This window comes from Isoptericola aurantiacus, from assembly GCF_044769875.1.
GTDB lineage: Bacteria > Actinomycetota > Actinomycetes > Actinomycetales > Cellulomonadaceae > Isoptericola > Isoptericola aurantiacus.
Genome location: NZ_JBJBAE010000002.1, coordinates 169,259 through 225,778, shown reverse-complemented (window position 1 = coordinate 225,778; position 56,520 = coordinate 169,259). Strand labels below are relative to the sequence as shown.

Here is a 56,520-nt window from a genome sequence, read left to right as displayed (position 1 = left end):
TCCGCCACGCTGCGCGACGGGCTCGAGGCGCTGCGCCACCGGCACGACGACGGCTCGGGCGGCGCCGTCGTGGACGACGCCGGCGCGGTGGTGGGCTGGCTCACGCACCACGCCGTGCTCACCGCGCTCACGGCGGGGGCGACGTCGGGCGCGGTCGCGGACCGCGGCTAGCGCACCGGGTCCTCGGACCCGGCCGTCTCGTCGTCGTGCTCGACGCCGAGCACCCGGACCGTGCCGTCCCAGCCGGCGGCGAGCTCCTCGACGACGTCCGGCAGGACGGTCGGGAACACCTCGAGCCCCTGGGAGCGCAGCTCGGCCGGGCTCATCCAGCGCATCTCGTCGAGCACGTCTCGCTCCTGCGCCGTCCAGCCGGCGTCCGAGGGCTCGTGCCCGTCGACGCGGGCCAGGAAGAAGACCTCGTCCTGGTGGCACGTCTCGGCGAAGAAGTGGAAGATCCCCGCGCGCGTCATGACCGGGCCCACCAGCTCCTCGGCGCTGAGGTGCAGTCCCGCCTCCTCGCGCGTCTCGCGCAGGGCCGCCGCGACGTCGGACTCCCCCGGGTCGATGCCGCCGCCCACGGTGAACCACCACGATCGGCCCGGGTCGTCGGCGTCGTGCCCGCGCACCAGCAGCACGCGGCCCGCGTCGTCCAGCAGGATGACGCGGGCCGCGCTGCGGTGGCGCAGGCCATCCTCGCCGAGCACCCAGTCGGGACCCAGCGAGGACGAACCGGCCGAGGACGTGCCGGAGGTCACCAACCGCGCTCCGCGAGGCGGACGGGCTCCGGCTCCTCGTCCACGTTGATGCCGACCATGGCCTCGCCGAGCCCGCGCGAGACCTTCGCGACGACGTCCGGGTCGTCGTGGAACGTGGTGGCCTGCACGATCGCCTTGGCACGCGCCGCCGGGTCCCCGGACTTGAAGATGCCGGAGCCGACGAACACGCCCTCCGCGCCGAGCTGCATCATCATCGCGGCGTCGGCCGGCGTGGCGATCCCGCCGGCGGTGAACAGCACGACCGGCAGCTTGCCGGTGCGCGCCACCTCGGCCACCAGCTCGTACGGGGCCTGCAGCTCCTTGGCCGCGACGAACAGCTCGTCGGTGGGCAGCGACGCCAACCGGCGGATCTGCTGGCGGATCTGACGCATGTGGGTGGTGGCGTTCGAGACGTCGCCCGTTCCGGCCTCGCCCTTGGAACGGATCATCGCCGCACCCTCGGTGATGCGGCGCAGCGCCTCACCCAGGTTCGTGGCGCCGCAGACGAACGGCACGGTGAAGGCCCACTTGTCGATGTGGTTGGTGTAGTCGGCCGGGGTCAGGACCTCGGACTCGTCCACGTAGTCCACACCGAGGGACTGCAGCACCTGCGCCTCGACGAAGTGGCCGATGCGCGCCTTGGCCATGACGGGGATGGAGACGGCGTCCACGATGCCGGTGATCATGTCGGGGTCGCTCATGCGGGCGACGCCCCCCTGGGCGCGGATGTCGGCCGGCACGCGCTCGAGCGCCATCACGGCGACCGCGCCCGCGTCCTCGGCGATCTTGGCCTGCTCCGGCGTGACGACGTCCATGATGACTCCGCCCTGGAGCATCTCGGCCATGCCGCGCTTCACGCGGGCGGTGCCCACCTCGCCGACGCCCGTCGTGGTGGCAGGTGTCCCGGTGGTCTCGCTCAACGCAACCTCACAGAAGTTCTGGGTGCACGGCCGGCGTCGATCGCCGCCGTGTCGGCGTGGTCCCACGCCGTACCCATCATCCTACGGTGGCTCAGGGCCGGTCGAGGGCGCCCGGCATCTGGTCGTCGAGCTCCACGGTGCGCGGCAGCGGGGCCCGGCCCGCCAGCCGCAGCCATCGCACCGGCCGGTGCCGACGAGCCCGCTGGGCCTGGGCGACGGCCTCGTTGTGGAATCGTCGCGCGAGCTGCGCCCGGTACCAGACCGAGGCCAGGTCCCCCAGGAGCTCGTCACCCGGTGGTGACGTCCGCAGCGCGGCCACCGACTCGGCGTCGTCGAGCACCGAGCGCAGCGTCACCGACAGCGCCGACTCGGCACGCTCGCGCTCCGGGGCCAGGCCGGTCAGCGCGAACGCCTCCGACGTCGACGGCCCGGCCTCGCCCAGGGGCCGCTCCGCCGCCGCGGACGTGGCGAACGCCGCGTCCGCCAGCAGCACCGCGCTGGCCGGGTCCAGCAGCCCCGAGGCCGCGAGGTCGACCGCCGTGCGCGCACGACGCTCGAGCTGGGCCTGGAGCGCGATGCGGGAGGCGACGACCTTGTGGTGCAACCGGTCCAGCCGCGAGGCCGCGACCCACACCACCCAGAGCGCGGCGCCCAGGATCAGGACCGCGAGGAGCGCGGACTCGGACCAGCTCATCGTTCACCCACGTCGGCCCGGGAGCGCTTGCCGATCAGCCACGCCGGGCGTTCGGCGCGCAGGTCCTGGCGGACCCGGCCGTCGCCGAGCGCCTCCCCGGCGGCGACGGACATCTCGTAGACGGCGAGCACCTGGTCGGTGACCGTCGACCAGTCGAAGTGCCGCACGAACCGGCTCGCGCGCTCGCGCCGTGCCTGGGTGTCCGCGGGATCGGCCAGCGCCGCCAGGACGGCCGCGGCCAGGTCGTCGGGCTCGCCGGTGCGGAACAGGCGCCCCGCGGCGCCGTCGTCGAGCACCCGACGGAAGGCTCCCAGGTCGCTGGCGACCACGCCGGTCCCGGCGCTCATGGCCTCCACGAGCACGATGCCGAAGCTCTCGCCGCCGGTCTGCGGGGCGACGTAGAGGTCTGCCGACCGCAGCAGGGCGGCCTTGTCGGCATCGCTGACCCCGCCGAGCCACTCCACCGAGCGTGCGTGCTCGCCCAGCGCGGCCTCGGCGGCAGCGCGTCCGGCGTCCCCGCGACCTGCGACGAGGAAGCGGGCGCCGGGCACGGACCGCAGGATGCGCGGTGCGGCCTCCGCGAGGACCTGCAGCCCCTTGCGCGGCTCGTCCAGCCGCCCGAGGAACGCGATGGTCGGGGCCTCGGACGTGCCCTGCCAGCGCGGGTCGGGGGCGACGTCGAACCCGTCGACGTACACCCCGTTCGGCACGACGACGGCGTCGCCCCCGAGGTGGTCGACCAGCGTGCGCCGGGCGTCCTCCGAGACGGCGATCCGCGCCGAGATCTTCTCCAGGGACTGACGCAGCAGCGGGAAGGCGACCTGCAGCGCGCGGGACCGCACCTGGGAGGTGTGGAACGTCGCCACCACGGGCCCGTGGGCGACCCACAGCGCCAGCATCGACACCGACGGTGTCATGGGCTCGTGCAGGTGCAGCACGTCGAAGTCGCCGGCGTCGATCCAACGGCGCACGCGGGACGCGGCCCGCGGCCCGAACGCCAGCCGGGCCACGGACCCGTTGTAGCGCACCGGCACGGCCCGGCCGGCCGAGGTGACGACGTCGGGCACCTCGGTGTCGTCACCGGCGGGAGCCAGCACGGAGACCTCGTGCCCGCGGGTGCGCAACGCCTCGGCGAGGTCGCGCACGTGGAACTGCACACCGCCCGGGGCGTCGAACGAGTACGGGCACACGATGCCCACGCGCAGGGGGCGCGTCACGCCTCCCCCGCCCTCGCCCGCGTGCGGGCGTACCGGTCGGGGTCGAGGTCGGCCACGAAGACCTTCTGGAGCATGTGCCAGTCCTCGGTGCGCTCGGCCAGGAACCCGCCGAAGGCGTCCACCCATCGCTGGGTGAGCCGGTCGACCTGCTCGCGGCGCGAGCCGCCGTCGCTCGGCTCCACCGGCGGGTGGAAGCGGATGACGATCCCCCACGCACTGCCGGCACGACGACGGCGCTCGCCGCGCAGCCGCTCGTGGAAGATGCCCACGGGCACCAGCGGGGCGCCGGTGGCCACGGCCAGCGCCGCCGGCCCGGCGGCCACGCGCGCGCGGTGCCCGCACAGGTCCACCTCCACGCCCCCGGAGGTCAGGTCCCGGTCCGACAGGAGCGGCACGATCCGTGACCCGCCCTGGACGCCGCGCACGAGGTCGCGGAACACGCCCTCGTCGCCGAGGGCGAGCACGTCGATGCCGATGGACCGGCGGAAGCCGACGAACTCGGTGAACAGCGCCTCCGGCTCCAGCCGCTCCGCCACCGTCAGGACGGGCGCCAGGTGCGGGGTGGCCCAGGCGCCGGCCAGGTCCCAGTTGCCGGTGTGCCCCAGCGCGAGCACGACGGCGCCACCGGTCCGCGTCGTGGCCAGGACGTGCTCGGCACCCTCGGTGCGCACGCGCGCCGCGACCTGCTCGGCGTCGAACCCCTGCAGGGTGAAGGCCTCGCGGAAGTAGCGGAAGTAGCGGCGCATGCCCTCACGGCTCAGGCGGCGCACCGCGCGTGCGTCGAGCTCCGGGCGCACCCGGGCGTAGTTGGCCTCCAGCCGGCGCACCCCTGCGCCGTGGCGCAGCCACGTCACGTCGGCCGCCACCGTCGAGGCGGCGCGCAGCAGCGGCTCGGGCACCTTCGGCGCGTGCCGCCACGCGAACGTGTACAGACCGGCGACGTCCATCACACCTCCCCCGGTGCAGGGTCGGCGGGCACGAAGAGCTGGCGGCGCACCGTCGCCATGCGCTGGACGACGGTCACGGCGCTCGCCAGAGCCAGCAGGGCCAGCACCACGACGAGCACCGGGACCGGCAGACCCACCTGGACGAATCCCGTCGGCACCAGGGCGATCACGAGCCGGTCGGTCCGCTCGGCGATGCCGACCGACGCCGTCGCCCCGACCGACTCGGCCCGCGCCCGAGCGTACGGGACCACGGAACCCAGCACCAGGCAGGCCAGCGCCGCACCGGTCCCCCAGGCGGCCCACGGCTCGTCGAGGTGCAGCACGAACCACAGCGTGATGCCGGCGAAGACCGCGCCGTCGGAGACCCGGTCGAGCGTGGAGTCGAGGAACGCCCCCCAGGGCCCGGTGCGGCCGCTGGCCCGCGCCATGATCCCGTCCAGGGAGTCCGTCAGCGCGAACAGCCCGATGAGGATCCCGCCGAGCAGCAGGTGCCCGGTGGGCAGCAGGGTGAGCGCGACGACGCTGACCACGAGCGTGCCCGTCACCGTCACCGCGTCCGGCGAGACGCCCCACCGGTTCAGCAGCGTGGCCAGCGGGGTGAACAGTCGCTGCATCGTGGCGCGCAGACGGCCGAACATGGGTGTGCTCCTCGGATCGATCGCTCGTGCCGGTCGGACCGGCCGGGGCCAGGCTAGCGCCCGCGGGACCTCACACGCCGGGCCACGCCGTGGCGAGGCGCTCGCGGGTGTCGGCCAGCAGCTCGGGGACGGCCTTGGTGCGGCCGATCACCGGCAGGAAGTTCGCGTCCCCCATCCAGCGCGGGACGACGTGCTGGTGCAGGTGGGCGGCGATTCCCGCACCGGCGACCTCCCCCTGGTTCATGCCCAGGTTGAACCCGGCCGGCGCGTACACGCGGCGCAGCACGGTCATGGCGGTCTGCGTCATCGCCGCCAGCTCGTGCGTCTCGGCCGCCGTCAGGTCCGTGTAGTCGGACACGTGCCGGTACGGGAGCACCATGAGGTGCCCGCCGTTGTACGGGTACAGGTTGAGGATCGCGAAGCAGTCCTCCCCGCGGGCGACGACCAGGCCGTCGGCGTCGGCGCCCGCGGGGATACGGCAGAACGGGCACTGGTCCGCCGAGTCGTCGGACGGCTTGCCCTCACCGCCGATGTAGACCATCCGGTGCGGCGTCCACAGCCGCGCGACGTCGTCCCCGGGCGGCCCGAACCGGTCCGCCGGGATCTCCTCGGGGGTCGGTGCGTCGCTCGGCACGCTCAGACCTGCTTCCGGGAACGCACCGTGGCGACGATGCGCTCGACGGCGTCCGCCACCGGCACCCCGTTCTCCTGCGTGCCGTCGCGGAACCGGAACGAGACCGCGCCGGCCTCGGCGTCCTCGCCGCCCGCGATGAGGACGAACGGCACCTTCTCCTTGGCCGCGTTGCGGATCTTCTTGCCGAAGCGGTCGTCGGAGGTGTCGAGCTCGGCACGGATGCCCTCGGCGCGCAGCCGGGCCACGACGTCACCCAGGTAGTCGTCGAACGCGTCGGCCACGGGCACTGCGAGCACCTGGACCGGCGCGAGCCAGGCCGGGAACGCGCCGGCGTAGTGCTCGAGCAGCACGGCGAAGAACCGCTCGATGGAGCCGAACAGCGCGCGGTGGATCATCACCGGGCGCTGCCGGGTGCCGTCGGCGGCCGTGTACTCCAGGTCGAACTTCTCGGGCAGGTTGAAGTCGAGCTGGATGGTCGACATCTGCCAGGTCCGGCCGATGGCGTCCTTGGCCTGGACGGAGATCTTCGGTCCGTAGAACGCCGCGCCGCCCGGGTCCGGCACCAGCTCCAGGCCGGAGGCCGTGGCGACCTCCTCCAGGGTGCGGGTCGCCTCGTCCCAGGCGTCGTCGGTGCCGACCGACTTCTCCGGGTCGCGGGTGGACAGCTCGAGGTAGAAGTCGTCGAGCCCGTAGTCCTTGAGCAGGTCGAGCACGAAGTTCAGCGTGGTCGTGAGCTCGTCGCGCATCTGCTCGCGGGTGCAGTAGATGTGCGCGTCATCCTGGGTGAAGCCACGGGCGCGGGTCAGCCCGTGCACGACACCCGACTTCTCGTACCGGTACACCGTGCCGAACTCGAACAGGCGCAGCGGCAGCTCCCGGTAGGAGCGACCGCGCGAGTCGAAGATCAGGTTGTGCATCGGGCAGTTCATGGGCTTGAGGTAGTAGTCCTGCCCCGGCTTGCGCACCGTGCCGTCGTCGTCCAGCTCGGCGTCGAGGTGCATCGGCGGGTACATCCCGTCGGCGTACCAGTCCAGGTGACCCGAGGTCTCGAAGAGCTGGCCCTTGGTGATGTGCGGGCTCGCCACGAACGAGTAACCGCCCTCGATGTGCTTGCGCCGCGAGTAGTCCTCCATCTCGGTGCGCACGATGCCGCCCTTGGGGTGGAACACCGCCAGGCCGGAACCGATCTGGTCCGGGAAGCTGAACAGGTCCAGCTCGCTGCCCAGGCGGCGGTGGTCGCGGCGCTCGGCCTCGGCCAGCCGTTCGAGGTGAGCCTTGAGATCGTCCTTGCTCGGCCAGGCGGTGCCGTAGAGCCGCTGCAGCTGCGGGTTCTTCTCGCTGCCCCGCCAGTACGCCGCCGCGCTGCGCATGAGCTGCACGCCGTTGCCGATGAGCTTCGTGGACGGCAGGTGCGGACCGCGGCACAGGTCGGACCAGACGACGGTCTCGGACTCGCGCCCGGCCCCGCGCACGTTGTCGTAGATGGTCAGCTCGCCGGCGCCGACCTCGACGGAGACACCCGCGTCGTCGTCCCCGGACTGCCCCGCGGCGCCCTTGAGACCGATGAGCTCCAGCTTGTACGGCTCGTCGGCCAGCTCGGCGCGCGCCTCGTCCTCGGTGACCACACGGCGGCGGAAGGTCTGCCCCTCCTTGATGATGCGTGCCATCACCTTGTCGAGCTTCTTGAGGTCGTCCGGCGTGAACGGCTCGGCGACGTCGAAGTCGTAGTAGAACCCGTCCTTGACGGGCGGGCCGATCCCCAGCTTCGCGTCCGGGTTCACCTGCTGCACCGCCTGCGCCAGCACGTGGGCGGCGCTGTGGCGCAGCACGGCGAGTCCGTCCGGCTCCGAGACCAGCACCGGTTCGACGACGGTGCCCGCCGCCAGCTCCCGGGAGAGGTCGAGCAGCTCGCCCTCGACTCGCATGACCACGACGTCGCGACGGTCCGCGAAGAGCTCGGTGCCCGTCGTCGTCGACTCCACCGTCACCGCGGTCGTGGGGTCGGCGGGCAGCGGCACGGCGGCGTCGGACACGGTGGTGCTCCTTGTGCTGGTCGGCAGGTCGGTCGACGACGCGAGCGCCGTCGTGGCGCCGTCTGACGGCGGCGCCCCCTGATCGTACCGACCTGGGGGCCGGTCCTCGCACCCGTGGTGCGGCCGGGACCGCGAGCGGCGTACCACGCGACGGCGCGACGGGGCCCCGGCAGGGTTCGCGACCTGGCGCGGGCCCGGCCACGATGGCCCCATGGTCGCCGACGACGTCACGCACCCCGACGGTGCGGCAGCCCTGCCCACGCTGAGCGCGCTCGACGCCCACGTCGTGACGTGCCGGGCGTGCCCCCGCCTGGTCGCCTGGCGCGAGCAGGTGGCCGCCGAGCGGCGCGCGGCGTTCCGCGACGAGACCTACTGGGCGCGCCCGGTGCTCGGGTTCGGCGACCCGCGGGCCGCCGTCGCCGTCGTCGGCCTGGCTCCGGCGGCGCACGGAGCCAACCGGACGGGCCGGATGTTCACCGGGGACCGCAGCGGGGACTTCCTGTTCGCGGCGCTGCACCGCACCGGCTTCGCGAACCAGGCTGCCTCGACAGGTCGGGGTGACGGGATGCGGCTGCGCGGTGTCCGGCTGGTGGCACCGGTGCGGTGCGCCCCACCGCAGAACCGTCCCACGCCGGCCGAACGGCACCGCTGCGCGCCATACCTGGCGCGCGAGCTCGAGCTGCTGGCGCCGACCCTGCGCGTCGTGGTCGCGCTGGGCGCCGTCGGGTGGAACGCCCTGCTGGGCTTCCTCGCCGGTGCCGGACGGCCCGTGCCGCGGCCCCGCCCCCGGTTCGGGCACGGGGCCGAGCTGACGCTGGCGGCCGCTGCCCGGGCCGGCGACGGCGACGGCGGGAAGGGCGCGGCGGCGTCGGACGCACCCGGGACGCTGACGGTGCTCGGCTGCTTCCACGTCTCACCGCACAACACCTTCACGGGACGGTTGACCGAGCCGATGCTCGACGAGGTCCTGGAGCGCGCCGCGCTGCTCGCGGGACTGCGCGACTAGGCTCCGCGACATGCCCTGGCCCGACGCCCTCGAGCGCACCGAACCTCCGCTGCGCGCCGACGAGTCCACGACGCTGCGCGCGTTCCTCGACTACCACCGCGACACGCTGCGCCGGAAGGCGGCCGGCCTCACCGCCGAGCAGCTGCGCACCCCGCTGCCGCCCACCACGATGACCCTCGGCGGATTGCTCAAGCACCTGGCCTACGTGGAGTCGAACTGGTTCCTCGTCGTCCTGGACGGTGGTGACCCCCTGCCGCCGTTCGACACCGTGGACTGGTCCGCGGACCCCGACTGGGAGTGGCACTCCGCCGCCACCGACTCCCCCGCGGACCTGCAGGAGCTGCTCGACCAAGCCGTCGCCGCCTCGGACCGTGTCCTGGACGCCGCGCTGGTCCAGGGCGGGCTCGACCAGCTCGCGGCCCGGGAGAGCCGCCACGGGGACGGCGCGTTCAGCCTGCGGTGGATCCTGGTGCACCTGATCGAGGAGTACGCCCGGCACAACGGCCATGCGGACCTGCTGCGCGAGGCCCTGGACGGCGCCACCGGCGAGTGACCGCCCAGACCGGACCCGTCAGACGGTCCGGCCCGCGCGCTGAGCACGCTGCGGCGCGATGATCTGCTCCGAGACGAACGCGACGACGACGGCGACGAGCACCACGGGCGCCATCGCGGTGGCGTTCGGGCCCAGCAGCAGGACGACCAGCACCGCGGACGCCACCGGGAACGGCAGCACCGAGGCCGTCGCGGCGGCCATGCCCGCCGCCATCGCCGGGAGCGCCCCGAATCCGGGCAGACCGGAGACCAGCACGCCGGCGGCGGCACCGAGCAGGACGGCGGGGAAGATCGCACCGCCGCGCAGCGCGCCCAGGGACACGCCGTAGCCGATCGACTTGAGGACGATCAGCGCGATCAGCACGGGGACGGACCAGGCGGCAGGGTCGGACGCGAGCGGTTCGAGGAGGCCCTGGCCGCTGAGCGCGACGTCCTCGGGCGAGCGTCCCGTGAGCAGGGCGTAGGCGGCCGCACACAGCCCCACGACGAGGGCCGCCGCCACGGCGTACTCCAGGGGACGGGCGACGGCGCGCGCCTTGGTCCAGCGCCCCAGGTGCTGCACCTGCCGGACGGCGAACGCGATCACCACCGCCACCGGGATCGCCCACAGCACGTCGGCGAGGTCGAGCCGTTCCGGGCCCTCCACCGGCGGGAGGCTCAAGGAGGAGATCTCGAGCCCCGTCCAGGCTCCCATGCCGGTGAACACGAGAAAGCCGACCCCCGACGCCAGGAGGCTCGGCAGCACGACCCGGGCGAGCTTGGGACCGGCCAGCCCGGCGGCCTCCAGCACGAACACGGCCGCGATCAGCGGGTTGCCGAAGATGGCGGACAGCGCCGCCGAGGCACCGGCGACGGTGATGAGGGCCTTGGCCGCCGGATCGTCCAGGGCCGCCACCGGCCGCACGAAGATCAGTGCGAAGGCCGACCCGAGCGCGAGGAGCGGGGCCTCCGGCCCGAGCACCGCGCCGAGCGGCAGGCCGGCGAGGGCGGCGAGCAGGATCCCCGGCACGAAGCGGGCGGGGACCGGCGCCAGGCCCAGGCCGTCGATGGGCACGTGACCACCGTGGCCGGGCAGCCAGCGGATCGCGACGCCCACCAGGACGCCGCCCACCAGCAGCCAGGGCAGCGCCCACCACCAGGGCGCGACGTCGTACCCGAAGGACTCGGGGAGCGTCTCCCACACGCCGTGCTCGGCGGCGTGCAGGAGCGCCAGGAAGCCGAACGCGACCAGGGAGACGGGAATGCCGACCCCGGCGGAGAGGAGCAGCACGCCGACGTAGCCGCGCGTGCGGACGGCTCGCTGCTCGTCGGACAGCGGTGCCTCGGCCTCCGCGGCGGGCTCCGGGGGTGTGGTGGTCACGGGATCCTTCTCCGTCGGGTCGCGATCCCTGGATCGCAGGGTGGCGGCGCGAAGGCACGACGGCGCGGGGCGCCCCTGAGGGACCGGGGCCGCGCCGTCGTGCCTGCCGGGTCAGCCGAGGATCTTGGCCTTGGCCGCGGCGAACTCGGCGTCGGTGAGCAGGCCGGCGTTCTTCATGTCGCCGAGCTTCTGCAGCTGCGCCATCGTGTCCCCGCCACCGGCAGCGGGCTGCGCCTGCGCGAGCTGCGCCTGCTGGGCCTGCTGCTGCGCGAGCATCTGCTGCATCTGCTGCTGCTGGGCGAGCTGTTGCTGCTGCGCGTTGTACGCGTCGGCCGCAGCCTGCTCCTCCGCACGGGCCCCCGCACGGTTGTTCATCCCGCGGGTGACGGCGTTCGCCGTGCCCGCCACGACGGCGGTGCGCGCCATCGTGCCGATGAGTCCGGGCCGTCCGACCCGACCGACTCTCCTGATCACCATCTCAGTCCTCCTCGTCGATCACGGCGGCCAGCTCCTCGAGCGCCGCGGGGGGCACCGTGGTCATGTCGATGAGCCGGCCACCCGCGTCGCGGATCGCCGACGTGAGCCCGGCGGCCCACGTGTGCTCGAACACGACCATACCGACGGCGGCACCGGGCTCGAGGTCGGCGGCGATCGCGTCGACGTCGTCCTCGGCGAGCAGGCCGCTCGGCTCTCCGACGAGATCCCCGAGCTCGGCGCCGGCGTCCACGGCCTCGAGCCACTCGATGTCGCCGTCGTCGTCCTTGCGGACCGCGAGCGCGTCGAGCACCGAGATCGTCCCGGACGACTGCAGCCGGGCGAGCTCGGCGACGATCTCCCCGGTGAAGTCGCTGTGCGGGAACTCGATGAGCACGAGCTCCACGGGTGCGGTGACTGTCATGTCCTCCCTCTCCGTCGGCATCTCGGGCGACCGTGACGGCACAGCGAGCACGGCCGACGTCGGTTCGTCATGGGTGCGAACCTGCTGGTCACCCGGCACGATCATCCGGTCGCGGCAGGGCAGACGCAACAGGAGACCCGGCGACGGATTGCGCGGGAACGGTGTGAGGTGAGTGTGAAGGCGGCCGTGTCCGGCCCGACACGCCGGTGGCCGTCTCGCAAGATGTTCCCGTGCGCACGACCGACACCCCCATCTTCGACGCCCTGGCCCGCGAGTTCGAGAGCCGCCGACCGCTCCTGCACGTCGCCCACGCGCTCGGCGGCGACCCCCTGGCCGATCCCCTGGTGCGCACCCACGCCACGGACGTGTCGTTCGTGGCCGACCGTGGCGGGTCGCTGCCGCGCCGCACCCGCACCGAGGCCTGACGAGCGGCTCGCCACCGTCCGAGCGGCAGGGTTCATCCCGACCTCGGGGCGCTGCCGATCGGCCCGACCACGCGCACGCGGACGGGCACGCCGTCCACGGTCGCGGGGATCCGGCGGCGGGCTCCCGGCGAGGTCACGTCGACCTGCACCACCCATTCACGGTCACCTCCACGGCACGCGAGGCCCGTACCGCAGACGTTCCGGACGTCCACGAGCCTCGCGCGCAGGGTCCGCTTGGCCGCCCGGGCCTCGTCGATGGTCACCATGCCCCTGCTCCCTCACTCACCGTGCTCGCTCGGCACGCCGACGGATGCCGTGCAGCATGCGGCGGGTCATGAGCAGCGTCACCGGCTCACCGAGTCGAGTCGCGACGCGCAGTGCACGGGCCAGTCGTAGCCCGATCTGCGCCGTGCCGTCCGGTCACGTGCTCCTCGTCAGGACCACTTTCAGAGCACCGCTGTCCGAGGCGTGGGAGAACACCTCGTACGCCCGGTCGATGTCGTCGAACCCGAAGCGGTGCGTGACGAGCGGTCCGACGTCGACCTGGCCGCGCGCGGCCATGCTCAGCAGCGACGGCGTGGTGACGGTGTCCACGAGCCCGGTGGTGATCGTCAGGTCGCGGATCCAGTCGCGCTCCAGGTGCAGGGTCGCGGGAGCGCCGTGCACGCCCACGTTGGCCACATGGCCGCCAGGCCGGACGACCTCCACGCAGGACTCGAAGGTGCCTGGTGTGCCGACGGCCTCGACGGCGACGTCCGCCCCCAGGCTGTCCGTCAGCTCCCGGACCTGCTCGACCAGGCTCCGTCCGGCGTCCAGCGCGTGGGTGGCCCCGGCCCGCAGGGCTGCGTCCCGCCGGTTGCTCGCGAGATCCACCACGGCGAGGACGGCAGGGCTGAACAGCCGCGCGGTCAGGACGGCGGCGAGCCCGATCGGCCCGGCGCCCACGACGACCACGCTGCACCCGGGGCGCACCCGGCCGGCGAGCACCCCGACCTCGTACGCCGTGGGCAGGATGTCGGCGAGCATCAGCGCCTGCTCGTCCGGCACGGCACCGTCCAGCAGATGGGTGGACGTCTCCGCGAACGGCACCCGGACCAGCTCGGCCTGGGTGCCGTCGACGCGGTGGCCCAGGATCCAACCGCCGCCGCCCAGGCACTGGCCGTACCGCCCGGCTCGGCAGTAGGGGCAGCGTCCGCACGAGGTGATGCACGAGACGAGCACACGGTCGCCGACCTTCAGGTCCCGCACCGCGGGACCGACCTCCGTCACGGTCCCGACCGCCTCGTGACCCAGGACGCGTCCCGGATCCACGGTGGGCACGTCGCCCTGGAGGATGTGCAGGTCGGTGCCGCAGATCGTGACCGCGTCCACACGGACGACGGCGTCCTGCGGGTCGTGCACCGTCGGGTCAGGGACCTCCTGCCACGTCCGTCGCCCGGGACCTTCGAACACCAACGCCTTCATGACGGGCCTCCATGTCGGGACGTGACGACCGGGGTCCATTCCAACGCGCCGCCTCAGGAACCCGACAGGGCCGCACGACCCTGGTCGCCGAGGCCCTTGGTCACCCGGTGCTCCGGCGGGCCGTCCACCTCACCTCCGCGCCGGGGCCCTATGGACCCCCTCTCAGGTGCGCATGGCTCTGTCGTTCGTGCGCAGGAAGAAGAAGCATGGAGGAGGCAACGCCGTCCAGGAGCACTCAGGGGAGGAGCTCGCCATGGGGACACCGTCGCAGGGCGCTCCGTCGGACCGCCCGATCGTCGTCGGGATCAACGGGTCACCGGAGGCCTCCCGGGCCCTGGCGTTCGCGGTCCGACAGGCTGAGCGCGCCGGCTGCACCCTGTGGCTGGTCAACGCGGTCCACGAGATCGTCCCCGTCGGGCCCATGCTCCCGCTGATCAGCGGCGAGTCGCTGATCGACGTCGGGCACCAGCTCCTCGCGGAGGCCCAGGAGTTCGTGGAGGACCTCTCGGACGGCACGGTCCCCGTCCGCCTCCAGGTCGCGCTCGGGCCGGCGGTCGACCTCCTCGTCGCCGCCGCGGAGCGTGCTCGCCTCGTCGTGCTCGGGCACCGCTCGACCACCCTGCTGGAGCGGATGTTCACCGGCAGCACCACCTTCGGGGTCGTGTCCCGCGCCGTCTGCCCCGTCGTGAGCGTGCCCCACGACTGGGTGCAGCGGGCGGACGCGCACCGCGTCGTCGCCGCCGTCGACGGCTCGTGGAGCTCGGCCGACGTGCTCGAGCACGCGTTCGCCGCCGCCGAGGAGCACGCCGCCCGGCTGGAGATCGTGCACTGCTGGCGCCTGAACCCGTTCTACAGCTATCTGGTCGACGAATCGTCGGTCCAGGAGCAGTGGGGCCTCCAGGCCCGCGGGATCGTCGACCACCTCGTCGACACGGCTGCGCGAGCCCACCCCGACGTGCCGTTCGACCTCCACCTCGAGTACGCCGACGTCCCCGACACCCTGGTACGACGTTCGACCGGTGCAGACCTCCTGGTCATGGGCCGCCACGGGCACGGCGCACTTGCCGCGCGCAGGATCACCTCCGTGCTCGGCAGCGTGACCCGCGCCGTGCTGCAGCACGCCCGGTGCCCGGTCGAGGTGGTGGCGTCCCGACCTGCCATGGAAGCGACCCGTGAGCACGAGGCCACCGAACGGGCGCAGGTGACCGCGACGGGCGACCCGCAGTCCCCACCCGTCGACACCTGACCCGCGCGTGGCCCGTCGTCCGGAGGGCACGTCTCCGGGAGCGTCGTGGGGCCTGGGGCCCCTACGCTCGACAGATGGACGAGACCTCGGCCGAGATGCAGGACGCGGTCCTGCAGGCGGTCAGCGGCGACGCGGCGGACTTCGACCTGCGCGACCTCCTGCTCGGCGTGGTGCGGGCCGCGTGCACGCTCTCCGGTGCTCGCTACGGCGCCCTCGGTGTGATCGGCCGGTCCCGCCGCCACCTCGTCGAGTTCGTCACCGAGGGCGTCACCGACGAGGAGCGGAAGCGGATCGGGCACCTGCCCACGGGCCGCGGCCTGCTGGGGCACCTCATCGTCCATCAGGAGGCGCTCCGGCTCGACGACCTGTCGCGTCACCCGTCGTCGTCGGGCTTCCCGCCCGGGCACCCGCCGATGACGACGTTCCTCGGTCTGCCCGTGAAGGTGCGCGGCCAGGTGTTCGGCAACCTCTACCTCACGGACAAGGCCACGGGCCCCGCGTTCACCGCCGACGACGAGCACGCCGTCACCGCGCTGGCCGGCCTCGCGGGCCTCGCGATCGACCACGCCCGGCTCCTGATGACGGCGGAGCGCCGCGCACGCTGGCTGGAGGCAGCGGCGGCGACACCGTCGGAGGTGCTGCGGGCGACGGACACCCAGGAAGCCGTCCACGCCGTCCTCCGCGCGGCCCTGCGCGCGTCCGGCGGCGCGACGGCGATGGCGATCGCTCCCGACCCCGCGCCCGAGGCCGTGGGCACGTTCGCCGTCCGCGCCGCGGCCGGGGACCTGAGCCGCGACCCCCGTCACACGCTCGCCGACCTGCATCCCGCCCTCATGCTCGCCATGGCCAGCAGCCAGACGCGCTGGGTCGATCTGCCCGGGGACGGTAGTGCCGTCATGACCCGGATGTCCCTCGACACCATGACCCGGGGTGCGCTCGTCATCGTGCTTCCCCGGCGCGGGTACGCCGAGCATCTCGGCGAGGACTTCGACTTCGTCGCCAACTTCGCCGGCCAGGCGTCCCTGGTCCTCGAACGACGGCACACCCGAGCCATGCAGCAGGAGATCGCCGTCCTCGCCGAGCGCAACCGGATCGCGCGCGACCTGCACGACGGCGTCACCCAGCGCCTCTTCGCCCTGGGCCTCCAGCTGCAGACCGTCGAGCGGCAGTCACCCCCTGAGGTCCGCGAGCGGCTGCACACCGTGACGGACGACCTCGACGCCACGATCCGCGAGGTCCGGCAGTCGATCGACCAGCTACGCCCTTCCGAGAGCCGGCAGCACTCGCTCCGGGCGAAGATCCAGGCCATCGTCTCCGACTACTCGCGGGTCATGCAGCCCGCCCCCGTGCTACGCATCGACGGCCCCGTGGACACGATGGCCGACCCGACGCTGCACCACCATGTCGTGGCCGTCCTGCGCGAAGGGCTGTCCAACGTCTCTCGGCACGCCGCATCGCACGAGGTCCATGTCGACGTCGTCGCCACTCGTGACGAGCTGACCTGCGTGATCAGCGACGACGGGAAGGGGTTCGACCCGAACCAGGCACGGAGCGGACTCCTCAACCTCGAGGAACGCGCCGCGGAGCTCGACGGGACCTTCGAGATCACCCCACGCGCACCGCACGGCACCGTGCTGACATGGCGGGTCCCGGTGCACGCCGCCGGCAGGGGCTCCGGCGGTGCGTGACCGCGCACCGCACGCCGGCCCGTGTCAGGTGGGCCTGCGATCCGACGCGTCACCCAGGAGGCGCGTCGCGAGCACCGCCGCCTGCGTCCTCGACTCGAGGTCGAGCTTCGTCAGGATGTTCGACACGTAGTTCTTCACCGTCTTCTCCGACAGGAACATCTGTCCACCGATCTGCCGGTTCGTCAGCCCCTCGGCGATGAGCATCAGGACCTTGTGCTCCTGTTCGCTCAGCGATGCCAGCGCCGGCGCCTCCGCCGACCCCGCACGGAGCCGCTCCAGCACGCGAGAGGTCAGGGCGGGATCGATCAGTGACTGCCCGGTCGCGACCCGGCGCACCGCGTCGATCACGTCCGAGCCCGTGATCACCTTCATCAGGTACCCGGACGCTCCGGCCATGATCGCTGCGAACAACGCTTCGTCGTCGTCGTACGACGTCAGCATCAGGACGCGCACCTCGGGCACCCTGGAGTGCAGCTCCCGGCACACCTCGATGCCCGAACCGTCCTGGAGCCGGACGTCGAGCAGCGCCACGTCGGGCCGGCACCGCGGGATCTCTCGGACGGCCTCGCGTGCGGAGCCCGACACGCCCACCACCTCGAAGCCTCCCGCTGCCTCGAGGAGCCCTTCCAACCCGCGCCGCACCAGCTCGTGGTCGTCGAGGAGAAACACCCGCACCGGCTCCATTCCACCGTTCTACTCCGGTGTCCTGGTGGTCACCATCGGTGCCGGCGCACGCAACCGGGGGCGGCCGTGCTCAGGCCACGAAGACTCTCACGGAGTCGAGGCACGACGGCGACACGAGGTGGTCGTGCGCGACCTCAGAAGACGATCGCGAGAGCGCAGAGGAAATACGTCGTGACCGTCAGGAGGTCCTGCAGCACGGTCGCGATCGGCCCCGACCCGAAGGCCGGGTCCTTGTTCAGACGGCGCAGGGACCACGGCAGCAGCAGCGCGACCGCCGTCGCGACGCAGGAGGCGACGAGCATCGCCAACGACACCGACGCCGCCACATCAGCCCGCCCCCACCCGATCCAGACGAGGGGGAAGGCGATACCGGCCATGGCCACGCCCAGCAGTCCTCCGGTCACCAGCTCACGCACCGCCACCGTTCGAAGACCGACGCCGAGCGAGAAGCCACGGATCACGAGCGTCTCGGTCTGCATGCCGACCGCCGCAGCGATGTAGACGACGCCCGGAAGGAAGTAGGCGATCAGCACCTCCTCCTCGAGCTGCCGACCGAAGGCGCCGACGACGACAGCAGCCGCCAGCGCCCCCGCCAGTCCGAGAAGCAGCCACGGCAGGCGGTGAAGCAGTCGTCGTCCCACATGCTCCGTGCTCGCCGAACGGGCCGCCGACGTGCTGCGAAGGTAGCCACCCAGGCGCGCCATGTCCTCGTCGTGCTCCTCCAGCAGCACACCGAGGAGCACGTGGGACGGGATCAGTCCGCGAAAGCGACCCCCGTCGTCGACGACCGCGATGCCGGGTTCTCCGTGTTCCACGGCGGTCCAGGCGACGTGCTCCTGGTGGGTGTCAGGAGAGACCCGGGGCGGGTCGGAGTCCATCAGGGAGCCCACGGTCACCCCCGAGGGAGCACGCAGGAGGCGTTCGATGGCCGCGAGGCCGACGAGCCGCGGGCCGTCGCAGACCGCGACCACCGCGGCGGAGTCGTAGTCCTGCCCGATGAGTCGGCTCCACAGGTGGGCAACCCGCTCGTCCGGAGCGGCGACCGGCACACGCGTGGTGGCGTGGGCCTCGGCGTTGCGCAGCAGATCCTCTTCGGGCCCGGCCCCAGACCTCGTCGCCGGCGTAGGCGTCATGACGGCGATCGTCGCATGTTCGCTCGCCGCACGGGCGACCCACCGCACCGTGCCGTGCGCAGAAGTCATGGCCGGTCCGGTCCGTTCCCCTGGTGTCCCGTCGGGTGCTGCAGCTGCCGGACCGGGCCGGCGCCGTCGTCGATGCTCAGTCGTGCTCGTGCTCGACGATCACCGCGCACGGGGCGAGCTTGAGCAGCCGATCGGGAACGGACCCGAGCATCCAACCGGCAGACTTCGGGTGACGGCGCCCTCCCACGACGACCAGGTCATCGGCGTGCGTTCCGGCGAGCAGCGTCTCCGCCGCGCGCCCCGACCGGACCTCGACGGACCACCGAACCGACGGATACGTGTCACCCCACCGGTCGGCGACAGCGACGAGGGCTTCCCTCGCATCGCTGCAGCAGCGATCGACCCAGGCGCGGTCAGCAGCGCGTGCTCCCCCGTGGTCCGGGTCGAACACATGGACGGCGAGGAGCTGCGCTGCCGCGCGTGCCGCCTCGTCGAACGCGAAGCCCAGCACGTGGTCGTCACGGTCCATCACATCGATGCCTACCAGGACACGCGACACCCGCCCGGCGGAGGCGCTGCCCGGGACGACGGCGACGGGTCCGTAGGCCCGCGCCGACAAGGTCGCCGACACCGAACCGAGGAGGAATCGATCGAACGTCCGCAGGCCACGGCTCCCCACCACGGTCAGCTCGCTCGTGCGGGACCGGTCGATGAGGACGCTCGCTGCTTCGCCCCGCACCGAGTCAAAGTGCAGATCGCCGTGCGGGACGTCCGACACACCGAGCTCGGCGAGGTGCTCCTGCGCGTGTCGGAGCACACCCAGAGAATTATCGTGCAGAACGTCCGGCACGTGTCCGAACTTCGCGGGGCCCGCTTGGACCGGCACCTGGTAGGCGTGCACGACCGTCAGACCTGTCTCCCTGCGGCAGGCGGCACCGACGGCCCACTCGAGGGAGTGCCGCGCCTCCTGCGAATCATCGAATCCGACGGTGATGCCATCGCGTCGCGCCGGTTCGTTCATCGTGTTCCCCTCCCGAGGACACCAGTACGCCACGCCGTGAGCGCTGTTTCGTAGAGTCTCTTGACACCCTCCCCCCGGGAGCCGAAGGTCCTCGGGGATTCTCGGTGGGCGACCCACCGAGAGCCTGCGGGGCAGCCCGCGTCGCGTGACCTTCGGGGCAGCAGCGCTTCGCCGCACCCCGGGGCGTCACCTCACCGTGCAGCGGTCCCGTTCGATGTGCCGGTCGAGCTTGGTGGTCCGCTCAGGCCGAGTCGTACGCTCCGTCGTGGATGTCTGCCTCAAGTGTGGAATGGGTCGGGGCCCAGCCCAGCAGGTTCTCGGTGCGCGTGCTGTTGGCGTGGATCGTCTGGGTGAAGAAGCGTCCGACCGAGCCGAAATGAGCCACCGCGTCCTCGCTCGGGATCGATGATGACGACAGTGAGTAACGTGCAGCGATGGCTTCGGCGATCGTGCGGGTGCTCACGGACTCCTCGCCGACGGCGTGGAGACGAGAGCCGGCCGGCGCGGTCTCGATGCTCAGACGAATCAGGCGGGCGGCATCGGCGCGATGCACGGCTGACCAGGTGTTGCTTCCCTCGTCGGGGTAGGCCGAGAACCCGTGGGCGTGAGCCGCGCGAACTAGTGCAGCGACAAACCCTGGATCACCGGGACCGTGGACGCTCGGCGCGAACCTGACGGCCATAGCGCGCACGTCGCGCTCGGAATAGTCCAGCGCAAGGTTCTCGCTGCCGCCACGCATCGAGTCAAGCCCGACCGCGGGCGACGGGTCGTCTTCCGTCGCGACTCCGTCGGACCGCACGCCGGCGAGGGCGGACGCCACCAGGAAGGCCCTGTCGGTGGCCGCCAGCGCGTCACCCAGAGTCCGCACAGCGTTGCGCTCGGCGCGGTTCATAACGTCGGGGTGGGCCCAGTCGTGCTTGTTCGCCAAGTGCACGACGGCGTCCGCCCTGCTGGCGCCCTGCCGCAGGGAGTCCGGGTCGTCGAGGTCGCCGTGCAGTGCCGTGACGCCTTGGCGCTCCATCGCGCGAGCTGTGGTGGCGGATCTGGCCAAGCCGGTCACCGTGTAGCCGGCCCCGAGGAGCTCGTCGACCACGGCGGACCCGATCCAGCCGCTGGCACCGGTCATGAAGATGTGCATGCTGACCTCCGTGAGAGTAGCGACTATCGTGTCAGTTACTGACGATACACGTAACGTCAGTAACTGACAATTGGGAGGTCGGATGCCGCGCGACAGTCGGGCCACGAGGCAGCGGCTGCAGGAAGCCGCACTGTCACTGTTCTCCCGCGACGGGTACGACGCCACGACCGCTACAGCGATCGCCCAGGCTGCCGGCGTCACCGAGCGGACCTTCTTCCGACACTTTGCCGACAAGCGTGACGTCCTGTTCACGCCGCAGGACGAGTTCGAGCGCCCTTTCCTCGAGGCAGCCGCCGGCGCACCTGACCCGAACGTGCGCGCCCTCATCGAGGCGTCGGTGCTGGCCGGTGCACAGTCGTTCCGTGACCGGCCGCGCACCTGGTCCCGCGCCCGCCAGGGCATCCTGGACGCCGAGGATCGACTCGCCGAACGCGAACGGTCCAAGCTCGCAAGCCTCGCAGGCTCTCTCGAGGATGCCTTCGCCGAGCGAGGAGCGGACAAGGTCACCGCGAGGCTGGGTGCGGAGATCGCCACCAGCACGTTCCGCATCGCGTTCCACCGCTGGATCAACAGCGATGACGGCGCCAATCTCGTCCAGGTTCAGCAGGACGTCCTGCGCCGGCTCGACGACGTCCTCGGTACTATCGAGCAACGCCGAGCCGTGCGATAACCGTCAGCCAGCCGGTGTCCCGTCACGCTGGCGGTGCCGACGCCTCGGTGTCGAGAGTCTCAAGCAGCGCACGAGTCTGCGCGACGTACCGGTCGCTGTACTCGGGGTCACTCACCTGCTTCGACGCGGCCATGGGCCGACCGGCCCGGTCGTAGAACACGCCAGTGCCCACCGACGCGTCGGTCAGGACCTTCTCCAGGACGGCAGCGGCGCCCTTGGGGTGCACCGAGATCACCGACCACCAGCGCTACCTCGACGCCAAGCCGAGGAGCTCAACGAAACGCTTGGCTTCCTCCACCTCACGCGAAGCCCTCGAGAAGCTACTCCAGATGCGGGCCTCCGGCTACATCCGGTCCTGGGTGCGACCGCACGCGATGGCCGAGCTGCTGGTGTCCATCGGCAACGGCGTCGCGACGCACGCCCACTACGGCGAGCCCGACATCGACGGCGTAATCGACCAGGTCGCCCTCCTGCTGCTGGCCGCACGCGACCAGAAGTCCAAGGTCTGGCCGACTGCAGCCAGAGCACTGCTCAAGCAGATGCGGACGGGATGACCGTCAGCAGTCACCGTGTCCAGCACCGGTCCGACCCGTGACCAGGTCCCGACCCGATCCCCCCACTGGCACCGCGACCCACTGCTGGCTTCGGCGAGCCCTCCCCCGTCCTCACGTCCCTCATCCGAATCGCTCGAGATTCCGCGGCTCGTCGTCGACGGTCGTCGGTCGCTGTCGGGCCCGTGGGGATACCGTAGATGCCCACCTAGATGCCCAGGAACGTCAGGCGTCGAGTGCGCGTGGCGGGTCGGCGTCGAGTCGGGCGAGCGCACCGTCGTCGTACTCGACGATGGTGACGTGCTCGATCGAGGTGCCGCCGGAGCGGATCGTCTCGGCGAGGTCGCGAACGTTGGTGCGGCAGGCGCTTGCTGATCTGGCGCCGGGGTAGGCGGCGTCGATGGTCTCTGGCAAGACCAGGCGTCCGCCGAGCTCGGGCTCAGCCTGGCGGCCGGTCCACCACCGCTCGACTGCGCGGGCGTGCGCGGTCCGTTGGTCCGTCTCGACGGACACGATGAGCAGTGCCTCGTAGTCGGCCTTCGCGAGGGACAGCAGGAGCCGCTCCCCGTACGCGGGTGACGCCATCGTGGCCTCGACCACGATGTCCATGCGCTGGGCGAGGGCGTCGCGGCGCACCGCGTTGGCCACCTCGGTGGACACGGTCTGCAGCAACGGCGACAGCTCCAGGGGACGTACGGTGCCACCGTCGGGCAGAGCCGTGGACAACAGATCGGCGTAGAACGCTGCATGCTCGGTGCACCAGCGGGCGAGGTAGTCCTTGACCCTGTCCGGGTCGATCACCAACCGCGAGCTCAGATCCGGGACCGCGATAGGCAGGATCGAGGACTTGCCAGCCCCAGGAGGGCCAGCCGTAGCGACCACACAAGTGCCCAGCCGCGTGACGCTCCCGGCGAAGGTGTCCAGGTACCAGTCGCGGGCCTCACGTACCAGGCGCCGCTGCTCCCCGCGGGTCAACAGCACGTCCAGCGGCGCCCCGCCGCGGACAGCGGCGCACGCAGCAGCGTGCGTGCTCGCGTGCAGATCACTCACGGTCGTCGAGAACCTGGTCGACCTCGTCCTCGCTGATCAACCCGTCCTCGCACAGCTCGTCCAAGTCGGCCCAGGAGTCGCCCGGCAGGACACCGTCGACCGGGTCGACGACGCGCGGCACCCATGACTCGATCGAGGCCAGCCGTTCCAGCATCTGCGCGGTAGAGATCTGCCCGACGAACCGCTGCAGCACGACCTCCTCGACCGACTCGCGATCGATACCCAGCGCGCGCGCCCGCACGATCATCCGGTGCACGCTCGCCTGAGACAGGTGCACCGCCGCAGCGATGTCTCGCTGCGGCAACCCGTCCAGCGACGCCAGATACACCTGTCGCATGCGGTCAATCTCGGCCAGGCGAGCGCGGACGTAGGACAGCCTCAGGCTCGGCTCGTGCGCGGCGACAGCAACAGCAGACATGGCTTCCTCCTCGACCACCAGGCTACGTCGTGATTCAACCTGAATCAATCCCGGTTGCAAGTTCACCGCCGGCACGACGTCGCGCCCTTTGGCACGCGGACTCGAACGACGCAAACATCTGCACCCAGCTCCTGCGGGAGTCCCGATCGGTGCGGCAGTCCCGACTGCGGTCACATCCCGCGGGCCTTCAGGCCGCAGATCAGCCAGGATGGTGAATGCCAACTGCCCTATCCGGCCGCGAAGTACGAGACGTGAGCCCCGACCCCGACCCCGCTCCCAACCTGGCCGTCTTCGATGGTCTGTACGCCGTCATCATGTACGCCAGTATGGGCGGCAGGTTGCGGTGGTCACCTGAGGACCACGCCTGGCGCCGCTGGAGCGGCCTCTACGACGACTGGGAGCCCACGGTCGACCCGAGCGCCTCGCCCGATGACGACGACCTGGGGGCCGCGCTCGCTCTCGCCGCGAGGCACGGCTGCTGGGATTGCGGCGATGGGCCAGCCGTGCACTTCATCGAAGCGGATGCCTTCGGTCGCCCGACCCGCTACTGCGTGCGGCGCCCGTCGGCCAGCATCGTCGGCAGCAGCGGCACGAAGAAGCACTGGGGCAGCCCGTACGGATGCCTCAACAGCAGCGCCCACCACGGGCAGTACGACGAATACGGACGCCATGACGGCATGTCCGCGCCCGGCGGATGGTTCCTGTACGGCGAGCCGCTGGCGGCTGACCGGGTGATGCAAGCGAGTGGTGCTCGCGCTGCACCCGGACGGCCGGCAACCTCGCTGCCAACTACGGGCTGTTCGGCGGCACACCTGAGGAGCAGGCAGCCGCCTGGGCCAAGTACGAGCAGGAGACAGCCAAGCAGGTCGAGAATCGAGTCGGAGCAGTGGCCAAGGCGTGGACGGAATGGATGTCGTAAGGCCGGCTGCAAATCGCAGGGCTATCTGGGCTCATCCGATCCGAAGGTGTAGTCGTGGTCTGAAGCCGCCGGCTTCCAGGAGCGATCGGGCGACGTAGTGGGTCAGGTTCCGGAAGCCCAGGGTGGAGCCGCGTAGGTGTTCGAGGCGGCCGTTGATGGCCTCGGTGGGGCCGTTGCTGTTGCCGGGCAGGTCGAAGAACGCCAACACGTCGTCGGCGCGCTTGGTGAGGGTCCGCCCGAGCGTGACGAGTTCGCTCAGCGCGGCCGGGACGCCGCGGGCCACCGAGTCGATCACCGCGGTCATGAGAGCCCGGCCCTGGGATCGGTCGGGATGGCGGTAGGCGGTGATCATGCGCTGGTAGATGCCCCAGGTCGCCTCGACCTCGATGTGCTCGTCGCGGGCGAACAGCGCCTCGATCCTGGTCTTCTGCTTGTCGGTGAGCAGGTCGGCGCCGGTGTGCAGGGTCCGCCGGGCGCGGTAGAGCGGATCCTTGGCGCGGCCGCGGTGGCCGTGCAGATCGAGCTGGACCCTGCGCCTGCAGCGGTCCAGGGCGTCGCCGGCCAACCTCACCACGTGGAAGGGGTCCATGACTGCGGTCGCGTCGGGCAGCTCCTCGGCCGCAGCGGTCTTGAAGCCGGTGAACCCGTCCATCGCGACCACCTCGACGCCGTCGCGCCAGGTCTTCGGGCGGGCAGCGAGCCAGGTCTTGAACGCGCTCTTGGATCGGCCCTCGACCATGTCCAGCAGACGGGCGGGTCCGGTGCCGTCGCGGATCGGGGTCAGGTCGATGACCACGGTCACGTACTTCTCGCCGCGGCGGGTGTGCCGCCACACGTGCTCGTCAACGCCGATGACGGCGACGCCGTCGAACCGGGCGGGGTCGTCGATCAGCAGCCGGCGACCTTCGGCCAGGACGGCGTCGTTCGCCGTGTCCCACGACACGTCAAGAGCTTCGGCGATCCTGGCGACCGTCAGATGCTGGGCAACCAGCGCGACCAAGGCCCAGCGCACCGCCGCCCGTGAGAGTTTCGCCCGTGGCTCGGCTGCGCCCGTGGTGTCCTGGCGCCACACCCGTCGGCAGATCGCGCAGCGGTAGCGGCGCACCCTGATCAGCAGCGTTGTCGGCCGCCATCCGAAGGGCTCGTGCGCCAGCAGCCGCGAGACGGTGTCACGCACGACGCCCTCGGCACCGCATCCGCGGCAGAACACGTCGTCCTCGCGCGTCAGGACGCGGCACTCCAGCACCGCACGGTCGGGCTCCAGGCGTTGCCCGGTCACGACGAGGCCGAGCTCGTCGAGGCGGCAGAACGTGGTCAGGTCAGGGCTGTGGAAGGTAGCGTCGCTCACGTCGAGGTCTTCTGGATGGGTTGGTGTAGGAACCCCCATCATCAGGGGACCTCGACCCATCTCCCGACCCGGTCACGCCACCGCTGCTACACCCTCAGATCGGATGAGCCGGATAAGGACCAAGTTCAGAAACACGCCCTAGTCGTAACCGGCGGAAACTGCGCGCTTAGCCAACGAATCAGGAACTGCGCCTGTGGTCAGAGCACGGACTGCACAACGTAGCTGAGGCCCACCGAAATGCCAAAGATGCCGACTTCTGCTGGTGCCGATAATGCCAACCGCGAAAGCCTAGATGGCTCCTCGGGTTCAAATATGTATCGACACAGGAATACGTAAAGCAAGTACACCCACGGCGCAAATAAGATGCCTCTTACGATGGGCCACGGGAGCGCGATCAGATTGTCGATCCAGATTGCAAGCCAGAGGCCGGGCAGAAACGTCGTGATTCCGAGCAGAAAGAGCGCCGCGGCAGCGGCAGCGAATTGCTCGCCGTTGCTGTTGGCGCGCGGACCCCCGCGCCAGTATCCGAACCACCCTTCGCGCACCTGCTGGCGACGATGCTCAGACTCCCGGAAGAACCTCGGGACCATGGAGGCAGCGAGGGTAAGGACTGGAGGTGTTTGAAGAAGTCGGGAGGGGCGCACCTCTCGCTCACCAACCATAACGCTCCTCGAGGTCGGCGGAGTATCTATTCATGTCATACAAGGTCGCCGCCGCATCTAGGTAGCCAGCGCGCGGAATAACCTCATCTTGCACAAAGTTTCCACGAGAACGCCACGTTCGAGAAGCCTGGTACTGACCAGCCTTCCTTGCTGCCGTCTGGCGAGCATAGAACATGCCCCGCGCGATTCGGGCACTGGCCCCCGCGCCCGCCGGCACGAATCCCAGCGCCGCGACTCCTGCTTCCTCAAGGCTAGACGCGGTAGCGACGTCGTATGCGGTCCACACCATCGTCGCGACTCCGCAAACTGCACAACCAAATAGAGCCGCAACAGAAAGGCCAGTCTTAACGCCCCCCAACACCGTGTCGCCGTGCTTGTCCCACCACGAACTTGATCGCGTTGAGTTGTCAGCGGCCGCCTGCCTCTCGCGACTCTTGCGCTCCCCTTCGTCTTTCGCGGCGGTGCGTTCGTCCCATTTCTTGTAGGTGCGGTCGACCTGGACATCAGCGTAGGACTTGTCCGGGTTCGCGGCGAAGTAGCGCACCGCTCGGTCGGTGTAGTTGTACCGCACCTTGACGCTCTTGCCTGTGTGCTCCTCGCGGACGGTCTTGACGCACGAGTTCGCCTTGGCGCACGGGTCGCCGCCGCTCTTGTCGGTCTGGGGGTTGTAGCCGGTGTGGCCGGCTCCCATGGGCAGCTCGCCGGTGGGGTCGGCCCAGGTGACCGGGTTGCTGTTCCCGTACGTGTAGGCCGACCACTGCTGCGGGTTGCCCAGGTCTATCACCGGGTCGACGCTGATGAACTTGCCCAGCCCCGGGTCGTAGTAGCGCGCCCCGACCGCCACCAGCCCAGTGGCATCGACGGGCTTGTCGAGGAACCCGTGATCACCCGTCCAGCTCGCCTGACCGCCGCGCGCATCCCCGAACGGAGTCGTGTACCGGCGCACCACCGTGTTGTCGGCCTGGTCGACCTGAACCGTGCCCGTGCCGTGATGATCGGCCACGACCGTGGTCATCCCCGACGCCCCACCAGCAGTCCGCACCGCGACCGTCGACCCTTCGAAGGTGTAGTACCGCTTCGTCGTCACCGAGCCCCCGGCCAGCGTGACCTCCTGCCCACCAGGCAGATACAACGTCGTGCTACCCCCCTCGGTACGCAGCAGCCGCTCACCATCAGCGGTATACACGTTCGAACCCGCCGTGGTGCCACCCTCCGTCACGGTCGCGAGCTCACCCTCGGCATCCCACGTCAAGGACTGGGCAGGCTCACCCGCCCGATCCCGAGTCGTCATGTTCCCCGCCGCGTCGTACCCGTAGGTGGACGTACCAGCGTCGGCACCGGTCGCAGTGACCTGCGTCGTGGCATGCGGTCGAGCCTGTCCCGAGCCCGGATAGGTGTAGGTGCTCGTCGTCGTGCCCGCACCCCGCTCCACCAGCCCGGTACGGTTACCCACCGCATCGAAGGAGTACGAGTTCCAGTACTTCGCCGCCCCGCCCAACGCACTGACCGACCGCGCCGACGCACAGTCCCCCGACGACGGCGTCCACGCCTCGGTCATCCGCCGCAGCCCGTCATAGTCGAAGCATTGCACGTCACTGGTGCCGCCATCAGGAGTGTCCGCGACCTTGAGCACGTTGCCCGCATCGTCATAGCTGTAGGCCGCGTCGTAGTCGTAGCCGGCCCGCCCACCACGCGCCACCCACGACGTCTGCAGACGGCGAGTACCGGTAGCGAACTGCTGATGCCACATCACCGAGTAGTTCGACCCCAGATCGGCACGCAGCAGCTCTCCATACGGCGAGTGATCGCTGCCGGCCACGACCGCGCCCCACGGAGTGTTGAACATGGCGAACTCCGTACCGACCTGGTGAGGCTGATTCGCGTCGTCGTAGAACGTCGTGACGCGTTCGGGTCCGAGGTTGCCCACCCCGGGGAGTGTCATCTCCTCGATGCGGCCGTCCTCGGTGTACTCGTACCCGGTCGTGTAGGAACCGGTGAGGCTGCCGTGCCCGGACGGGACCGTCACCGTCTGCCCCAGCGGCTGGTAGCGGTCGTCGTACCCCGTGACCGCCACCGTGTACGTCTTGCCGTCCGCCACACGCTCCGAACGCGTCAACTGTCCCTTGACCAGGGTGTCGTACACCCACCGGGCACGCACCGTGCCGGTCGTCGTGTCGTCGCGCATGCTCGTGCGACGACCGAGGTTGTCGTAGGTGTACGCCAGCGTCTCCCCGCGGGCGTCGGTCGTGGTGGTGACCTGACCCGCCAGGTCGTAGGTCGTGCTTGAGGTGCCCTTGTCCGGGTCGGTCGCGGAAATCTGACGACCGCGCAGGTCGTAGCCGTAGGACCACTCGTTCCCGGCCGCGTCGGTCATGCCCGTCAGGCGAGCGCCCGCGTCGTAGGAGTAAGTGGTGTCCTGGTGGTCCCCGCTGGGGTTGTGACCGAGGTACTCGCGCAGCCGCGTGGTGTTGCCTCGCACATCCACGAAGGTGGTCGTCGCGGTGCCACCCACCGGCGGATCGACCGTGACTCGGTCACCACCATAGGTGGTGGTCGTGCGCCACTCTTCGACCTCGTTGACGCGGAAGATCTCGCGGATCGCACGCCCGGCGCCGTCATAGTCAGTCACCACCGACCCCGGCACGGCCGCACTCGTAGTGACCAGGGTGGTGGCCGGGCTACCGGTGGTGAACCAGGGCCGGTTCTCCTTGACCGCCAGACCACGCGAGTCATAGAAGGTGTCGGTGACGACCCGGCCAGGGTTGTTGTGGTCGGCCGAGGGCGCCTGTGTCTGACGCTGCCGCAGCAGACCGTCGTAGATCGTGGTCGAGGTCTGGTAGGACGTCGCGTCGTGGTTCAGCGCCGAGCTGGTGACGGCGTTCTGCCCGGTCGACCGCACCGTGTAGGAGTACTTCACGCTCGGGGTGTCGGTGCCCTTGACCCGGCCTGGCAGCCATACCTGCGTCAACCGACCCAGCGCGTCATAGGTGCCGGTGGCGACCTTGCCCGCCGGATCGGTCACCTTGGTCGGCACACCCCAGGCAGGATCGACATTGGTGACCGTCACGTGCCTGGTCAGCGGGCCCGAACCATCCGGGTCCGGAGACGTGACCGTCAGCTTCGTGGTGGAGCCTTCCTCGTCGGTGTACGAGGTCGTGGTGGTGCGTCCCAACGCATCGGTACTGCTGGTCACACGCCCGTACGCGTCGTAGGCGGTCTGCGCGACGGTCTTGTACACCGCCGCGCCGCCCGAGTACGAGCCCGCCTCCTGGCGCAGCGTCTGGCGCCCCTTGCTCGGGGCCGCACCAACGCTTCCACCGTCGTAGCTGAACCGCTCGTCGGTGATCACGTCGCCGGGACGCGAAGGTGTCGCCGAGCACTTGACCGACACGGACTCGACGCGCCGCGGGGTCTGGAGGATGTTCTTACTCGTGTTGCGGGCATACCAGGTGCGGGTGCACACGTTGTCCGCCGACGTCGAATTGTCGCCGGTGTCGTTGACCTGAGTGGGCATGCCGTAGGAGTCGAACGTGGTGTACACGTTCGAGGTCCGTACCCCGCCGGAGGCCAGCGTCGTCTCGGTCGTGGCCTGTTTGACGCCGGTGTGGAACGCCTTGTCGCCGTCGGCGTCCGTCGCCGTCGCCGACGAACGCCACGGCACGTTCTTGACCCGTTCCACGACGCTCACACCGTTGTAGGTGACCGTCTCGCGCAGCATCCCCGCGTACTCGTCGTGGTCCGTGATCCCGTCGACGGACACCGACTTCGTCCCGCCCGAGGCGGTGCGGTCACCGTCCATACCGCGGAAGTACCGGTAGACGGTCTTGGTCTGCGGCTGGCCCGGCGCCTCGGGATCACCGGCGCGCACCGTGGTCGTCGCATACCCACGCCACTGGCTCCACGTGCGCCGCTTCTTGGGCACCAACGGGTTGTCGTCGTAGTGCCACGCCGGCGAACCCGAGTAGGTGTAGTACGTCACCACGGGGTCAGATCCGCTGGCGCGGGCGTTCTCCGTGACCGTGTGGACCAGGTACTTGTGGAAGTACTCCATCTCCGGCTCGCTTGCACCCTCGGGCGTCCAGTAGACCGGCATGCATCGTTTGCCGTTGGACGCCGGGTCACTTGGTAGCGACGACGGCGAGCAGTTGGTGCCGTGATAGGCGATCGAGGTGACGCCACCGGACTCAGACTGGATCGAGCTGAGCCGGTATCGGTTCATCGCCAGGCGGCCATCGGCGCGCGAGTCGACGCGGTTGGCCTTCTGCACCCCGCTGAACGTCGTGGCCGGCAGCGTGATCGTCGTGCCACCGGCAGTCCCCCGGTGCTGGACCGACTTCAGCCACAGCGTGGCGTTCGACCCGTCACCGGGGTCAGGCAAGGTGTGCGTCAGGTCCCACCGGTCCACGCTGCGCCACCCCGACCCGTTGAGGTTGCGGATCTGGGTCGTGACACGCGTCAGACGCCGGTTCGAGAAGAACACCGGGGAGGTGACGTTCGGGCACGTGTTCTCGGTGCACACGAGGTCGGTGGGTACGTCGGGCCAGTCTTGCGGGTTGTCCTTCGCTGTGGCCCAGTCGCATCCCGAACCCAGGCAACGGTAGCCCCGCGTGAACTCGACCCGCGCGAAGGTCGTGCTGCCCACATCTGAGCCCGTCCGGTTGCCGAACTCGACGCGCGCCAGCGTGCCGCCAGAGACGTACGACTGCGTCGCGGTGTTGTTGTCGTACCCGTACCGGTTCCACTCCCGGCCATAGCGGTAGGTCATCGAGTTGCCCGAGGTGTCGACCACGTAGTCCAGGTTCCACCGCCACACCTGGTTGCAGCGCGAAGCGGCGAAGGTCGAGGCGTGGCACGGCTCACCGGGGTGGTTGCCGTAGACCGGCACGATCCAGTCCGAGTACAGCTTGCCGTCACTGGAGGACCGCTTGCCGCGGCCAAACCAGTACCGTGTGCCGTCCGCGGTGGTGACCTTCCAGTACTCCTTGTCGTTGTCTCCGTTCCAGCCACCCGTGAGCTTCTCGACCCGGGTGTTGTCGTCACTCTTGAGCCGCCACGCGCCGGAAGTCTCGTCACGGATCAGCTCGTTGGCCTTCCCGCCGAAAACGAGCGTGGCATTGTCGTCCTGCCAGCACAGGTCTCCGGTCTTGTGACTCGCGTTGTTCGGCGTGCTGCCGTCGACGTCGGCCGTGTCCTGTGCGCACGGGACGTACTTGCGCTCGACGTATCCGCCGGTCGACAGGTTCCACCCGTCACCGATCGCACCGGACTGGTTGTTCGTCGAAGCCACCCGCCCATCCAGCGACCCCGAGTTGTACGTGAGCTCGATCTTGGGCTCGAGCCCACCCGGTGTGGCCGGTACCCGCATCGGATACGTCCACGAGAAGGTGCCCGACTGATTCGAGACATCCCACGACGCCGACGGGCTCAGAGGTGTCGCCGACCAATCACCGCCCGATCCCGACACGCCCGCCGACAACGCCAACACCGTCATCGACGCCGTAGCCAACGATGTCGAAGACTGACGCTCCCCGCTGACGGGCTCGCCGCCACCGTCCAGATCGACCATCGCGGTGAACGTCCGCGCCTCGGCGTCGACCACAGCATCGTCGACCACCGACTGGGTAGAGCACTGCGGATCCTCGGGTGTCTCCAGCGCGCACGCCGGAAGTTCCACCACCCGAGCCCGCTGCCAGAAGTCTCCGCCCATGTCTCCCAGCGCCGTGGCGTCGACCGTCGCCTCGACCCGACCTGACGCGACCCTCGTGCCAGGCGTCGACGGCGCCGACGCACCCGCCGCTACGATCAACCCGACGCCAGCAGCCTCGGCCCGCTCGCCACCAACCGCACGCACCTCGACGTTCGCACCGGCGGCAGACTTCCCCGTCGCGATGACCTGTACCGGAAGATCGCCGGCGCGCCCTTTGGCCCGGCCATGCTCAGGGACCGCCAGCTCCACCGTTCCGTCGTCGATCATCGCAGTGGCGGCCAGCTCCTCACCGCTCGATTCAGCCCAGTCGGTCGTGCCCTCCACCGTCGACAGATCCTGCGACGCCGCCGGCACCGGACTCGTCGCCATCAACGCATCGACTCGCTCACCATCACCCCACAGCTTCTCGCCGTAGGCCGCCCGTTCCGCCAGCGACCAGTCCTCACGCTCGGCCAGCGACGGGCCTTCGTCCGCCCGCGGCTGCGCCGCAGCCGGCAGTCCTGAACCCATCAGCACCACACTCATTGCCAATGCAACAACTCGATATCCGGAAGCCATCAGTCACAAACCCCACTCATAACGCCGTCGTCTGGCCGTGCTTTGCGATACCTCGGATCCGTCAGCCGCCAGCAATACCGCCCTGGCAGACGCGCAACAGCACTTCGTTGTCCGAGGTGTTGTCGATGGCGCGGTCGTAGACCCGAACGTCGTCGATCAGACCCTCCCAGTACTGGGACGGGGACCCGTCCACCCGGGCTCGTCCGACCTCCAGGTCGCCACCAGCCGTCCAGCCGCTACCAGTCGGAGAGAAGGCCGTGGTATCGGCCAGCTGCGGTGCCCACGACGTTGCGGTGCTGCACACATACAGGCGCATCTCGCCGACGCCTCGGTCGTAGACGCCGGTCAGGCGCACCGGCTCGTTCGGATTGACGGAGATGTCAGACGTAGCGCGCGTGTTGCCCGAACCGTCGTGTCCGTACATCAAGAACGACCAGCATCCGTCTTCAGCTGTGGCGGGACAGGCCGAGCCGGGCGCGAGGTATCCGAGCTTGAACGCACTACCGGTCTGGCCGGCCTGACTCACTGCCATCTGGTGCCCGTTGCCGACGGCGTCCAGATTCACGACGGCAGTGACCGTGAACGAACCGGCAGTGTTGAGGACCGGTCCGTCGGAGTGCGCCCACTCTGACTGCCCGTCGAAGTCAAGGGCGCTCCCGCTCCATCCGTCCCAGCCAGGCACACGCCACTGTGTCGCTGACGACACGGTCAGGGGGTGCAGTTCCCCCTGGGAGGGATCCTCCAGTTGCGCTGAGTCCTGCGCCACGGTTCCGGTCGCCTCGTCGAACTTCCACCATCCGGTGGCTGACGGCTGATCCACGCTGAACCGATACATAAGAGTGGTCTTCGAACGATTCCCTGCCTTGTCCTCGGACTCGACGTACAGCACGTGCGAGCCGGTGCGCTGGGGGGTGAAACTGATGCTCGCCTGGCCCGACGAAGCGGTCACGAAATCGTCCAGTGCATCGGAATCAAAGGAGTAGTGGAACTTCGCGACATCGTTCGACCCGGCGTCGTCGAAGATGAACGTGCCGCTCTGGTTCGCGCCGCCGCCGAGATCGTCTTGCGGGTACATGGCAGACGTGGCGGTCGGCGTCACCGGGGGTGTGGTGTCAGGGCGCACATAGCACCTCGCCCCCGACCAACCCGACTCCTTCTTCTCATTGTCGCGGGCCTGGGCCGTCCACCAGTACAGCTTCTCGGACTGCAGCTTGCTGGAGGCGACGGTCTTGGAGTGGGTTTCCCCGGAGGCCTGCGCTGTCGTCCAGGCCGAGTTGTAGACCTCACTGCCGCCCGAGCGCACCATCTTGAACTCCATCTGGACCTTCTGCCCATCCGGGTCAGTGCCCTTGGCCTGCATCTTGGGCGTCAGGTCACGGATGTGCAGTGGGCTCGAGGAAGACGTGGCGCACGCCATCGTGTCCTGGGTCTTCATCGTCGAGCGCGACGGCTTGTCCGGAGCTCGGTTGAACACGATCGTCAACTTCGCAGTGTCCGCGTTGTAGCGCTTCCAGTACTCCATCGACGACTCACTGCCGGCCTTCATGCCGAGCGCGACCCATGACTGGTCCCGGCTTGCGGAGGTCTTGGTTCGCGATGTCACGTCCCACACAATCCGCCGCTTGTTGTCGCAGGCCGCCTTGTGCGAGACGGTGCGCGTCTCCTGCAGACCCATCCAGTCCGGCTGGTTGTTCCACGTCACCGTGTTGTCGACATCGTCGATGCCGTACACCTTCACCCCGCGAGCAGTGCAGTCCCACGAGTGCGTCCCGTACACACTGAAGTCGGCGCTCTTGATGTCCGAGCTGTCGAGGTTCCCCAGACGCACGCCGCTAGACCCGTACCGCAGGCTGCTGAACCGCCACAGCAGCCGCTGCTTGTTGTCCTTGTCGCACGACGAGACCCACGAGACGTCGCAGAACCCCAGCCCCTGGTCGTCACCGTTCTTCCAGATGCTCCCAGTCGGCCACCCCGAACGGATCGTCCCCCACCGCGTCGGAGCACTCGCGCCGATGCTCGGGTCGAGATAGATCGGGAACTCCAGCTCCGGGTCGGCGAGCACCGCGGGGTCCGGGCTGACGGTGACGACGTCGTCCTGGACGCTGACGTCAAGCAGCTCGACCCGGTCGCCGGTAGCCGGCGCACCCTCACGGTCGGGGACTTCGTCACTTGCAGTGACACCCGCAGCCTGCTCCGCACCGACCAGAGCGTCGAACGGCTCGAGCTCCGCGGCCGAGGGCTCCTGCGTCGAGGCGCCCTCTCCCGTGCCCACGTCATCCCAGTCGACCGCGCCCGAGGAATCCCACATGACCACCGGGCCGGACTCGAACGCGACCTCGCCGGCGCCGTCACGCACCTCGAAGCCCGCATCGCTCGGCTCGACGCTCAACCCGCTGGACGCCTCCACCGGGAACGAGAGCTCAAGGCCCCCATCCTGCCCCGGGGCCGGTGCCAGCAGCTCGGTGGTCAAGTACTCCAGCGCCGCCGCATCCTGCATCCGCACCACCGGGGTGACGATCGTGCCGTCATCGTTGACCGACACGCTCAACGCCACGCCCGACCCGAGGTCGTACGACACCCGCCCATCGGCGACCTGCGCCGCAGCCGTCACCGGCAGCGAGCCCGAGTACATGCTCACCCGGGACTCCGCGGCACCGATAATCGCCAACGGCAGACCCGATCCCGTCACGCCACCCGGGTTCAGCCACATCGGCTCCACCCCACCGCTGACCGGCAGCATCCCACCCGGAATGCCCTCGACCTCACCGTCCCGAACCGGTGCGGCTGAGACCTGCACGTCGACCGGAGCCCACGCGCCGTCCCCGTCACCGTCCTGCCGGACCGCCCCGGCTGACATCTCCACGACCGTCGAGCCGTCGGGCTGCACGTACGACGTCGACCACTCCGTCAAGGAATCGGCAATGAGAACGTCATCGCCGCACTCGACAGCCATAGCCGTTGCAGCCGCTTCAGTCGGCGCTTCTGCCGCGCACACCGGCACCGAGGTCGCAACCGATCCCCCGTCAGACCTTTCAAGACCAGCCGCGATACCCGGTGTGCCTGCCAGTAAGGCCGCCAAACCGAACGACATACATGTTTTCGGGAGACCTGCTCGCGATGCCACTACCCTGCTCAACCCACCCTGGTTGTTCGGTTATTGTGACCAAACCTTGACTACAGGGTGCGCACAGGCAACTGTCAGGGCTTCATCGTTATAGTTCTGTGATCTTCTTCGTCGACGCCATCAGCCTGCGACACAGCGGCTGACGGGCACGGTCGAAGCGATCGTCCGCCAGCGCGAGGAGGCGTTCAACGTGCTCAGGCGCACAGATCCCCGGGACGACGACGGGGACTGCTGCACGGGTAGGTGACTGCGGTTTGTCTCGTGCCGGGCTCGGTGGAGGCCTGCGACGGACGCGTGCAGTCCGGAACAGACCTCCTGCCCCGGCAGACACGCCGTGATCCCGGTCGGGCCGGTGCGGGGTGATGCGCTTGCCCGCCGCGGAGTAAACGAAGGACGCCTCTTTGTTCCCGACCGTGCTCTCTCGCACCCTCCTTCGTCCTCGCGACATCACGTCCGGACCCGACCACGACACTTCGTGAATGGGCTCCACCTGGAGCAAGTCCGAGCGGAGACACCGAAGAGGTCGGTGCAGATTCCCGGAGCTCGTCGCGCGCACGGGTCGAGCGGCCCGGAGCCGCACATGACGGCCGATGTCATCGGCTGTGTGGCGTTCACCGAGGTCAGACCCGGTTCAGGGGGACCCGGCAACGGTGACAACCGGGCTCACTCGCCCGCACCACGCACCCACGTCGAGCCCGGCGGACCCGTCCCCCACCCGCCCAGATCGCGCAAGATAGGCCAGCAGTTAAGCCAGCAGTGCTCTACCCGGCCAAAGCGAAAGGCCCTCCGACTCAGCGTTTCCGCTGGTCAGGGGGCCTCTCTCGGTGGGCGATACTGGGTTCGAACCAGTGACCTCTTCGGTGTGAACGAAGCGCGCTACCACTGCGCCAATCGCCCGAGTGCGAGGTCGATAGTAGTCACACACCGGCCCCTGAGCCAAACCGGATCGCTGCGGCGTGCCCCACACCCGGCGTCGGCGCCGGGCGCGACGCCGCAGGTCACGGGTCGAGGCGCTCGCGGCACAGATTCTCGAACACGTCCCGCGCCGCCAGCGTCAGCTCACCGGCCGCCACCTCGACGCCGTCCAGCCGGGTCACCGGCTGCACGTTGCGCCCCGAGGACGTCAGCGCCAGGTGCGCCGCGCCGGCGGTCACCTCGTCCAGCACGGAGAACGGCAGCTCGCCCGGGCGCGCCTCGCGGACCGGGAGCCCTGCCTCGGCACCCCATTCCAGGACGAGAGCGCGCGTGATGCCGGCCAGCGCGCCCGAGTCGAGGCGCGGCGTGAGCAGCTCGCCGCCGCGTTCGACGAAGACGTTGGATCCGGTCCCCTCGCACAGGTCTCCCACCGTGTTCGGCAGGATCGACTCGTCGGCGCCCTCGGCCTTGGCGTGGGCGAGCGCCACGACGTTCTCGGCGTACGAGGTGGTCTTGAGCCCGGCGATGGGCGAGCGTTCGTTGCGCGGCCACGGGGAACGGGCCGAGCTGGACTCCGGCGCCATGACGGAGTCCTGAGCCGCGACGACGACGCTCTGCGCCCCGGGCACGCGCATGGAGCCCAGCGGCCCGACGCCGGCGGTGACGGTGATGCGCAGCCGTCCGTCGAAGGGCCCGTCCGCGGCTACCGCGGCCTCCAGGACCGCGGCAGCGCCGTTGCGCACCTTCTCCTCGTCGGGCGCCTCGAGTCCCAGTCCCGTCGCCGAGCGACGGAGCCGGGCCAGGTGCCGCGTGAGCGCGAAGACCTGCCCGTCGAACACGGTGCACGTCTCGAAGACGCCGTCGCCCACGGTGATGCCGTGGTCGACCGCGCTCAGCGCGGCCTCCTCGGGCGCGACGAGTCGACCTTCTGCCCAGATCACCAGACTCATGGGCCTCAGTCTGCCCGACGACGGCGGTAGACCAGGTGCGTGACCTCCGGCGTGTGCCGGGCGGAGACGGCGTCCAGGTCGCGCCGACCGACGCCGTCGAAGATCCGGACGCCGTCGGCGATGCCGAGCACCACCGGGACCAGGTGCAGCCGCAGCTCGTCGATCAGCCCCGCGCGCAGGCAGGCGTTCACCGTCCGCGCCCCACCGGCGATGACGACCGGCCGACCGTCGGCCGCGTCGCGGGCCCGGGACACCGCGTCGTCGAGCCCGGTAGTCACGAAGTGGAACGTCGTCCCGCCGCCCATCGCGAGGGCCGGGCGCTCGTGATGGGTCAGCACGAAGACGGGTGCCCGGTAGGGCGGTTCCTCGCCCCACCAGCCGTGCCACTGGTGGTCCCACGGGCCGGTGTCGGGCGAGAACATGCCGCGACCCATGACGAACGCTCCCCCGTCCAGGATCCCGGCGAGCTCGGCGCGGTGGCCGGCGGCATGGTCGAACATCCACGCGTGCAGCACCTCGCCGGTGCCGACGACGTCGCCGAAGGGGCGATCCCGGGTCGGGTGGGGTCCGGCGGCGAAGCCGTCGAGGGAGACGGTCAGGTCACACGTCACGGTGCTCATGCCGGGTCCGACCGGTGGAACGACCGCTGCTCATCGGTCGGCACCGGATCGGTCGGCACCGGCGCCGTGTCACGTCGACGCGAGACCGATCAACCGCGAGGCCTTGAGCTCGGTCTCGCGCCACTCCGCCTCCGGGTCGGACCCCCACGTGATCCCGGCGCCCGTGCCGAACCGCAGCGTCCCGTCCTGCCACCAGAAGGTGCGGATCCCGACGGCGAGCTCGGCGCGGTCGCCGTCGATCCAGCCCACCGCCCCGCAGTAGGGGCCGCGGCGCGTCGGTTCGAGGCGGTCGATGATCGACAGGGCCGACGACTTCGGCGCCCCGGAGACCGACCCCGGAGGGAACGTCGCCCGCAGCACGCGCCCCCACCGATCCGGCGCCCGCCGAACGTCCGGGGCGAGGGCGCCGCGCACGCGGGAGACCAGGTGCACCAGCCCGGGGTGCTCCTCGACGCCGAGCAGCTCCTCGACGGCCACGGTGCCGGGGGCGCACACCCGCTGCAGGTCGTTGCGCACCAGGTCGGTGATCATGACGTTCTCGGCGCGGTCCTTGGTGGTCAGCCCGTCGGCGGTGCGGGCCGTGCCCTTGATCGGCCCCGACCCGAGCGCGCCGGCGTCGAGCGAGAGGTAGAGCTCGGGCGACGCCGAGACGACCCACACCGGGTCGACGCCGCTGCCGGCGGGCACGTGGATCGCACCGGCGTGGGGCGCGGGGTTGCCCGCCGCCAGCCGCGCCGCCAGGGCCGCGGCGTCCGGCTCGACGCGCGCACCGCCGTCGTCGGTGGCGGGCAAGGGGGCCCCGAGCACCCGGCAGACGTTGACCTGGTAGACCGTCCCGTCGCGCACGTGCTCCCGCACGCGGCGGACGGCGGACTCGTAGCCGGAGCGGTCCATCGTGCTCGTCCAGTCCTCACTACCCGGCCCGCGCCACGCGTCGGGCGACGCCACGCCGCCCGGGTGCGGGCCGGCGTCGGACACCCGCGCGAAGCGCCAGGCGCGCGCCCGTCCCCCCCGGCCGAACGCCTCGAAGTCGACGACGACGAACCACGGCCCGGGCTCCGACAGTCGCTCGGGAGCGCGCTCGACGTCGACGCACTCGACGACGTCGGTGGCCCGGTGGCCTGCGAAGGAGGCCCAGGAGGTCGCTGCACGCACGGGTGCACGCTATGCCAGGCGACGACGACGACGCACCGCGGGAGCGATTGGACCATCCCGCTGCCGTCGACTAGTGTTTCCTTCGCGCCGGAACGCCGGGGAGCGATCCCCCACGTCCGGCTGTGCGGATGTAGCTCAGTTGGTAGAGCACCACCTTGCCAAGGTGGATGTCGCGGGTCCGAGTCCCGTCATCCGCTCGGAGGCCCACTCCCTGTGGCCTCGGAGACGAGGGCACGGGAGAGCACGCTTTCTCATGGTGGGTTGGCCGAGAGGCGAGGCAGCGGCCTGCAAAGCCGTATACACGGGTTCGAATCCCGTACCCACCTCGGGCGATTGGCGCAGCGGTAGCGCGCTTCCCTGACACGGAAGAGGTCACTGGTTCGATCCCAGTATCGCCCACCACCGACAGGCCCGGACAGTCACGTTCGGGCCTGTCGCACGTTCACGGCCCCCGGCGTAGCGTCGGAGCATGTGCCGGAACATCACCACGCTGCGCGGCCTCGAACCGGCCGCCACCCCCGAGGAGATCGCAGCGGCCTCGGCCCAGTTCGTGCGCAAGGTCACCGGGGTCGCCGCGAACGCGGCGCCGGCGTCCCGCGAGCCCTGCGAGGCGGCAGCGGCCGAGATCGCCGACATCGTCACGCGCCTGCTCGACGACCTGCCCGCCCGCCGTCGCCCACCGACCACGGTGCCGCCGTTGCGCCGCCCGGAGGTGCAGGCGCGGATCGCCGAACGGGAGCACGCGGCCACGGCCTGACCCGCACCGGCCGGTCGAGGCGCAGGTCACACCCGGCGGGATTGGACCTGGTCCGGGTCGGTCCAGTAATGTTCCTCAGGCGCCGGACGGCGGAGGAGCACTCCTCGCCCTGTCCGGCCGCGCGGATGTAGCTCAGTTGGTAGAGCACCACCTTGCCAAGGTGGATGTCGCGGGTCCGAGTCCCGTCATCCGCTCCACGGGCGATTGGCGCAGCGGTAGCGCGCTTCCCTGACACGGAAGAGGTCACTGGTTCGATCCCAGTATCGCCCACCACCTCGAAGGCCCCGGACCCAGCGGTCCGGGGCCTTCGTCGTCGATTGGATAGGCTCCTCGGGTGGAAGAGAGCACCGCCAGCCCGCCCGCCGTGTCCGCCACGATGCACCGCGCCAAGACGCGCGCCCGGGCCTCGCACGTCACCGTGGGCCAGGCCCGCCACCACCCGGACGGGTCGGCGGAGATCGACTGCTCCTGCGGGATGGTGCTGACCAACGGGCCGCAGTGGTCGTTGGACGAGCACATCCGGCTGCACCGGGCCGAGGCCCGCTACCTCGCCGTCAGCGAGGTCGCTCCCGCCGGCATGCCGCGCCTCATCCCCGTGGGCGCGGACCGCCGGCCCCGCTGACCGCTACAGCTCGTCCGGGTCGTCCCAGGAATGACCGCTGGACGATCCCTCCCTGGGTGACAGGTCCGTCTGCGACAACGACAGCGGCGCCTTCGTGGCGTCACCGCCCAGTCGGGGGTCTCCGTGCGGGTCCGTGGCCGACCGGCGTCGAGGCGCGATCCGAGCCTGCGACGCGATCGACTCGTCGAGGAGCGCGCGGAGCCGGTTCGCCCCGGGGCCCTCTGTGTCCTTGCTCATAGTCCTTGTGTACCAGCGCACGTGGCGTCGTGCTCCCGCTTGGCACACTATTCTCGCGCCCGGAACCGGGCCGACACCCCGTCGTCACCGCACCGACACGTGACCTCTCCACCGCACCCGACGCGCCCGACCAGGCCGGTCCCGCGCACGCACGACGACGGGACTAGGGTGTCGCCGTGACCGCAGCCGATCCACCCCTCCAGGCGGGTCCTGCCCCCGGTGGCACGAAGGCGCCCCAGCCGCGCCACCGCGAGAGCTGGCCCGGGCGCCGCCCCCTCGTCTGGGCCCCCCGCGCGCACACGGTCGACGTGGTGCTCCCGCAGCCCGACGGCACGGCCGAGCGACGGCCCCTGCGTCTCGTCGGCGCCCAGGAACCCGGCTACTGGCGCGCCGACGCCGATCTCGCCGTCGGCACGGACTACGCCTTCAGCGTCGACGGCGGGTCACCGGTCCCCGACCCCTGCAGCACCCAGCTCCCCCACGGACTGCACGGGCCCGGACGGGTCCTCGACGAGACCTTCCGATGGACCGACGGCGGGTGGCGTGGTGCCGACCTGCGCCGTGGAGCGCTCCTGCACCTCGACATCCCCACGGCCACCGCGGCAGGCACCCTCGATGCCGCCGCAGAGCTGTTGCCGGCCACGGCGGCCCTCGGCGTCGCCGGTGTCGAGCTGTCCCCGCTCGCGGCCTTCGACCCGGACCTCGGGCCGGCCGCCGGCGTGCGACTCTTCGCCGTGCACGAACCGTACGGCGGCCCGGCCGCCCTCCAGCGGTTCGTCGACGCCGCCCACGCCGCCGGGCTCGCCGTCGTCCTCGACCTGCCGCACCGGTGGGCGGTCGCCGACGCCCTGGGCCTGCACGCCTTCGGGCCGTACGCCGTCGGATCCCGGATAGGCCCCCGGCCCGGCTCCCCCTGGGACGCCGACACCCCCCGCATCAACCTCGACGGGTCCGGCAGCCGCGGCCCCCGTGACTTCCTGGTCGCCGACGCCACGCGGTGGTTGACCGAGTTCCACGTCGACGGCCTGCTCCTGGACGTGGAGGTGCTGACCGACCGCTCGGCGGTGCCCTTCCTGGGCGAGCTCGCCGACGCCGTGCAGTCCGTCGGCGCGCACTCCGGGGTTCCGCGCACGCTGCTCACGGACGGCCGCGGGCTGAGCGACCGGCTCACGACGATCATCGGGCACCTGCTCGCCGGCGAGCTCGTCGGCTCGGCCGCTGCCCTGGAACGCCTCGCCGACGAGCTGGACCGGGAGGTCACGCCCGGTGCCGCGGTCCCCGCGGGCCGACGTCTCCGCGGCACACCACGTACCGCCTCGACGGTGGTCGGGGACCTCACCCGGCTGCCCGCGGCCGGGCGGGCCGTGCCGTGGTCCGACCCCGACGGCGAGCTCGTGACGGACACCGCCGCCGACGACCGGGCCGCCCTGCTCGCGTTCGCCGTCATGGCCGGGTCGCCCGTCGTCCTGGACACCGAGCACGTACCGGTCCAGGGTGACCGGCACGGCGACCGGCGCCTGGTCTCCTGGGCGCGGGCACTGCTGACCCTGCGCCCCTCGACCCTGAAGGACCTGGACTCCCCCGTCGATCTCACCGTCGACGGCGACGTGCTGATCGGTCTGCGCGGCGACAGCGCGCTCGTGCTCGCCGTCGGCCCCGAGGACGCCGAGGTGGACCTCACCCGTCACCTTCCCCCGCCGTCGGGCGTGTGGCAGGTGGCCACGTCCTGGGACGTGGACCGCACCCACCTGCTCGCCGGTCGACTGCAGGTGCCCGCACGCGCCGCCGTCGTCCTGCGCCGTGAGGACGCACCCGCCACCGCGGACGGCCCTGGGAAGACCCGATGACGACCACCGACCGGAGCGACGACGTGACCTCTCCCTTCCGCTGGCGGCGCGGACGACTCCTGGACGACGTCGACGCCGGAGCCACGCCCGGGTTCGAGGGCGGCAAGAAGGCCGGGTACGCCGTCCTCGCCGAGCACGGCGCCGAGCTCTCCGAGCTGCAGGAACGCCTCTTCGCCCACGGCCGCACGGGAGGGACGCGCCGCCTCCTGCTGGTGCTGCAGGGCATGGACACCGCCGGCAAGGGCGGCGTCGTGCGGCACGTCGTCGGGATGGTCGACCCGCAGGGTGTGCGGTGCCGAGGATTCGGGCGGCCGACCGCCGAGGAGCGCGACCGCGGGTTCCTGTGGCGGATCCGGCGCGCGCTGCCCGGCCCGGGACTGATCGGCGTCTTCGACCGGTCCCACTACGAGCAGGTGCTCGTGGTGCGGGTCGACGGCCTCGAACCCGAGGCGCAGTGGCGCGCCCACTACGACGAGATCAACGACTTCGAGGCCGAGGTCGCGGCCGCCGGCACGACCATCGTCAAGGTGATGCTCGCCCTGTCCCCCGGCGAACAGCTCGAGAGGCTCACCTCCCGGCTCGACCGGCCCGACAAGCACTGGAAGTACGACCCGGCGGACCTGCACGCCCGCAGGCAGTGGGAGGACTACCAGGCCGCCTACCAGGAGATGCTCGACCGCACCAGCACCGACGTCGCACCCTGGTGGGTGGTGCCCGCCGACCGCAAGTGGTTCGCCCGCCTCGTGGTCGGCGAGATCCTGCTGGGCGCGCTGCGGGAGATGGACCTCGGGTGGCCGCCGGCCGACTTCGACGTCGCCGAGCAGCGCCGGCTCCTGACCGGCGGCTGAGCACCGCCGGCGGTGGTCAGCCGGTCGTGGTGAGACGGCGGCCCTCCGCCGCCAGCGCGCCGAGGCGCGACAGCGCACGGTAGTACTTCTTGCGGTAGCCGCCGCGCAGCATCTCCTCGGTGAACAGGGACCCCGGGGCGGCGCCGTCGACGCCGGCGAGGAGCACCGGGACGTCGCGGTCGTAGAGCCGGTCCACGAGCACCACGAGCCGCAGCGCGACCTCCTGGCGCGTCACGGGCGTGACGTCGGTCAGCCCGACCAGCTCGACGCCGTCGAGCAGCGCCCCGTACCGGCTGGGGTGGACGGTGGCCAGGTGGGCCAGCAGGTCGCAGAAGTCGTCCAGGGCCGCGCCGGGGTGCGTCGCCGCCGCGGCACGCACGGTGGCTGCCGACAGCGGCTCGGTGTCCGTCACGACCGACCGGTGCCGGTAGTCCTCACCGTCGACCCGCAGCACCTCGAAGCGGTCGGCCAGCGCCTGGATCTCGCGCAGGAAGTCCTCGGCGGCGAACCGCCCCTCCCCCAGGGCGTCGGGCAGCGTGTTCGACGTCGCGGCGAGCGCCACGCCACGGTCGGCGAGCTCACGCAGGAGACGGGACATCAGCACCGTGTCACCCGGGTCGTCCAGCTCGAACTCGTCGATGCACACCAGGTGCTTGGCGGCCAGGGCGTCGACGGTGGGCAGGAACCCGAGCGCGCCGACGAGGTTGGTGTACTCGACGAAGGTGCCGTACGCGGCGGCGCCCGGGCCGAGAGCCTCGGTCACCGCGTGGGCCAGGGACGTCAGCAGGTGGGTCTTGCCCACGCCGAACCCGCCGTCCATGTACACCGCCGGCGCGGTCCGACGGCGCGAGAGCAGGGCGCGCAGACCTGTCGGTGCCGGGGTGGCGATCTGCTCGGCGACCTCGCCGAGGCGGGCGAGCGTCGAGGCCTGGCTCGGGTGGTCGGGGTTGGCGCGATAGGTGCTGAACCGCGCGTCGGCGAAGTGGCGCGGGGGCACCAGGTCGGCCAGGAGCCGGTCTGCCGAGACGGCAGGGCGCACCCCCGCCAGCGAGACGGTGGCGGTCGAGTCCGAGGACTGCACGGCGGTCACGGACATCAACCCTACGTGCGCCACGTACGCTGACCGCTGTGAGTTCTGCCACGCCACCGTTGCGACTGCTCCTGCCGCACGTCGAGGACCTGCCCGTCGACGAGGCCGAGGACCGCCTCGCCGCCCTCTACACCGCGGACGCACCCCGGCACGTGCGGGTCAACATGGTCCAGAGCGTCGACGGCGGCGCCTGGGGCGTCGACGGCCGGTCGGGGTCGATCAACGACGCCACGGACTGGCGGGTCTTCCGGGTGCTGCGTGCGCTCGCCGACGTCGTGCTCGTCGGCGCCGGGACGGCTCGCGCCGAGGGGTACGCCGCGCTGGAGCGGCCGCGCGGTCTGGAGCACCTCGCCGCCGCGCCGCTCGAGCTGGCACTGGTCACGAGGACCGGCCGCGTGCCCGACGGGGTGCTGGAGGCGGATCGCACGCCGTGGGTCGTGACGGGCGAGGAGGGCGCCGAGCGTGCGCGGCAGGACGTCGACGCCGAGCACGTCCTGGTGTGCCCGGAGCCGCACGTCGGCGAACCGGGCGGCGTCGACGTCACCGCCGGGATCGACGCGCTGGCCGAGCGCGGACTGGGTCACGTCCTGTGCGAGGGCGGTCCGCACCTCCTGGGAGGGCTGATCGCCGCGCAGGTCCTGGACGACCTCTGCGTCACCACCACGCCGCAGGTCGTCGGCAGCGGGCCGAGCCGGATCGTCGCCGGACCCGCAGGCCCGGCCGGGACGCAGCGTCCCGCGACCCTGGCCCACCTGCTCGCCGGGCCGTCCGGCACGCTGGTGGCGCGGTGGCGCACGACACCCGCAGACCGGTCGCTGCCCCCAGCACTCGCAGAGTAGGTTGCTGCCATGGCAGCCGAAGCATGGACCGTCGTGGTCCTCACCGAGGACGTGCTGACGTCCGCCGACGTCGACCACATCACCTCGCTGCACCCGGGCGAGGACATCCACTACCGCGTCCTCGTGCCCGCGGACACCGAGCACAACGTCGTCGCCTCCGTGCTGGACCACCTGGGCATGCTGGAGCTGCGCGAGGCCTGGGACGACGTGCTCGGCAAGGAGCCGACCCCGGAACAGGCGACGGCGACCGCCTCGGAGCAGGTCATCGACTCGGTCGAGCGGCTGCGCGCCTCGGGCGCGACCGCGAGCGGCGAGGTGACCCAGGACGACCCGCTGCCCGCCCTGCAGGCCGCGGTGTACGCCGGCGGCGACGAGGTCGTCGTGGTGACCTACCCGCACGCCGTCGAGGACACCTTCCACACCGACTGGGCGTCCCAGGCGCGGGACGTGCTGCAGGTCCCGGTGCTGCACCTGTACGCCGGCACCAGCGAGCTCGGCTGACCGGCGGGCCGGCTCGGCCGGCCGATCAGCCGCAGGGTCACGGCACGCGGTCTACGGTCGGCGCACGCGGTGCCCGGCGCGCACGATCGTGGCCCGCACCAGCTCGTCCATGGAGTCGCAGAACGGCGGCTCGTCGAGCAGACCGTGGTCCACGGCGGCCACGGAGAGCTCGGTGCAGCCCAGCACCACCACCCCCGCGCCCCGCTCGACCAGTCCCGCCGCCACCGCGCGCAGGGCGTCCGGGTCGGCGGGCCGACCGGCCTTGACCTGGTCGTATATCACGGTGTTGACGCGGGCCTGGTCGGCGTCGTCGGGCGTGAGCACCTCGATGCCGTGGGCGGCGAACGCGTCCCGGTAGACGCCGGAGGCGACCGTCCCCGCCGTGGCCAGCAGACCGACGCTCGTCAGACCGGGGGCGCGCCGGCGGGCCGCCTCGACCGTGACGTCGACGATCGACAGGAACGGCACGGTGACGGCGTCCAGCACCTGCTGGGTGAAGTAGTGGGCGGTGTTGCAGGGCATCACGAGGAACCGCACCCCGAACTGCTCGAGCCGCCGGGCGTCACGCGCCAGGACCGGCCCGGGGTCCTCCGACGAACGGCCGAGCACGAACTCCGTGCGGTCGGGGATCGTGGCGTGGTTGAGGACCAGCAGGTCGACGTGCTCCTGGTCGCGGCTCGCCTCGGTGAGCTGGACGACCCGCTGCAGGAAGTACGCGGTGGCCAACGGGCCGACGCCACCGATCACCCCGACCGGCGGCGTCGGCTCCGGCGTCCCGACGCGCTCGCTCACACCTGGCCCGTCGACGCCGGCCCGCGCCAGGCGAGCCGACGTGCCTCGGCCAGCGGATAGTGGCGCGCGTACTTGCGCCACTGGTTGAGCTGGGCGAGGCACAGATAGGCGATCCTGCGCGGGTCGGTCTCGGCGCGGTACCACAGCGGGTTCGTCGAGCGACGTCGGCGCGCGAGACGCCGGGCGTCGGCACGGACGGACGGGTCGAGGACGTAGCGGCGCAGCAGCGGACCGGGCAGCACGGTGTACAGGTGGCGGCCCTCGAGCTCCCCGGCGGCGCTCAGGGCGACGTCGGGGCCGAGCACGGCGCGCGGATCGGGGTCGAGTCCGCGCAGGTGCTCGTGCACGTAGAACCGCACGGCGTTGGCCCCGGCGGCGGTGATGTAGAAGTTCGACCGGCCCAGCCGCGGGTTGAGCTCGAAGAACACGTACCGGCCGTCGCGCGGGTCGTACTTGAGGTCGAAGTTCGCGAAGCCGGTCCAGCCCACGTGCTCCAGGAGCCGGGTGGCCTGCGCGACCACCTCGCGCTCGGTCTGGGTGATGATGCCCGCAGGGTTGCCGAGCGCACCCGGGGTGTGCTCCTCGAGGAGCACGTGCCCGAACGCCGAGAACCTGACCTTGCCCTCGGCGTCCGAGTAGCAGGTCAGGATCCGCATGCCGGAGTCGTCGCCCGGGATGTAGTCCTGGATGACGAACGTGCCGGTGTAGCCCGCTGCGCGTACCCGTTCCAGCAGGTCCGTCAGCTCGTCGCGGCTCTCGACGAGGAAGACCTTCTTCTTCCCGGCGAACTCCACCTCGTGGTAGGCCGCGGTGCTGGCCGCCTTGGCGATGACGGGGAAGGTCAGCCCGCTCGTGTCGGGCTCTCCCCCGGCGTCCTGCCCGGCGAACTGGTGGACCACCGTGGTCGGGTGGGCGACGCCGAGCTCGGCGCACAGGTCGCCGAACCCCTCCTTGTCCGTGAGCCGGTGGAGCAGCTTCTCCTCGACGTACGGGACGGTGTAGAGGTCCTCGAGGCGGTCGCGGTTCTCCACCAGCAGGCGCACGAGCCAGTCGGCCGAGCCGACCACGAGGAGGTCGGCGTCGGCGTGCTCGGCCGCGATCTCCCGCAGGCGGGCCACGATCGCCTCCGGGTCGTCGATCCGCGGCTCGGCGACGTGACGCAGGATCCGCGAGTGCCGCACCAGGCCCGTGGACATCCCGGAGACGACGACGGGCGTGACGCCGTAGGCCTCGTGGAAGCTGCGGGCGAGCGAGTACGCCCCGATGTCGCCGCCCAGGACGACGGGCTGCAGCCGCTTCATCGGTCCCTCCGTCCCGCCGCGGGTCGCGCGGCCGCGGCCTGCTGCGCCGCCGCGTAGTTGGCCTTCAGCGCGCTGGTCGGGTAGTACCGGCGGTACTTGCGCACGTGGTTGACCAGTGCGGTCAGCACGTACAGGCGCCGGCGCGGTGCGCCGTCGGCCGCGTAGCGCAGCGGGTGGACGGTCCGTCCGGTGCGCATCAGGCCCACCACCCGGGCGCGCAGACCGTCGTCGAGCACGTAACGGCGCAGCAGCCGGTGGGGCACGACGGCGTAGAGCACCTCGCGCGTCGCGGTCACCAGGGTGCGGCGCTGCCCGCGGATGACGTCGTCGACCAGGACCTCGGTCGGGTTCTGGCCACCCGCCGTGAGGTAGTAGTTGTTCCGGCCGATGCGGGGGTTCTGCTCGAAGAACTTGTAGACGCCGTCCCGCGGGTCGAGCTTGACGTCGAAGTTCGCGAACCCGCGCCACCCGGTGTGCTCGCAGAGGCGCTGCGCGGCGTCGAGGATCTCGTCGATCGGCTCGACGATCATCGCCGACGGGTTGCCGCGGGCCGCGGGGGTGCGCTCCTCGAGCAGCACGCGTGCCGAGCAGCGCAGCGTGACGCGGCCGGAGGTGTCCGAGTACGTGGTGACCGAGCGCATCTGCGTGTCGTCGCCCGGGATCATCTCCTGGACCAGGAACCGTCCGCGGAAGCCGGCGCCACGCAGTGCGGCGTAGAGCCGGTCGAGCTCACCGGGCGAGGTGATCTCGTAGATCTTCTTCTTCCCCGCGAACCGGGCCTCGTGGTAGTCGGCGCTGGAGGCCGGCTTGGCGATGACCGGGTAGTCGAAGCCGACGGGCTCGGGCTGCCAGTCGTCCGCGGCGGCGTCGGCGAAGTCCTGGATCACGGTCGCCGGGGTGGGGATCCCCAGGTCGGCGCACACGGCGGAGAACTCCGCCTTGTCGCAGATCCGGTCGATGAGGTCGACGTCCGCATAGGGCAGCACGTAGCCCGCGGACTCCAGCGCCGTGCGGTGGTGCGCGAGGATCCGCACGACCCAGTCCATGTTCGACTGCAGCAGCAGCGGATCGCGGTGGCCCGCGGCCCGTCGATCGGTGGCCACCCGTTCGAGGGTGGCCACGATCTCGGTGGCCGCCGTCCCGGACAGGACCGGGTCGATGAGCCGCGAGTGGGCGATCGGGCCGGGCTCGGCGAAGGCGACCACGGTGGTGCGCAGGCCGTACTGCTCGTGGAACGAGCGGGCCAGGCCGTACACGCCGATGTCCGAACCGACGATCACGGGGTGGAACCCGGGGCCGCCGTCGGCGGCCCCGGGTCCGGGTCGAGTGCTGGTCACGGGGGGTTCAGGCCTCCTGCTCGGTGCGGTCGGCGGACCACTCGGTGTGGAACGTACCCTCGCGATCGGTCCGGCGGTAGGTGTGAGCACCGAAGAAGTCGCGCTGGGCCTGGATCAGCGCGGCCGGCAGGCGCTCGGCCCGCACGCCGTCGTAGTAGGCCAGCGAAGAGCTGAACGCCGGCGTCGGGACACCGTTCTGGGCCGCGCCGGCGACGACGCGCCGCCAGGCCGCGAGACCGCTGCCGACGGCGTCGGTGAAGTACTCGTCGGCCAGCAGGAGCGGCAGGTCGGCGTCGCGCTCGTACGCCTCGGTGATCCGGTTGAGGAACCGCGCGCGGATGATGCAGCCCCCGCGCCAGATGCGGGCCATCGCCCCGCGGTCGATGTCCCAGCCGTTCTCGGCCGAGGCCGCGGCGATCTGGTCGAAGCCCTGGGAGTAGGCCACGACCTTGGAGGCGTACAGGGCCTGGCGCACGTCCTCCACGAACCGGGCGCGGGAGGCGTCGTCCTCGCCGACCTTCCAGTCCTGGGTGTGGGCCGGCAGGCTGGCGCGGCCGGCCTCGCGCTGCGGGACCGAGCCGGACAGGGCGCGGGCGAACGTCGCCTCGGCGATCCCGGTGATCGGCACGCCCAGGTCGAGGCCGTTCTGCACCGTCCAGCGACCGGTGCCCTTCTGCTCGGCCTGGTCCAGCACGATGTCCACGAACGCCGACCCCGTCTCGGCGTCGACGTGCTGCAGCACGTCGGCGGTGATCTCGATGAGGAACGACTCCAGGTCGCCCGCGTTCCACTCGGCGAAGATCTGGCCGATCTCCGCCGCGGAGGCACCCAGGCCCTGCTTGAGCAGGTCGTAGGCCTCGGCGATGAGCTGCATGTCGGCGTACTCGATGCCGTTGTGCACCATCTTGACGAAGTGGCCGGCGCCGCCCGGGCCGACGTAGGTGCAGCACGGCGTGCCGTCGACCTTGGCCGAGATGGCCTCGAGGATGGGACCGAGCGACTCGTAGGACTTGCGCGTGCCGCCGGGCATGATCGACGGACCGAGCAGCGCACCCTCCTCACCGCCGGAGACGCCGGTGCCGACGAAGTGCAGGCCGCGCTCGCGCAGCGCCTCCTCGCGGCGGATCGTGTCCGGGAAGTGGGCGTTGCCGGCGTCGACGACGATGTCGTCCTCCTCCAGCAGCGGGAGCAGCTCGTCGATGACGGCGTCGGTGGCAGCGCCCGCCTTGACCATGATGACGACCTTGCGCGGCCGCTCGAGCGAGGCGACGAAGTCGGCCATCGACTCCGAGGGCACGAAGTCGCCCTCGTCGCCCGCCTCCTCGATCAGGGACTGCGTCTTGCCGTAGCTCCGGTTGTGCACGGCGACGGTGTAGCCGTGGCGGGCGAAGTTCCGCGCGAGGTTGCGACCCATCACCGCGAGTCCGGTGACGCCGATCTGGGCACGTGCTGTCATCGCTTCTGCTTCCTTCGTGGAGATCATGTCCGGCAGCTCGGGGGCGAGCGTCCGGCAGGCCGCGACCAGCCTAGTCGCCCCCGGGCGGGGCACGGGGCAGCCGCCGGGATCCGGACAGCGGTTGCTCCGCCGGACCCGGACCGTACCGGCACGTCGGCGCCGGTACCGACCCGCGCTCGGCGTACCGTGAACGCGTGACGGGAGACCAGCGCGAGGTTCCGGCGCGGTTCGCGGCCGCGCTCGACTCGCTGCGCGGGCACCGGACCCGCGACGAGGTACGGCTGGTCGAGATCCCGGGCCCCCGCCGCGTCGCGCCGTTCAGCCTGGCGCTGGAGGGGGAGGTCGTCTCCGAGGCCACCGAGGTCGCCACGGGACGGTTCGTCGTCCTGCACGACCCGGACGGGCAGGACGCCTGGCACGGGGACTTCCGGGTGGTCACGCTCGTGCGCACGCAGCTCGAGGCGGAGCTCGCCACGGACGAGCTGCTCGGTGACGTCGCCTGGACCTGGGTGACGGAGAACCTGGAGGCCGCCGGCGTCGGCGCGGTCGCCGCCGGGGGGACCGTCACGCGGGTCCTCTCGCGCAGCTACGGCGCGCTGGCGTCCACCCCGGACGCCGTGGACCTGGAGATCCGGGCGTCCTGGACGCCGACGGACACCGACCTGGGCACCCACCTGGAGGTCTGGGCGGACCTGATGTCCACCGCCGGCGGGCTGCCCCCGCTGCCCGACGGCGTGACGGCGCTCGACGTGCGGCGCCGTACGGTGGAGCCATGAGCTCAGGCGTTCCCTCCGACACCGTCGACGTCGCACCGCTGACCGAGCCGTCCGACGGCGTCGGCGCCGTGGTGGACACGCCCGCGGCGCTGGCGCGGGTCGTGTCGGCGTTCGCCGCCGGCACGGGGCCCGTGGCCGCCGACGCCGAGCGCGCGTCCGGCTACCGCTACGGGCAGGCGACCTACCTGGTGCAGGTGCGGCGCGAGGGTGCGGGGACCGCGCTCATCGACCCGGTCCCGCTGCCCGACCTCTCCGCGCTCGGCGCGGCGGTCGGCGACGCCGAGTGGGTGCTGCACGCCGCGTCCCAGGACCTGCCCGGGCTCGCGGAGCACGGTCTGCACCCGGCCCGGATCTTCGACACCGAGCTCGCCGCACGCCTGCTGGGCATGCCGCGGGTGGGGCTGGCGGCCGTGGTGGCCGACACCCTCGGCCTCGGCCTGGCCAAGGAGCACTCCGCCGTCGACTGGTCGACGCGTCCGTTGCCCGAGGACTGGCTGCGCTACGCCGCCCTGGACGTCGAGGTGCTCGTCGAGGTCCGCGACGTGCTCGCCGCCCGGCTCGCCGAGGCCGGCAAGACGGAGTGGGCGGCGCAGGAGTTCGAGCACGTGCGCACGCTCCCCCCGCCGGCGCCCCGGCAGGAGCCGTGGCGGCGCACCTCGGGCACGCACACCGTCAAGGGGCGCCACCGCCTCGCCGTGGTGCGCGAGCTGTGGGAGGTCCGCGAGGACAACGCGCGCCGTCGGGACGTCTCTCCCGGCAGGGTCCTGCCGGACCGCGCGATCGTCGCCGCGGCCAAGGCTCTGCCCCGGTCGGTACCCCAGCTCGTCGCCCTGCCGGAGTTCGCCACCAAGGGGGCCCGACGGCGGTCGGCCACCTGGCAGCAGGCGATCGACCGGGCGCTGGCCCTGGACGAGTCGGAGCTGCCCTCCACGAGAGGGCCGCGGACGGACGCCCCGCCGCAGCCGCGGTCCTGGGCCGACCGAGACCCCGTCGCAGCCCGACGCCTCACCGCGGCGCGCGAGATCGTCGCCCGGCTCTCGGAGGAGCTGGGCGTCCCGCCGGAGAACCTGCTGCAGCCGGACGCGCTGCGCCGCGTCTGCTGGACGCCGCCCGAGCCCGCCGGGCCCGACGAGATCGCCGAGTTCCTGCGTGGCCGCCAGGCTCGGGAGTGGCAGATCGGCCTGGTGGCCGGCCCCCTCGCCACGGCCTTCGCGGCGGACTGACGCCACCGTCACCGCCGGTCGACGGCGCAGGACCGGCGGGCTGCAGCGCCGTCGTCGTCGCTGATACCCCGTCTCAGATGGGCTATGCTTTTCCTGAGACGCGCGGTAGCGTGTATTCGTGCCGGGCGGGATCCGCCCGGACACCGAGCGACGCTGCTCCCCGGCACCGTCGACCCGACCATCGCAACGGACGGAGCTGCCATGACCGTGGCCCCCCAGGCCCCCGGCACCACCCGCGAACCGGCACGGCGCGCACTGCGCGACGTCGTGTTCGTCGAGGGCGTGCGCACCCCCTTCGGCAAGGCCAGGCCCGACGGTCTGCTCGCGGAGACGCGGGCGGACGACCTCGTGGTCAAGGCGCTGCGCGAGCTGCTGCGCCGTCACCCCGAGCTCCCCGGTGAGCGGATCGACGAGATCGCCATCGCCGCCACGACGCAGACGGGCGACCAGGGACTCACCCTCGGCCGCACGGTCGGCCTCCTCGCCGGCCTGCCGACCTCGGTGCCCGGCTACGCCATCGACCGCATGTGCGCCGGCGCCATGACCGCGGTGACCACCACCGCCTCCAGCATCGCCGTCGGCGCCGCCGACGTCGTCGTCGCCGGCGGCGTCGAGCACATGGGCCACCACCCGATGGGCCTCGACGCCGACCCGAACCCCCGGTTCGTCGCCGAGAAGCTCGTCGACCCGGAGGCGCTCAACATGGGCGTCACCGCCGAGAACCTGCACGACAAGTTCCCGCACCTGACCAAGGAGCGGGCCGACGCGTACGCGGTCGACACCCAGGCCAAGTACGCCAAGGCGGTGGCGAACGGTGACATCGGCCCGGAGATCGTGCCCGTCGCCGTCCGCTCCGCCGAGCAGGGCTGGGGCCTGGCCACCACCGACGAGCTCCCCCGCCCCGGCACCACCGTCGAGGGCATCGCCGACCTCAAGACGCCGTTCCGCCCCGGCGGCCGCGTCACGGCGGGCAACGCCTCGCCGCTGACGGACGGCGCCACCGTCTCCCTGCTGGCCAGCGGCGAGACCGCCGAGGAGCTCGGGCTGCCCGCCGCGATGCGGATGGTGTCCTACGCGTTCGCCGGCGTCCCGGCCGAGATCATGGGCTACGGGCCCGTCCCCGCGACCGACAAGGCGCTCGCCCAGGCGGGCCTGACGATCGACGACATCGGCCTGTTCGAGATCAACGAGGCCTTCGCCGTCCAGGTCCTGAGCTTCCTCGACCACTACGGCATCGCCGACGACGACCCCCGCGTCAACGCCTACGGCGGCGCGATCGCCGTCGGGCACCCCCTGGCCAGCTCCGGCGTGCGGCTGATGACCCAGCTCGCGCGCCAGTTCGCCCAGCACCCCGAGGTCCGCTACGGCATCACGACCATGTGCGTCGGGCTCGGCCAGGGCGGCACCGTGATCTGGGAGAACCCGCACCACGCCGACTACTCGGGCCACGTCCCGTCGACCACGGAGGGCTGAACGACCATGACGGAGAACACCGCCGCACAGCCGCGCGCCGAGCGCGTCACCCACTCCCTGGTCCGCGACGTCGAGCTGCCGGGCGGCCAGGGCACCATGGCCCTGGTCACCCTCGACAACGGGCTCGACCACACGAAGCCCAGCACGCTCGGGCCCGACGGTCTCGCCGAGCTCACCGCGGCGCTGCAGACCCAGCAGCGGCGCGCCGCCGCCAGCGAGATCGCGGCCGTCGGCATCACCGGCAAGCCGTACTTCCTGGCCGCCGGCGCCGACCTGCTCGGCGTCAGCGCCGTGACCTCCCACGACCAGGCCCTCGAGCTGGGCCGTGCCGGCCACGCCGCCTACGAGCTGCTGCACACCATGGGCGTGCCGACCTTCGCGTTCGTCAACGGCCTCGCCCTGGGCGGGGGCCTCGAGGTCGCCCTGAACTGCGACTACCGCACCGTCGCCTCCGACGCCGCTGCCCTCGGGCTGCCGGAGACCGGCCTCGGCCTCGTGCCCGGCTGGGGCGGCGCCTACCTCGTGCCGCGTCTGGTCGGCATCGAGAAGGCCGTGGACGTCGTCCTGACCCGTCCCGCGGCGAACAAGCCCTTCAAGCCCGCCGAGGCCCTGGAGATCGGCCTCGTCGACGAGCTGTTCGAAGCCGCCGACTTCCTCGAGCGCTCGCTGGACTGGGCCGCTCGCGTCCTCGCGGGCGAGGTGACCCCGGCGCGGCGCGAGCTCGACCCGCCCCAGGTGTGGGACGCCGTCGTGCAGGCGACCCGCGAGCGCCTGGACGCCGTCATCAACGCCTCGCGGCCCGCGCCGTACCGGGCGCTCGACCTGCTGGCCGGCGCGCGCGTCGGCACGCGCGCGGAGGCCTTCGCGGCCGAGGACGAGGCGCTGGCCGACCTCATCATGACCGACGAGATGCGCTCCAGCGTGTACGCGTTCCAGCTCACGTCGTCGGGTAAGAAGCCCAAGGGCGCCCCGGACAAGTCGCTGGCCAAGCCCGTGACCCGGGTCGGCATCGTCGGTGCCGGCCTGATGGCCGCCCAGATCGCCCTGCTCGTCTCCCAGCGGCTGGGGGTGCCCGTCGTCATGCGCGACCTGGACACCGAGCGTGTCGAGAAGGGGCTCGGCTACGTCCGGTCCACGGTCGAGAAGCTCGTCGGCCGCGGCCGGATGAAGCCCGAGGTGGGCGACCGCATCGTCGCGAGCATCACAGGCACCACCGAGATCGGCGAGTTCGCCTCCTGCGACGTCGTCGTCGAGGCCGTCACCGAGGTGATGGGCCTGAAGAAGAAGGTGTTCGCCGAGCTCGAGGACATCGTGAGCTCCGACACCGTCCTGGCGACGAACACCTCGGCGCTGTCGGTCACGGAAATGGCCTCCGACCTGCGCCACCCCGAGCGCGTGGTCGGCATCCACTTCTTCAACCCGGTGGCCCAGATGCCGCTGGTCGAGGTCGTCAACGCCGAGCACACCTCCGACGAGGCGCTGGCCACGGCGTTCGCCATCACCAAGAAGCTGCGCAAGACGGCGGTGCTCGTCGCGGACCGTCCGGGCTTCGTGGTGAACCGGCTGCTCGTGCTCGTCATGGGCAAGGTCGTCGAGGCCGTGGAGAACGGCACCTCGGTCGAGGTCGCCGACACCGCGCTGTCCCCGCTCGGGTTCCCGATGCCCACCTTCGAGCTGTTCGACCTGGTCGGTCCCGCGGTCGGGCTGCACGTGCTGACCTCGCTGCGCGAGGACCTGGGCGAGCGGTTCCCCCGCTCCCCCGGCCTGGAGAAGCTCGTCGCCGACGGCACCCGCGTGGTGGCCGACGCCCCGGGCCGCGGGCTGCCGAAGCCCGTCGACCCGGCGATCCAGACGGTGTTCGGCGAGGCGCTGCCCGCCGGGTCTGCCGGCCGAAACGGCACGCCGGTGCTCGACGCCGACGGCGTGCTCGACTCGGTGCTCACCGCCCTGACGGTGGAGATCGGCCACATGCTCGTCGAGGGCGTCGTGGCCGACCCGAGCCAGATCGACCTGTGCATGATCCTCGGCGCCGGGTGGGGCTTCCACACCGGCGGGATCACGCCGTACCTGGACCGCACCGGGTACAGCGAGCGCGCCCTCGGCCGTCGGCTGCTGCCCGATGGCATCGCGAACGTCCCCGGGGGCTCCGCCTGAGCCCGGTCGCCTGACAACGCCCTCCCCGGGGGACGCACCACCCGTGGCCCGGTCCGACGTCGGACCGGGCCACGGGTGCGTCCAGGTCCGTCAGCGCAGGACGAGCACGACGGCCCGGGCTACGCCGAGCGGCTGTACGGCTGACCCGCCGCGGGCAC

The 56,520-nt window shown here is 71.4% G+C and carries 52 protein-coding genes and 6 tRNA genes (2 of these 58 only partly in view); 23 read left to right on the top strand and 35 right to left on the bottom strand.

The genetic code is table 11. The features are described from left to right. Positions 1-171, top strand: partial view of a chloride channel protein gene (locus tag ACIQLL_RS07790; RefSeq protein WP_402465133.1) — the final stretch only. It extends 1,626 nt beyond the left edge of the window; the window shows 171 of its 1,797 coding nt (coding positions 1,627-1,797); the start codon falls outside the window, past its left edge; it ends in the stop codon at positions 169-171. On the opposite strand, the gene ACIQLL_RS07785 is transcribed toward ACIQLL_RS07790, so the two are convergent. From ACIQLL_RS07785 to thrS, 8 genes are all read right to left on the bottom strand, one after another. Beyond that, positions 168-755 carry an NUDIX hydrolase gene (locus tag ACIQLL_RS07785; RefSeq protein ID WP_402465130.1) on the bottom strand — a complete coding sequence of 196 codons (588 nt, stop codon included), beginning with the start codon at positions 753-755 and terminating at the stop codon, positions 168-170. The genes ACIQLL_RS07790 and ACIQLL_RS07785 overlap by 4 nt on opposite strands. Next, positions 752-1,675, bottom strand: coding sequence for a pyridoxal 5'-phosphate synthase lyase subunit PdxS (gene pdxS, locus ACIQLL_RS07780; protein ID WP_402465128.1), 924 nt, complete (start codon positions 1,673-1,675; stop codon positions 752-754). Before pdxS ends, ACIQLL_RS07785 begins: the two co-directional genes overlap by 4 nt. 91 nt (positions 1,676-1,766) lie before the next feature. Beyond that, positions 1,767-2,369 carry a hypothetical protein gene (locus ACIQLL_RS07775; RefSeq protein ID WP_402465125.1) on the bottom strand — a complete coding sequence of 201 codons (603 nt, stop codon included), beginning with the start codon at positions 2,367-2,369 and terminating at the stop codon, positions 1,767-1,769. Continuing rightward, positions 2,366-3,574 (bottom strand): glycosyltransferase family 4 protein, encoded by a 1,209-nt coding sequence (locus tag ACIQLL_RS07770; protein ID WP_402466262.1) that lies wholly within the window; start codon positions 3,572-3,574, stop codon positions 2,366-2,368. Before ACIQLL_RS07770 ends, ACIQLL_RS07775 begins: the two co-directional genes overlap by 4 nt. An 8-nt stretch (positions 3,575-3,582) precedes the next feature. Next, the gene (locus ACIQLL_RS07765; protein ID WP_402465122.1) at positions 3,583-4,533 is read right to left on the bottom strand and encodes a phosphatidylinositol mannoside acyltransferase; all 951 of its coding nucleotides are present in this window, start codon (positions 4,531-4,533) and stop codon (positions 3,583-3,585) included. Beyond that, positions 4,533-5,171 (bottom strand): phosphatidylinositol phosphate synthase, encoded by a 639-nt coding sequence (gene pgsA / locus ACIQLL_RS07760; protein WP_402465119.1) that lies wholly within the window; start codon positions 5,169-5,171, stop codon positions 4,533-4,535. Before pgsA ends, ACIQLL_RS07765 begins: the two co-directional genes overlap by 1 nt. A 70-nt stretch (positions 5,172-5,241) precedes the next feature. Further along, positions 5,242-5,811, bottom strand: a complete 570-nt coding sequence (locus tag ACIQLL_RS07755) for an HIT family protein (protein ID WP_402466259.1) — start codon at positions 5,809-5,811, stop codon at positions 5,242-5,244. Next, complete coding sequence (gene thrS, locus ACIQLL_RS07750; protein WP_402465116.1) at positions 5,808-7,838, bottom strand: threonine--tRNA ligase; 2,031 nt, start codon at positions 7,836-7,838, stop codon at positions 5,808-5,810. The genes ACIQLL_RS07755 and thrS overlap by 4 nt, the downstream gene beginning before the upstream one ends. Before the next feature lie 211 nt (positions 7,839-8,049). On the opposite strand from thrS, the gene ACIQLL_RS07745 reads away from it, so the two are divergent. Both ACIQLL_RS07745 and ACIQLL_RS07740 read left to right on the top strand, forming a co-directional pair. Further along, complete coding sequence (locus tag ACIQLL_RS07745; protein ID WP_402465114.1) at positions 8,050-8,844, top strand: uracil-DNA glycosylase; 795 nt, start codon at positions 8,050-8,052, stop codon at positions 8,842-8,844. Positions 8,845-8,854: 10 nt separating this feature from the next. Beyond that, positions 8,855-9,397 carry a DinB family protein gene (locus ACIQLL_RS07740; protein ID WP_402465111.1) on the top strand — a complete coding sequence of 181 codons (543 nt, stop codon included), beginning with the start codon at positions 8,855-8,857 and terminating at the stop codon, positions 9,395-9,397. Positions 9,398-9,415: 18 nt separating this feature from the next. Here ACIQLL_RS07740 and ACIQLL_RS07735 read toward each other — a convergent pair whose 3' ends face one another. The 3 genes from ACIQLL_RS07735 to ACIQLL_RS07725 form a co-directional block, all read right to left on the bottom strand. Further along, on the bottom strand, positions 9,416-10,756 hold the full coding sequence (locus tag ACIQLL_RS07735) for a chloride channel protein (RefSeq protein ID WP_402465108.1): 1,341 nt from the start codon (positions 10,754-10,756) through the stop codon (positions 9,416-9,418). Positions 10,757-10,867: 111 nt separating this feature from the next. Continuing rightward, complete coding sequence (locus ACIQLL_RS07730) at positions 10,868-11,233, bottom strand: SHOCT domain-containing protein (RefSeq protein WP_402465106.1); 366 nt, start codon at positions 11,231-11,233, stop codon at positions 10,868-10,870. A gap of 1 nt (position 11,234) precedes the next feature. Then, positions 11,235-11,654, bottom strand: a complete 420-nt coding sequence (locus tag ACIQLL_RS07725) for a DUF6325 family protein (protein WP_402465103.1) — start codon at positions 11,652-11,654, stop codon at positions 11,235-11,237. A 230-nt stretch (positions 11,655-11,884) separates the two neighbouring features. Between ACIQLL_RS07725 and ACIQLL_RS07720 the strand changes: the two genes are divergently transcribed. Then, on the top strand, positions 11,885-12,079 hold the full coding sequence (locus ACIQLL_RS07720; protein WP_402465100.1) for a hypothetical protein: 195 nt from the start codon (positions 11,885-11,887) through the stop codon (positions 12,077-12,079). A 32-nt stretch (positions 12,080-12,111) separates the two neighbouring features. Here ACIQLL_RS07720 and ACIQLL_RS07715 read toward each other — a convergent pair whose 3' ends face one another. Together ACIQLL_RS07715 and ACIQLL_RS07710 are read right to left on the bottom strand one after the other, a co-directional pair. After that, positions 12,112-12,345 carry a hypothetical protein gene (locus ACIQLL_RS07715; RefSeq protein WP_402465097.1) on the bottom strand — a complete coding sequence of 78 codons (234 nt, stop codon included), beginning with the start codon at positions 12,343-12,345 and terminating at the stop codon, positions 12,112-12,114. Between the two features lie 154 nt (positions 12,346-12,499). Beyond that, entirely contained in the window at positions 12,500-13,543 is a 1,044-nt protein-coding gene (locus ACIQLL_RS07710; protein WP_402465094.1) for a zinc-dependent alcohol dehydrogenase family protein, read from the bottom strand. A gap of 172 nt (positions 13,544-13,715) precedes the next feature. Here ACIQLL_RS07710 and ACIQLL_RS07705 point away from each other — a divergent pair, with 172 nt between their 5' ends. Together ACIQLL_RS07705 and ACIQLL_RS07700 are read left to right on the top strand one after the other, a co-directional pair. Then, positions 13,716-14,789, top strand: coding sequence for a universal stress protein (locus ACIQLL_RS07705; RefSeq protein ID WP_402465091.1), 1,074 nt, complete (start codon positions 13,716-13,718; stop codon positions 14,787-14,789). A 74-nt stretch (positions 14,790-14,863) separates the two neighbouring features. Continuing rightward, complete coding sequence (locus ACIQLL_RS07700; RefSeq protein WP_402465089.1) at positions 14,864-16,477, top strand: GAF domain-containing sensor histidine kinase; 1,614 nt, start codon at positions 14,864-14,866, stop codon at positions 16,475-16,477. 24 nt (positions 16,478-16,501) lie between these two features. Here ACIQLL_RS07700 and ACIQLL_RS07695 read toward each other — a convergent pair whose 3' ends face one another. The 4 genes from ACIQLL_RS07695 to ACIQLL_RS07680 all read right to left on the bottom strand — a co-directional run bounded on the left by ACIQLL_RS07695 (position 16,502) and on the right by ACIQLL_RS07680 (position 20,462). Continuing rightward, positions 16,502-17,146 carry a response regulator gene (locus ACIQLL_RS07695; RefSeq protein WP_402465086.1) on the bottom strand — a complete coding sequence of 215 codons (645 nt, stop codon included), beginning with the start codon at positions 17,144-17,146 and terminating at the stop codon, positions 16,502-16,504. Between the two features lie 149 nt (positions 17,147-17,295). Continuing rightward, entirely contained in the window at positions 17,296-18,294 is a 999-nt protein-coding gene (locus tag ACIQLL_RS07690) for a magnesium transporter (protein ID WP_402465083.1), read from the bottom strand. A 145-nt stretch (positions 18,295-18,439) separates the two neighbouring features. Continuing rightward, a complete protein-coding gene (locus ACIQLL_RS07685; protein WP_402465080.1) occupies positions 18,440-19,324 on the bottom strand; it encodes a universal stress protein in 885 nt (294 codons plus the stop codon). A 241-nt stretch (positions 19,325-19,565) separates the two neighbouring features. Beyond that, on the bottom strand, positions 19,566-20,462 hold the full coding sequence (locus tag ACIQLL_RS07680) for an NAD-dependent epimerase/dehydratase family protein (RefSeq protein WP_402465077.1): 897 nt from the start codon (positions 20,460-20,462) through the stop codon (positions 19,566-19,568). 82 nt (positions 20,463-20,544) lie between these two features. Here ACIQLL_RS07680 and ACIQLL_RS07675 point away from each other — a divergent pair, with 82 nt between their 5' ends. After that, complete coding sequence (locus ACIQLL_RS07675) at positions 20,545-21,132, top strand: TetR/AcrR family transcriptional regulator (RefSeq protein ID WP_402465074.1); 588 nt, start codon at positions 20,545-20,547, stop codon at positions 21,130-21,132. Positions 21,133-21,154: 22 nt separating this feature from the next. On the opposite strand, the gene ACIQLL_RS07670 is transcribed toward ACIQLL_RS07675, so the two are convergent. Beyond that, complete coding sequence (locus tag ACIQLL_RS07670; protein ID WP_402465071.1) at positions 21,155-21,367, bottom strand: hypothetical protein; 213 nt, start codon at positions 21,365-21,367, stop codon at positions 21,155-21,157. Between the two features lie 49 nt (positions 21,368-21,416). On the opposite strand from ACIQLL_RS07670, the gene ACIQLL_RS07665 reads away from it, so the two are divergent. After that, positions 21,417-21,686 (top strand): hypothetical protein, encoded by a 270-nt coding sequence (locus tag ACIQLL_RS07665; RefSeq protein WP_402465069.1) that lies wholly within the window; start codon positions 21,417-21,419, stop codon positions 21,684-21,686. A 222-nt stretch (positions 21,687-21,908) separates the two neighbouring features. On the opposite strand, the gene ACIQLL_RS07660 is transcribed toward ACIQLL_RS07665, so the two are convergent. From ACIQLL_RS07660 to ACIQLL_RS07615, 10 genes are all read right to left on the bottom strand, one after another. Continuing rightward, positions 21,909-22,565, bottom strand: coding sequence for a zeta toxin family protein (locus tag ACIQLL_RS07660; protein WP_402466256.1), 657 nt, complete (start codon positions 22,563-22,565; stop codon positions 21,909-21,911). Positions 22,566-22,725: 160 nt separating this feature from the next. Further along, a complete protein-coding gene (locus tag ACIQLL_RS07655; RefSeq protein WP_402465066.1) occupies positions 22,726-23,169 on the bottom strand; it encodes a sigma factor-like helix-turn-helix DNA-binding protein in 444 nt (147 codons plus the stop codon). A gap of 932 nt (positions 23,170-24,101) precedes the next feature. Next, positions 24,102-25,418: an ISL3 family transposase gene (locus ACIQLL_RS07650; RefSeq protein ID WP_402465064.1), complete on the bottom strand. Its 1,317-nt coding sequence runs from the start codon at positions 25,416-25,418 to the stop codon at positions 24,102-24,104. Between the two features lie 197 nt (positions 25,419-25,615). Next, positions 25,616-26,008 carry a hypothetical protein gene (locus ACIQLL_RS07645; RefSeq protein WP_402465061.1) on the bottom strand — a complete coding sequence of 131 codons (393 nt, stop codon included), beginning with the start codon at positions 26,006-26,008 and terminating at the stop codon, positions 25,616-25,618. A 61-nt stretch (positions 26,009-26,069) separates the two neighbouring features. Next, positions 26,070-32,312 carry an RHS repeat-associated core domain-containing protein gene (locus ACIQLL_RS07640; RefSeq protein WP_402465058.1) on the bottom strand — a complete coding sequence of 2,081 codons (6,243 nt, stop codon included), beginning with the start codon at positions 32,310-32,312 and terminating at the stop codon, positions 26,070-26,072. A gap of 94 nt (positions 32,313-32,406) precedes the next feature. Continuing rightward, positions 32,407-35,436, bottom strand: coding sequence for a LamG-like jellyroll fold domain-containing protein (locus ACIQLL_RS07635; RefSeq protein ID WP_402465056.1), 3,030 nt, complete (start codon positions 35,434-35,436; stop codon positions 32,407-32,409). 858 nt (positions 35,437-36,294) lie between these two features. Continuing rightward, positions 36,295-36,366 (bottom strand) — tRNA-Val (locus tag ACIQLL_RS07630). A gap of 101 nt (positions 36,367-36,467) precedes the next feature. Next, positions 36,468-37,334 (bottom strand): aminotransferase class IV, encoded by an 867-nt coding sequence (locus ACIQLL_RS07625; RefSeq protein WP_402465053.1) that lies wholly within the window; start codon positions 37,332-37,334, stop codon positions 36,468-36,470. Between the two features lie 5 nt (positions 37,335-37,339). Next, a complete protein-coding gene (locus tag ACIQLL_RS07620) occupies positions 37,340-37,954 on the bottom strand; it encodes a dihydrofolate reductase family protein (RefSeq protein ID WP_402465051.1) in 615 nt (204 codons plus the stop codon). Positions 37,955-38,023: 69 nt separating this feature from the next. Continuing rightward, on the bottom strand, positions 38,024-39,109 hold the full coding sequence (locus ACIQLL_RS07615; RefSeq protein ID WP_402465048.1) for a chorismate-binding protein: 1,086 nt from the start codon (positions 39,107-39,109) through the stop codon (positions 38,024-38,026). 124 nt (positions 39,110-39,233) lie between these two features. Here ACIQLL_RS07615 and ACIQLL_RS07610 point away from each other — a divergent pair. From ACIQLL_RS07610 to ACIQLL_RS07580, 7 genes are all read left to right on the top strand, one after another. Beyond that, positions 39,234-39,306 (top strand) — tRNA-Gly (locus tag ACIQLL_RS07610). 58 nt (positions 39,307-39,364) lie between these two features. After that, a tRNA-Cys gene (locus tag ACIQLL_RS07605) sits at positions 39,365-39,435 on the top strand. 1 nt (position 39,436) lies between these two features. Next, positions 39,437-39,511 (top strand) — tRNA-Val (locus ACIQLL_RS07600). A 67-nt stretch (positions 39,512-39,578) separates the two neighbouring features. Next, positions 39,579-39,866, top strand: a complete 288-nt coding sequence (locus tag ACIQLL_RS07595) for a DUF2277 domain-containing protein (protein WP_402465045.1) — start codon at positions 39,579-39,581, stop codon at positions 39,864-39,866. Positions 39,867-39,987: 121 nt separating this feature from the next. Next, positions 39,988-40,063, top strand: a tRNA-Gly gene (locus ACIQLL_RS07590). 1 nt (position 40,064) lies between these two features. Beyond that, positions 40,065-40,139, top strand: a tRNA-Val gene (locus ACIQLL_RS07585). Positions 40,140-40,200: 61 nt separating this feature from the next. Further along, entirely contained in the window at positions 40,201-40,488 is a 288-nt protein-coding gene (locus tag ACIQLL_RS07580) for a hypothetical protein (protein ID WP_402465042.1), read from the top strand. A gap of 3 nt (positions 40,489-40,491) precedes the next feature. On the opposite strand, the gene ACIQLL_RS07575 is transcribed toward ACIQLL_RS07580, so the two are convergent. Beyond that, positions 40,492-40,725 (bottom strand): hypothetical protein, encoded by a 234-nt coding sequence (locus tag ACIQLL_RS07575; RefSeq protein ID WP_402465039.1) that lies wholly within the window; start codon positions 40,723-40,725, stop codon positions 40,492-40,494. A gap of 176 nt (positions 40,726-40,901) precedes the next feature. Between ACIQLL_RS07575 and ACIQLL_RS07570 the strand changes: the two genes are divergently transcribed. Continuing rightward, positions 40,902-42,572, top strand: coding sequence for an alpha-amylase family protein (locus ACIQLL_RS07570; RefSeq protein ID WP_402465036.1), 1,671 nt, complete (start codon positions 40,902-40,904; stop codon positions 42,570-42,572). Then, positions 42,569-43,420 carry a PPK2 family polyphosphate kinase gene (locus ACIQLL_RS07565; protein WP_402465033.1) on the top strand — a complete coding sequence of 284 codons (852 nt, stop codon included), beginning with the start codon at positions 42,569-42,571 and terminating at the stop codon, positions 43,418-43,420. Before ACIQLL_RS07570 ends, ACIQLL_RS07565 begins: the two co-directional genes overlap by 4 nt. Positions 43,421-43,436: 16 nt before the next feature. Here the strand turns inward: ACIQLL_RS07565 and zapE are convergent, their stop codons facing one another. Next, positions 43,437-44,516, bottom strand: a complete 1,080-nt coding sequence (gene zapE, locus ACIQLL_RS07560; protein ID WP_402465031.1) for a cell division protein ZapE — start codon at positions 44,514-44,516, stop codon at positions 43,437-43,439. 32 nt (positions 44,517-44,548) lie between these two features. Here zapE and ACIQLL_RS07555 point away from each other — a divergent pair, with 32 nt between their 5' ends. Both ACIQLL_RS07555 and ACIQLL_RS07550 read left to right on the top strand, forming a co-directional pair. Then, entirely contained in the window at positions 44,549-45,349 is an 801-nt protein-coding gene (locus tag ACIQLL_RS07555; RefSeq protein ID WP_402465028.1) for a dihydrofolate reductase family protein, read from the top strand. A 9-nt stretch (positions 45,350-45,358) separates the two neighbouring features. Further along, entirely contained in the window at positions 45,359-45,850 is a 492-nt protein-coding gene (locus ACIQLL_RS07550) for a hypothetical protein (protein WP_402465025.1), read from the top strand. A 51-nt stretch (positions 45,851-45,901) separates the two neighbouring features. Here ACIQLL_RS07550 and ACIQLL_RS07545 read toward each other — a convergent pair whose 3' ends face one another. Genes ACIQLL_RS07545 through gndA form a run of 4 tightly spaced genes read right to left on the bottom strand, consistent with a single transcriptional unit; the run spans position 45,902 to position 50,736 of the window. Further along, positions 45,902-46,642, bottom strand: coding sequence for a cysteate racemase (locus ACIQLL_RS07545; protein WP_402465023.1), 741 nt, complete (start codon positions 46,640-46,642; stop codon positions 45,902-45,904). Further along, entirely contained in the window at positions 46,639-47,943 is a 1,305-nt protein-coding gene (locus tag ACIQLL_RS07540; protein ID WP_402465020.1) for a carboxylate--amine ligase, read from the bottom strand. Before ACIQLL_RS07540 ends, ACIQLL_RS07545 begins: the two co-directional genes overlap by 4 nt. Beyond that, positions 47,940-49,280 (bottom strand): carboxylate--amine ligase, encoded by a 1,341-nt coding sequence (locus ACIQLL_RS07535; RefSeq protein WP_402465018.1) that lies wholly within the window; start codon positions 49,278-49,280, stop codon positions 47,940-47,942. Before ACIQLL_RS07535 ends, ACIQLL_RS07540 begins: the two co-directional genes overlap by 4 nt. A 7-nt stretch (positions 49,281-49,287) precedes the next feature. After that, complete coding sequence (gene gndA / locus ACIQLL_RS07530; RefSeq protein ID WP_402465015.1) at positions 49,288-50,736, bottom strand: NADP-dependent phosphogluconate dehydrogenase; 1,449 nt, start codon at positions 50,734-50,736, stop codon at positions 49,288-49,290. Positions 50,737-50,930: 194 nt separating this feature from the next. Here gndA and ACIQLL_RS07525 point away from each other — a divergent pair, with 194 nt between their 5' ends. The 4 genes from ACIQLL_RS07525 (at position 50,931) to ACIQLL_RS07510 (ending at position 56,362) form a co-directional block, all read left to right on the top strand. After that, a complete protein-coding gene (locus ACIQLL_RS07525; RefSeq protein WP_402465012.1) occupies positions 50,931-51,512 on the top strand; it encodes a DUF3000 domain-containing protein in 582 nt (193 codons plus the stop codon). Continuing rightward, positions 51,509-52,735 (top strand): ribonuclease D, encoded by a 1,227-nt coding sequence (locus ACIQLL_RS07520; protein WP_402465010.1) that lies wholly within the window; start codon positions 51,509-51,511, stop codon positions 52,733-52,735. The genes ACIQLL_RS07525 and ACIQLL_RS07520 overlap by 4 nt, the downstream gene beginning before the upstream one ends. Positions 52,736-52,936: 201 nt before the next feature. Further along, on the top strand, positions 52,937-54,208 hold the full coding sequence (locus tag ACIQLL_RS07515; protein ID WP_402465007.1) for a thiolase family protein: 1,272 nt from the start codon (positions 52,937-52,939) through the stop codon (positions 54,206-54,208). 6 nt (positions 54,209-54,214) lie between these two features. Further along, a complete protein-coding gene (locus ACIQLL_RS07510) occupies positions 54,215-56,362 on the top strand; it encodes a 3-hydroxyacyl-CoA dehydrogenase NAD-binding domain-containing protein (RefSeq protein WP_402465004.1) in 2,148 nt (715 codons plus the stop codon). Between the two features lie 119 nt (positions 56,363-56,481). On the opposite strand, the gene ACIQLL_RS07505 is transcribed toward ACIQLL_RS07510, so the two are convergent. Next, positions 56,482-56,520, bottom strand: partial view of an HAD family hydrolase gene (locus ACIQLL_RS07505; RefSeq protein WP_402465001.1) — the end only. 639 nt of this gene lie beyond the right edge of the window; 39 of the gene's 678 nt are visible here — the last part of the coding sequence; the start codon falls outside the window, past its right edge; it ends in the stop codon at positions 56,482-56,484.

Excerpts from the sequence above, each read along its gene's own strand:
- ACIQLL_RS07775 (WP_402465125.1), bottom strand. The coding sequence starts at position 2,369 with ATGAGCTGGTCCGAGTCCGCGCTCCTCGCGGTCCTGATCCTGGGCGCC.
- ACIQLL_RS07765 (WP_402465122.1), bottom strand. The coding sequence starts at position 4,533 with ATGGACGTCGCCGGTCTGTACACGTTCGCGTGGCGGCACGCGCCGAAG.
- pgsA (WP_402465119.1), bottom strand. The coding sequence starts at position 5,171 with ATGTTCGGCCGTCTGCGCGCCACGATGCAGCGACTGTTCACCCCGCTG.
- ACIQLL_RS07745 (WP_402465114.1), top strand. The coding sequence starts at position 8,050 with ATGGTCGCCGACGACGTCACGCACCCCGACGGTGCGGCAGCCCTGCCC.
- ACIQLL_RS07740 (WP_402465111.1), top strand. The coding sequence starts at position 8,855 with ATGCCCTGGCCCGACGCCCTCGAGCGCACCGAACCTCCGCTGCGCGCC.
- ACIQLL_RS07730 (WP_402465106.1), bottom strand. The coding sequence starts at position 11,233 with ATGGTGATCAGGAGAGTCGGTCGGGTCGGACGGCCCGGACTCATCGGC.
- ACIQLL_RS07725 (WP_402465103.1), bottom strand. The coding sequence starts at position 11,654 with ATGACAGTCACCGCACCCGTGGAGCTCGTGCTCATCGAGTTCCCGCAC.
- ACIQLL_RS07715 (WP_402465097.1), bottom strand. The coding sequence starts at position 12,345 with ATGGTGACCATCGACGAGGCCCGGGCGGCCAAGCGGACCCTGCGCGCG.
- ACIQLL_RS07710 (WP_402465094.1), bottom strand. The coding sequence starts at position 13,543 with ATGAAGGCGTTGGTGTTCGAAGGTCCCGGGCGACGGACGTGGCAGGAG.
- ACIQLL_RS07705 (WP_402465091.1), top strand. The coding sequence starts at position 13,716 with ATGGCTCTGTCGTTCGTGCGCAGGAAGAAGAAGCATGGAGGAGGCAAC.
- ACIQLL_RS07700 (WP_402465089.1), top strand. The coding sequence starts at position 14,864 with ATGGACGAGACCTCGGCCGAGATGCAGGACGCGGTCCTGCAGGCGGTC.
- ACIQLL_RS07690 (WP_402465083.1), bottom strand. The coding sequence starts at position 18,294 with ATGACGCCTACGCCGGCGACGAGGTCTGGGGCCGGGCCCGAAGAGGAT.
- ACIQLL_RS07685 (WP_402465080.1), bottom strand. The coding sequence starts at position 19,324 with ATGAACGAACCGGCGCGACGCGATGGCATCACCGTCGGATTCGATGAT.
- ACIQLL_RS07680 (WP_402465077.1), bottom strand. The coding sequence starts at position 20,462 with ATGCACATCTTCATGACCGGTGCCAGCGGCTGGATCGGGTCCGCCGTG.
- ACIQLL_RS07675 (WP_402465074.1), top strand. The coding sequence starts at position 20,545 with ATGCCGCGCGACAGTCGGGCCACGAGGCAGCGGCTGCAGGAAGCCGCA.
- ACIQLL_RS07645 (WP_402465061.1), bottom strand. The coding sequence starts at position 26,008 with ATGGTCCCGAGGTTCTTCCGGGAGTCTGAGCATCGTCGCCAGCAGGTG.
- ACIQLL_RS07640 (WP_402465058.1), bottom strand. The coding sequence starts at position 32,312 with ATGAGTGTGGTGCTGATGGGTTCAGGACTGCCGGCTGCGGCGCAGCCG.
- ACIQLL_RS07635 (WP_402465056.1), bottom strand. The coding sequence starts at position 35,436 with ATGTCGTTCGGTTTGGCGGCCTTACTGGCAGGCACACCGGGTATCGCG.
- ACIQLL_RS07625 (WP_402465053.1), bottom strand. The coding sequence starts at position 37,334 with ATGAGTCTGGTGATCTGGGCAGAAGGTCGACTCGTCGCGCCCGAGGAG.
- ACIQLL_RS07620 (WP_402465051.1), bottom strand. The coding sequence starts at position 37,954 with ATGAGCACCGTGACGTGTGACCTGACCGTCTCCCTCGACGGCTTCGCC.
- ACIQLL_RS07595 (WP_402465045.1), top strand. The coding sequence starts at position 39,579 with ATGTGCCGGAACATCACCACGCTGCGCGGCCTCGAACCGGCCGCCACC.
- ACIQLL_RS07575 (WP_402465039.1), bottom strand. The coding sequence starts at position 40,725 with ATGAGCAAGGACACAGAGGGCCCCGGGGCGAACCGGCTCCGCGCGCTC.
- ACIQLL_RS07565 (WP_402465033.1), top strand. The coding sequence starts at position 42,569 with ATGACGACCACCGACCGGAGCGACGACGTGACCTCTCCCTTCCGCTGG.
- zapE (WP_402465031.1), bottom strand. The coding sequence starts at position 44,516 with ATGTCCGTGACCGCCGTGCAGTCCTCGGACTCGACCGCCACCGTCTCG.
- ACIQLL_RS07550 (WP_402465025.1), top strand. The coding sequence starts at position 45,359 with ATGGCAGCCGAAGCATGGACCGTCGTGGTCCTCACCGAGGACGTGCTG.
- ACIQLL_RS07540 (WP_402465020.1), bottom strand. The coding sequence starts at position 47,943 with ATGAAGCGGCTGCAGCCCGTCGTCCTGGGCGGCGACATCGGGGCGTAC.
- gndA (WP_402465015.1), bottom strand. The coding sequence starts at position 50,736 with ATGACAGCACGTGCCCAGATCGGCGTCACCGGACTCGCGGTGATGGGT.
- ACIQLL_RS07520 (WP_402465010.1), top strand. The coding sequence starts at position 51,509 with ATGAGCTCAGGCGTTCCCTCCGACACCGTCGACGTCGCACCGCTGACC.
- ACIQLL_RS07515 (WP_402465007.1), top strand. The coding sequence starts at position 52,937 with ATGACCGTGGCCCCCCAGGCCCCCGGCACCACCCGCGAACCGGCACGG.
- ACIQLL_RS07510 (WP_402465004.1), top strand. The coding sequence starts at position 54,215 with ATGACGGAGAACACCGCCGCACAGCCGCGCGCCGAGCGCGTCACCCAC.